The following is a 57,671-nucleotide window of genomic DNA, read 5'->3' as shown; positions in this document are numbered from 1 at the left end:
AGGACCAGGTCGGCGTCGAAGGGGAACTCGGTGCCTTCGACTGGTTCGCGGCGACCGCCGACCACCTTGATCTGGCATCCGGTCAGACCGGTGACCCGGCCCCGGTCATCGCCGTGCAGGGCGACGGTGTTCACCGCGAATCTCCGCTCACCCAGCGGTTCGCCGACGGCGCGGGTACCCAGGCCCAGGGCCTCGATCTCGGCGACGGATTCATCCCCGCGGAGGACATAGGAACCCTCCTCATGGGCGGTGGCGGTGCGGAACTGGTTGGGGTACATCGGCCACGGGGTCTCCTCGGCGCGCAGCACCGGTCCGCGCGGGCGGATGTCGAACTGTGTCACCGAGGCCGCCCCCTGGCGCAGGGCGGTGCCGAAGCAGTCGGTGCCGGTGTCGCCGCCACCGATGATCACGACCCTCCTGCCGCGGGCATCAAACTCCGCAGGCACCGGGCCGTCACCTTCATTCGCCCTGTTCTGCGCGGTGAGGTAGTCCATCGCCGGGTGGACACCGGCGAGTTCTGCGCCCGGGATGCCCAGCTCACGGGCGACGGGCGTGCCGGTGGCGAGCACGACGGCGTCGAAAAGCGCCAGTTCAGCGGCCTTCGGGGAGACCCCGACCCGGAACACGGTGCCCTCCGCCCGCATCTGGTCGAGACGGCGGTCGATCCAGCGGTTCTCCATCTTGTAGTCCGGCACGCCATAACGCATCAGGCCACCCAGGCGGTCGGAGCGTTCGAAGACGGTCACGCGGTGTCCGGCGCGGGTCAGCTGCTGCGCGGCGGCCAGACCGGCCGGGCCCGAACCCACCACGGCCACCGTCAGGCCGGTATCCAGGGAGGCACGCACCGGTTCCACCCAGCCCTCGGCGAAGGCCCGTTCGACGATCTCCAGCTCCACATTCTTGATGGTCACGGCGTCATCGTTGATGTCGAGCACGCACGCACCCTCACACGGCGCGGGGCACAGGCGGCCGGTGAATTCGGGGAAGTTGTTGGTGGCGTGCAGGCGGTCGTAGGCCTCCTTCCACCGTCCCTCGCGCACCAGGTTGTTCCACTCGGGAATGATGTTGCCCAGGGGGCAACCCTGGTGGCAGAAGGGCACGCCGCAGTCCATGCAGCGGGCGGCCTGCTCCTCGATCTGGCCGGCGGGTGCCGCCTCGTAGACCTCGTGGAAGTCCATGAGGCGCAGGGGCACCGGCCGGTGGGCGGGTTCGGCGCGGGTGTATTTCTGGAATCCATGTGGGTCGGACATCAGTGTGCCTCCTCCAGGGTCAGGGTGGACAGTAGAACTCGCTTGTAGTCACGCGGCATGACCTTGACCAGGTCTTTTGCGCGCACAGTGGTGGTGGACCCGGTCAGCGCGACGTGGCGTGCGATGAGCCGGTCGGCCCACAGGGCCTCATCCGGGGTGAGCTTTTCGACGTCCACCAGCCCCCGGTTGATCTTCTTCTCCAGGTCCGGTTCGTCGAGGAGGTAGGCGATGCCACCCGACATGCCGGCGCCGAAGTTCTCCCCGACGGGGCCCAGGACAAGCACCCGGCCACCGGTCATGTATTCACATCCGTGGTTGCCGATCCCCTCCACCACCGCGGTGGCACCGGAGTTGCGCACGCAGAACCGTTCGCCGACCTCCCCGCGGATGAACATCTCACCGCTGGTGGCGCCGTAACCGAGCACATTGCCGGCGATGATGTCGGGGCTGTTTTTCAACTGTTTCGGTGCACGTTCCGAGGGGCGGATGATGATGCGCCCGCCGGAGAGTCCCTTGCCCACGAAGTCATTGGCATCGCCGGTGAGGGTGAGGGTGATGCCGGCGGGGATGAAGGCGCCGAAGGAGTTGCCGGCACAGCCGGTGAGGTTGAGGGTGATGGTGTCGTCGTCAAGCCCGGAGGCCCCGGCGGCGCGGGTGAGGACCGAACCCAGCATGGTCCCCACCGAGCGGTTGACGTTGCTGACGCGCGCGGTCAGGGTGGTGCGCGCCTGCTCACCGGCGGCGGCGCGGGCGATAGTGTCGGCGGCCTGCTCGATGAACCGGTTGTCCAGTGCGGCCTCAAGGTCATGGTCCTGGGTGGTGGTGCAGCGGATGTCCTGCTCCGGGAAGTGCGGGGCGACCGGCCTATGGAAGATCGGGGTGAGATCCAGGTGCGCTGCACGGGAATCGGCCGGGATGTCGGCGCGTTTGCGCAGCACCTGGGACTGGCCGACGGCCTCGTCGAGGGTGCGGAAACCGAGCTGGGCGAGGTATTCGCGCACCTCCTGGGCGATGAAGGTGAAGAAATTGACCACGTGCTCCGCCTGGCCGGTGAACTTGGCGCGCAGGTCGGGGTTCTGGGTGGCGATGCCCACGGGGCAGGTGTCCAGGTGGCACACGCGCATCATGATGCAACCCTCCACCACCAGCGGTGCGGTAGCGAAACCGAATTCCTCGGCGCCGAGCAGTGCCGCGATCATGACATCGCGGCCGGTTTTCAGCTGGCCGTCGCACTGCACGCGGATGCGGTCGCGCAGGCCGTTGAGCAGCAGCGTCTGCTGGGTTTCGGCGAGGCCGAGCTCCCAGGGGCCACCGGCGTGCTTGAGGGAGGTCAGCGGTGAGGCACCGGTGCCGCCGTCGTGACCGGAGATGAGCACCACGTCGGCATGCGCCTTGGACACACCGGCGGCCACGGTGCCCACGCCCTGCTCAGCGACCAGTTTCACGTGGATGCGGGCATCCGGGTTGGCGTTTTTCAGATCATGGATGAGCTGGGCGAGGTCCTCGATGGAGTAGATGTCGTGGTGTGGTGGCGGGGAGATCAGACCCACGCCGGGGGTGGTGATGCGGACCTCGGCGATCCAGGGGTAGACCTTCTCCGGGGGCAGCTGACCACCCTCGCCGGGTTTGGCGCCCTGGGCCATCTTGATCTGGATGTCGGTGCAGTTGTTGAGGTAGTGGCTGGTCACACCGAACCGTCCCGAGGCCACCTGTTTGATGGCAGAGCGCTTCCAGTCGCCGTTGGGTTCCGGGGTGAACCGGCGGGCATCCTCCCCTCCCTCACCGGAGTTGGACATGCCACCCAGGCGGTTCATGGCGATGGCCAGGACCTCGTGGGCCTCGGCGGAGATGGAACCGTAGGACATGGCACCGGTGGAGAAGCGTCGGACAATGGAACTGACCGGCTCCACCTCCTCCACCGGGATGGGCTGGCGGTCGGTGCTGAACTCGAAGAGTCCGCGGATGGTGCCCAGGCGGGCGGACTGACCGTCGACCTTGGCGGTGTAGTCCTTGAAGATGGCGTACTGCCCCGTGCGGGTGGCGTGCTGCAGTTTGAAGATGGTCTCCGGGTTGAACAGGTGGTATTCACCCTCCCGGCGCCATTTGTACTCCCCACCCAGGTCCAGTTCGCGGTGGGCGTGTTCCTCGGGTCGGGGCAGGAAGGCGCTGCGGTGGCGGGCCTCCACATCGGCGGCCACCTCATCCAGGCCGATGCCGGAGATCGGCGAGGGGATGCCACCGAAGTAGTCATCGAGCAGGTCCTGGTGCAGGCCGGTGACATCCGCCAGCTGGGCGCCACGGTAGGAGGAGACCGTGGCGATACCCATCTTCGACATCACCTTGAGCACACCGGTGGTGGCGGCGGTGACGTAATTGCGGCACGCCTCATCCAGATCCAGATCACCGAGCTGGCCCTTCATGCGCAGCTCATCGATGGTTTCGAAGGCCATATAGGGGTTGATGGCATCGGCGCCGAAGCTGATGAGCATGGCCAGGTGGTGGATCTCGCGGGCGTCGCCGGATTCCACCACCAGGGAACACCGGGTGCGGGTGCGCTGCTGCACCAGGTACTGGTGGACCGCGGAGGTGAGCAGCAGTGCCGGGATGGGGGCGAGCTGTTCATTGGATTCGCGGTCGGAGAGCACGATGAGGGTGCTGCCCTGGCGGATCGCCTCGGAGACCTCGCGGCGCACCCGGGCGATGGCGGCCTTCATGCCGGCACCGTGGTGGGCCACCGGGTACAACCCCGAGATGACCGCCGCGCCGAAGGTGTCCCATTCGCCGTGGTCATTGGCGTGGATGAGGGTGGCCAGCTCATGGTTGTCGATCACCGGTGATTCCAGACGGATGCGCCGCGCCGCCTCTGGGCCCGGGTTGAGCACATCGGACTGCGCGCCGAGCAGGGTGTACATGCTGGTCACGGGCTTCTCGCGGATGGAGTCCAGCGGTGGGTTGGTCACCTGCGCGAACCGCTGGGCGAAGAAATCATAGAGCATCCGCGGGCGCTGCGAGATCGCCGCGATGGGGGTATCCGACCCCATGGACCCGATGGCTTCCGCACCGGTGCGGGCCATGGGCAGGATGAGCAGATCCACATCCTCCTCGGTGATGCCGAAGACACGCTGGCGCAGCACGGCACGCTGGTGCGGCATGTACTCATAACGGGTACGGGGCAGGCCGGACAGGTGCACGAAATTCTCGCGGATCCACTCCCCATAGGGGGCGCTGGCCTGCAGCCCGCGCTTGACCTCGTCGTCGGGGATGACCCGGCCCTGGGCCGTGTCGACCAGGAACATCTGGCCGGGTACCAGGCGGGTACGCTTTACGACGCTCGATTCATCCAGATCCAACACCCCCGACTCCGAGGCCATCACCACCAGTCCGTCGCTGGTGATGGCGATACGTCCCGGTCGCAGGCCGTTGCGGTCCAGGACAGCACCGACGTAGCGGCCGTCGGTGAAGGCAAGTGCTGCGGGACCGTCCCACGGCTCCATAAGGCAGGAGTGGTACTCGTAGAAGTCACGCAGCTCCTGGTTCATCGAGGTGCTGTGCTCCCACGGCTGGGGGATCATCATGGCCACGGCATGGGGCAGTTCGTACCCGCCGAGGTGGAGGAGTTCGAGGGCTTCGTCGAAAAGCGCGGTGTCCGACCCGCCCGGGGTGCACACGGGCAGCACCCGGTTCAAAGGCCCCAGGACGTGGGAATCGATGAGCGCCTCGCGGGCACGCATCCAGTTCTCATTGCCGCGCACGGTGTTGATCTCGCCGTTGTGGGCGACCAGGCGGTAGGGGTGCGCCAGGGGCCAGCTGGGGAAGGTGTTGGTGGAGAAACGCGAGTGCACCACGGCGATGGCCGATTCCATGCGCGGGTCCTGCAGATCGCGGTAGAACCTCTCCAGCTGTGCGGTGGTGAGCATGCCCTTGTAGATCACGGTGCGTGCCGACAGCGACGGGAAATACACCGTCGGTCGGTCCCCGGTGGTGCCGAGTTCGCGCTCGCAGCGCTTGCGGATGAAGAACATCACCCGGTCCAACTCGGTGCCCGAGGTGCCTGGAACGGTGAGGAAGAGCTGGGAGAAACTCGGCATGGCCTCTGCTGCCATCTCCCCGATCCCGCGTGGATCCACCCGGACCTCACGCCACCCGAGCACGGTGGCGCCCTCCTCGGTGGCGATGCGGGCGATCTCCTTCTGGGCATCCAGCATGGCCATGCGTGCGCGCGGGAGGAATGCGATGCCGGTGGCGTAGTGGCCGGGTTCCGGCAGGTCGAAGTCGGTGTCGGCGCGGTAGAGGGCATCGGGGATCTGCAGGAGGATGCCAGCACCGTCGCCGGTGGTCTTCTCCGCGCCGGCGGCGCCGCGGTGCTCCATGCGGCACAGCGCTTCGAGTGCGTTGGAGATGATCCTTCGGCTGGCGCGACCGTGGATGTCGGCGACGAAGGCGACACCACAGGAATCGTGTTCGAAGGCTGGGTTGTAAAGGCCCTGTTTCTTCATGCTGGCTCCCCCTAAGGGTTTCTATTAATCATTCGATAATAAGAAAAACAGGTGGGGCGGGCGTGCGCAAGTGCCTTTTGGCCATTTTCGATCAACCTATAGGAAAATGCGAGGTCGCATGACGCCCCTATGCTGCAGATCACACTCTATGATGGCTTTAGTACGATCCCACCCGTTGAAAAGGAGCACATGCACATGTTCAACTTCGAGGAAACCGCAGCACGCCTCTTTGCCGAAACGCACGAGGCGATCATCTACGCCGGCCGGGACGGCACCATCCAGCTATGGAACGGTGGCGCGGAGGAGATGTTCGGCTGGCCCACCGGCGAGGCCATCGGCCAGTCCCTGGACATCATCGTCCCCGAGAAGCACCGCAAGGCGCACTGGGTCGGCTGGGACCGCGTCATGGACACGGGGGAAACCAAATACGGATCCGAGCCACTCAAGGTGCCGGGTCTACGCAAGGACGGCTCGAAGATCTCACTGGAATTCTCGATCACGATCCTCAAGGATGACGCCGGCCAGATCGAGGGCGTGGCCGCCCTCCTCCGCGATGTCACCGCCGACTGGGAGGAGCGCAAGGCACTCAAGCAGCGGGTGCGGGAACTGGAGAAAGCAGCTGACGAGTGAGCGGAAACCAACATCGGGCCCGGGCGGGGCACGGGATTTAGCGGGCATGGATTAGCCACCCCCGCCGGGCGGGAAAACGGGCCATTTTTCACTGGATACTTGTCCAATGCTGTGTTTTGGATCATACCTTGCTGACCAAAGTGTCGACAATCTTATTCAACTCGGCGAGGAAACATGGTCCAGACAACTATCCAGGCTCCCCCACGCCGGACCCGCACCGCCACACCCGGCCAACAGATCCCCTGGCGCCAGGCAGGCCTGCGCATGGCCGTCACCTTCTCCATCCTGCAGATGCTCAACGAGATGGGCACCCTCATGGCGATCCCCCTCTACGGGCCGATGGCCGCCTCCCTGCAACTCACCCCGGGCCAGACCGCCTGGGCCCTGATGAGCACCACCCTCATGGGTGCTGCGACCATCACCATCCTGGACAAGGCCGGTGACGTCTTCGGCCACCGCCGCCTGATGTTCATCAGCCTGGTGGGCATCACCCTCGGCTATGTCATCTCCGCACTCGCCCCGAGCTTCCTAGTGCTGGTCATCGGCCGTGCGCTGGTGGGCATCATAGCCGGACAGGCACTGTGCGTGGGCATCATGAACGACCGCCTCACCCCGGAGAACCGCCGCAAGACCGTGGCCGTCATCGCCGGCGGCCAGGCCATCGGCGTGTTCCTCGGTTTCGCCTTCGTTGGTGCACTGCTGGCCATGGGTGGCGACTGGCGCGACGCCTTCTGGATCGGCGCCGTGCTCACCATCATCAGCGCCATCGGTTTCTACTTCTACGGACTCGACTCCGACGCCCTGCACCGCCGGTACGAATCCAAGATGAAGGGTGCGACCGAACGCCTCGACATCATCGGCGTGGCCATCATGGGCATCGGCCTGCTGCTGTGCATCGGCATCTCACAGTCGACAGTTTGGGGTGTGTTCTCCGGACTGACCATCGCCACCGTGGGCACCGGTGCCCTGCTGCTGGCCGTGTCCCTGGTCTGGGAATCCCGTACCCGCAATCCCCTGCTGCCGGTGCGTGACATCTTCTCCCGCCGCCTCGGCCCCGCCTACGCGATCTTCGTCTCCCTCGGCATCGGCGGATCCATGCTCTTCAACCTCACCATGACCATCCTGCAGATCCCTGCGGCCCCCCATCGCCTTCGGATTCGGCATGACCGCCCTGGCCGCTTCGTTCGTCTTCCTGCCCAATGACCTTCGCGGGTATCGTCGCCACCCGGATCGCACCGAAGACCCTGGGCCGCAGCCCACGGGGCACCATCATCGTCGCCAGACTGGGCATGTTCACCGCTTTCATGGTGCTGGCCTTCGCCCACACCAACGTCTGGGTCGTGACCCTGGCGATCTTCCTCTTCGGCACCGCCTACACCACCCTGCTCACCGCATCCGTCTCCGTCATCGCGATCGAGGCAGCCCACGGCAAGGGTGCCGGCACGGCCTCGGTGTACGTGGCCATCGCACTGTCGATGACCTCGATCGGCACCGCCATCTACTCCGCCATCATGTCCGGATACGCCACCCCGGAGGGCATGCCCCTCCCCGAGGCCTTCACCGTCGGTTACCTGGTGGCCGGCAGCGCCGCCCCGGCGTCCGTGGTCTGCGGCATCCTGATCAAGCACCGCAAGCCGATCACCAGGATCGTCGCGCACTAGATAGAGGACTTCACCTGGAACCGCCATCACCGATGGCGGTTTCCTCCGTTCCCGCTGCAACCGGTTCCGCCGGCGGGGCGGTGAGGGAAGGGGTGGTCGGGGCGTCGATAAGCGCAAGGTCGGCGGTGGTGGTCAGCGCGCCCGGCGCGTAGGCGTAGGACCCATCGGCGCGGGCCTCACGCCAACTGCGCCAGATCAGGTAACCGAACAGCGGGTACATGATCAGGGAGATCACCACGATGTTGATGATGCTGGCCAGAGTGGTCTCCCACAGCATGTTCCACGCGAAATGCAGAATGAACGCGATCCCGATCCAACCCGCCGCGACACCGCAACGCCACGCCAAGGTCTTGTGTGCGCGGAAGAGCGCCAGGGCGATACCGTAACCGGCGAAGGCGGTGAGGATGGTGTGGATCAGCGGACCTGCGAGCGTGCGGTAACCCCACATGATCAGAACGCCGTCGATATCCGAATTGGCATCCAGCAGCGCACCCGTGGACCCATAGAGAAGATTCTCATTGACCTCGAAGCCCAACCCCACCAGCGCACCGGTGATAAGGCCATGCCACGGCCGGTTCAGCTGCCGGAACGCCATCAGAATCAACGCGGCCCCGAGCGCCTTGGCGATCTCCTCCGGGTACCCACCCGCCATGCTGAGCATGAAGAAATCCAGATTCAGCTTGACCATCAGATCCAACAGGGCGGTACTGGTCAACAAGGCGATACCCACCGCAGCCAGACCACCCCACAACAGACACGCCGCCACCCACTGGGCCGTCGACCCATGACCACGACGCTTCTTCCCATCCGGCCCCCGGCGATGGGTCCGGAAATCAGGCCACAACGGTGTCCGGCTGAGTACCCACACCACCACCGTCAGATACACCACCGCGAAGACCACACCCAGCACCGTGGCCACCGGATCGATGAAGACCCCCGCTGCCAGGGTGAGAAACAGCATCGGGGTAGACAGGACGATCACCACCCACAGGGTCACGGAAAATAGCCGGTTCATGCTGCCTCCTCCACTGCTGGGGACTGATTCGGGTTGCTACCGCCGGGCAGGTCCTCCTCGGATGGTTCACTGTCCGGCAGGAGTCCCTCCGGCAGGCTGCCGAAACCGCCGAACCCACCGTGCGGGGTCGCACCCTCCGGTTCATTGAGCCACTCCTCCCACGGGAACTGATCCCACGGCAGATCCTCCGGCGACAAACCACCGAAGGGATCCGGCTCCATCGGGTACTCCGGCCCATCCTCGGATAACTGCAGCGGGAACTCCTGCTCATAGGGCAGACCACGGTCCACGGCCAGGCTCGACCAGATGTGGGATGCGTAATACTCATTGGACACCCCATTGACGATGGCCACCGCCGTCACATCCTCAAAATCCCCCTGCCCCTGCTGACTGATCGCCACGATGGGAAGGGAAACCAGGAATCCCTCATCCGTACCGGGCTGCAACAGGGTGTGGGCGCGGCCATCCTCACTTGCTGCGGTAGGAACAATATCCTCCGGCATCGGAGTGGCCAGGGTGGCGCGGATCATCCGGCGCAGGGTGTTCTCCGGATCCTCCACCCCCTCCACCAGCATGGTGACCACAGTGGTGTCCCCGTTGCACTCCCAGTACTTCATGAAGAGATCATCCGAGGTCATCTCGCACATCACCGGCTCCCCTGAGCTGGTGACCACCGGGACCTCCCACTCATAACCGAGCGCCCCGATACTCAACTGCCGGTAGCTGTTGCTGTTGTCCGGCACCACCGCATTCACTCCGAGGGGAAGCAGCAGAAGCACCGCGGCGATTCCCATGATCGACCACCACAACTTCGCTCTTCCCACCGGTTTCAGCTGATACATACCCTGTGTAGAACTCACGTATCAAGGCTACCCGCTCAGTTTCATCCCGGGGCGGGGGCGGTGCGGGTTCCTGGTGCGGGGCTGGCATGCAAAACCGTGCCGACTAGCTCGCGGGACGGGCGGTTTCAGGAGGCAGTGGGTACGGGTTCGTCGCGTCGGGACCGCAACGGGGCACAACCGTGCCAACTCCCCCGGGCCACGGACCGTTTCAGCCGGTAGTGTGCACGGTTTTGCACCACCAGAGCTACAACCCCGCACAACCATGCGGACTTGCTCGCGGGAGGGGCGGTTCCAGCGGATAATGTGCACGGGTTTGCACCACCGCACCACCGCACCACCGCACCGCCGCACCGCTGCACCGCCGCCATCCCGCCCAGCCACCGCCCGACACGGCCCGACACGGCCCCTCGCGACACAGGTCAGCACCGGAGGCGCTCCCGCCGCAGACCGGTAGCAGGTGAGTTGTCTAGAGTGGGCTGCATGAAGGATCTCTACCGTTATGTCAATGGCCCCTGGCTGGATAGCCACATCATTCCCGACGATCGCGCTGTGGACGGCACGTTCCATAAGCTGCGCGATGATGCGGAGGAGGATGTCCATGAGATTGTGAAGGAGGATGAGGGTCGCGCGGGTGCGATCTATGCCTCGTTCATGGATACCGACGCCATCAATGACCTCGGTGTCAAGGCGATCGACCCGGATCTGGACCGGTTGTCGGTGGCGAATATTGATGAGTTCACCACTGTTCTCGGCGAGTTGGACCGGGAGGGGGTGGGTGCGCCGATCGGTTACTGGGTGGAGAAGGACTCCTCCTCGGATGAGTCGATTGCCTATATCCTGCAGTCGGGTCTGGGTCTGCCGGATGAGGCGTATTACCGTGAGCCGGCGCATCAGGAGACTCTCTCCGCTTATGGGGAGCATGTGGCCCGGATGCTGGGGTTCCTCCACCCGACGCGCCTGTCCGGCCTGGATGCCCAGACCGCCGCGAAACGCGTGATCGCCCTGGAGAAGGACATCGCACGGGGGCACTGGAATGTGGTGAAGACCCGTGATGCGGTGGCCACCTACAATCCCACCGAGTTTGATCAGCTGCCCCGCAGGGTCCGGTCCCTGCTCCTCGGTTCCCGTCTCCCGGAGGTCAGGCTGGTCAACATGATGCCGTCCTACGCAGAGCACCTGGACAAGTTGTTCTCAGCTGATCGTCTGGCGGACTGGCAGTTGTGGGCCACGTGGCACATCCTGCGGTCCCGGGCCGGGTTGTTATCGGAGGAGATTGCGCAGGCGAACTTCGATTTCTACGGCACGACCCTGTCGGGGGCGACGGAGCAGAAGGACCGCTGGAAGCGGGCTGTGGCGCTCGCGGAGCGGTTCGTGGGTGAGGAGATCGGGCAGCGGTTCGTCGAAAAGCACTTCCCGGCCAGCAGCAAGGCCGAGATGCTCACCCTCGTGGACTACCTGGTGGCGGCGTACCGGGAGCGCATCAGCAACCTGGTGTGGATGACGCCGGCGACGCGGGAGCGCGCGTTGGAGAAGCTGGAGAAGTTCAACGCCAAGATCGGTTACCCGGAGAAGTGGCGTTCCTACGAGGGTCTGGAGTTCAGTGCCGGGGGTGCGGATCTGGTGGACAATGTCCGTCGCGGTTCGGCGTTCCTGCATGATTATGAGTTGGGCAAGATCGGCAAGCCAGCAGATCGGGATGAGTGGGTGACCACCCCGCAGACGGTCAATGCGTTCTACAACCCGGTGGTCAATGACATCACCTTCCCCGCTGCGATCCTGCGCCCGCCGTTCTTCGATCCCGAGGCCGATGCCGCGGAGAATTTCGGTGCAATCGGCGCGGTGATCGGTCATGAGATCGGTCATGGTTTCGATGATCAGGGCAGCCAGTATGACGGCGACGGCAACCTGAATTCCTGGTGGACGGATGAGGACCGCACGGAGTTCAACAAGCTCACCGAGCGCCTCATCGAGCAGTTCAACGGCCTGGTTCCGGCGGTGTTGAAGAAGCACAACATCGAGACCGATGGTGTCAACGGTGCCTTCACCGTCGGCGAGAACATCGGTGACCTGGGCGGGCTGGGGATCGCCGTGGTGGCGTACCGGAAGTACCTGGAGGATCAGGGCCTGACCTTCGAGACCTCCCCCCGCGCGCCTTTCGCCGCCGACGGTGCCGAACCGGATCTGGCCAACCGGGAGTTCAACGGTCTGCAGCGGTTGTTCCTGGCGTGGGCGCGGGTGTGGCGCACCGCGATCCGCCCGGAGATGGCGGTGCAGTACCTCGCCATCGATCCCCACTCCCCCGCCGAGTTCCGCTGCAACACCATCGCTGGCAATGTCGCGGAGTTCTACGAGGCCTTCGACGTGGTGGAGGGTTCCCCGGTCTACATCAGGCCCGAGGACCGCATCGCGATCTGGTAAACCACCCGCGCTTGTCGACGCCCCACCCGGCTACCCCCTTACCGCCCCAGCGGGAGGGGCGGCAGGGGGCCGCCGGGAGTTAACCGGGCCTACTCCAGCCAGTTGAACTCGGCGACGAGCAGCTCCCGGTCGCTCCCACCGGGGTTCGGTGCCACCAGACGCAGCGCCGTGGCACTGTGGCCCCGGCCGGTGTGGTTGTACCCGGTGAGCACATGCGGCAGTCGGAGCATGAAGTTGCGGTACTTGCCGTTGACCTTCACGGTGCCCAGCGCACGCTGACGGGTGACCTCGGCGAGCTCAACATCAGCCAGCTCCACCTCGCTCTCCTTGCCGGTGCCACGGATATCGAGGGTGGGGGCGACACCATCATCACGGGTCGCACCGTCATCACCGGTGAGGATGGTGCGGATGAATTCACGCACCGCCACCGGATCACCGAGCGCATTGGTCACCCAACGCTTGCCCAGCACGCCATGCTCAATGGTGGCGAGCGTCTGCTCGGGGTTAATCTCCGAGGGACGGTAGGTGAAGGGTATCTGCACGAGGCGGCCATCCAGGTCGGTGGCGATGAGCACCTCGATGCCGACCTCCTCACCCACGGTATCCACCAGACGGTAGCTGCCCTTGAGTTCCACCGAGCCTGCCCAGTTGCGGGCAACCTCCTCCTTGGGCGGGACGATGGTCGTGTCATACATCTTGGCTACGCCGCTCATGGCACATCTCTCCATAGAAAAGTCGTGAGGATAACTCTGTGTGTTCAGCGTACGCGTCAACACGGTTTCAGGGGTGGTACTTTTTCCCCTCCGGGTACTCGCCCTGATCCCTGCCGCAGCGGTGGTTTTTGTTGGACTTTTCACTCCACCCCATCGCGTCCGCGCTGCGAACTAAGGTGGTGGTCATGTCTGAGAAGAACAATCGTGAAGAAACCGCAGAGCAGCAGGAACAGCGTTTCCGTGAGGAGTTCGAGGTCGGTGGGGTTGACCGCGAGCTCAGCGATGAGGAGCAGTTGGAGCAGCTGGCCTCCTATTTCGACGCCCACTACCCACTCCCCGATTTCACCCCGCCGTGGGCCGGTGGTTCCGGTGATCCCGATCCCGCGGACCGGTATGTCGCCCACCTACCGGACCGCACCACCCACACCGCGATGCTGATGTTGGGTTCAGCCGTGGATCATGCGATGCCGGGGGTGGCCTATATCGGTGAGGTGTCGGTTGATTCCGCACCGGAGGTCGGTGGCGCGGTGTTCGTGCCGTCCAACCCGACCGGCCAGTGGGCGGTGTCCTTCCACAGCGGTGGCTGGTGGCGTGGGTCCGGTGACGCCCTGGAGTTCCAGTGGCGCCCGGAGGTGGCCGCGGCCGCGGAGCTGTCCGGCACCACGATCCTCGACCTGGATTACCCGCTGGCCCCGCACCACACCCTGAGCGAGATGAACGAGGCCGTGGCCAAGGCGGTCGGGTACGCCCGCCACCACAACGCCACCTCGATCGCGGGCTGGGGTTATTCCTCGGGTGCGGCGCTGGCGGCGCTCAACGCGAAGCTTTTCGACGCCCTCATCCTCACCTTCCCGGATCTCGCCAGCGTGGACAGGCTTCCGGAGGAGATCCGGGGTTCGGTGCAGCTTGGTCCGGCCTCCGAATGGCCCAGCACCTTTGTGCAGATCGCCACCCACGATGAGGTGGCCGACCGACCCGAGGGGCTGGACGGTCTGGACCATGTCACCACCAGGGACTATGTTGCCCGCCACCGCATCTCCACCCCGCAGATCGCCCGGGAGCGCATCAGGGATGTCGCGGAATTCCTCAAGACGGTCTCCAGGAAGTCCTAGAAGGTCGCGGCGTCGATGACGAAGCGGTAGCGCACATCTGAGTTGATGGTGCGCTCATAGGCCTCGTTGATGGAGGTGGCGTCGATGAGCTCGATCTCCGCGGTGATGTTGTGCTCCGCGCAGAAGTCCAGCATCTCCTGGGTCTCCGGGATGCCACCGACGAGCGAACCGGTGAGAGTGCGTCGCTTGGAGGTGAGCATCCGGGTGGGTACCTCCATGGGGTCATTCGGCAGGCCGAGGGCAACGAGGGCACCGTCGAAACACAGCAGCGACAGGTAGGTGGCGGTGTCGAGGTTGACGCTGACGGTGTTGAGGATGAGGTCGAACTGCCCACCCCAGGTCTCGGCGAAGGTTGGGTCCGCGGTGGAGACGTGCTCGGTGGCACCGAATTTCAGGGCGTCCTCCCGCTTGGAGGTGGAATGGGAGAACACCACCACCTCCGCGCCCATGGCCACGGCGATCTTCACCGCCACGTGGCCGATGCCACCCAGGCCGATGATGCCGACCTTCTTCCCCGGTCCCGCCCCGTGGTGCTTCAGCGGTGAGTAGGTGGTGATGCCCGCGCACAGCAGCGGGGTGGCGGCCGCCGGGTCCAGGGACTCCGGCACGCGGACCACGAAATCCTCCTTGACCACGATCGCCTGCGAGTACCCGCCCTGGGTGTACTCACCGTCGGCGTAGCGGTCCTCCGACCCGTAGGTCAGGACCGCCCCGGTGTCGCAGTAGGAATGCTCACCCGCACGGCAGGGCTCGCAGTGCCCACAGGAGTTGACGAAACACCCCACGCCCACGCGGTCACCGACCCGGTGTTTGGTCACCGCATCGCCGACCGCACTGACCCGCCCGACGATCTCATGTCCCGGCACCAGCGGGTACTCCCGCTCACCCCAGTCACCGGTGGCGGTGTGGATATCCGAGTGGCAGATGCCTGCGTACTCGATGTCGATGGAAACATCATCGGCGCGCAGTTCACGGCGGGTGATGGTGAGGGACTCCAGGGGCTGGGCGAAGGCGGTCACGCCCCAGGCACGGACCGGCGTGGGGTGGTGTGGGGTGGTCATGTTGAGATGCTCACTTTCAACGTCGCTGGGCAGAACGTGTCCCAGCTTAACCCCAGGGCCGGTGTTGTCACCGGGGTGGCAGCTGGACTGCGATCGCATGCAGTTCCCCGGTGGTGAGCCTGTGGTGGGTCATGCGGACCTTCACGCGGGTGCCACGGGTGGAGGTGATCCCCTCCTCATCCCAGTGCAGGCGCGCACGCTCAGACACCTGGGATCCGCCATCGGCGCGGACCACCCGCCACCAGGCGACAAGGTGACCGTGGAGGGCCATGATGCGCCCGACCTGCCGTGGCCCGGTGCCCACCAGGGCGGCGATGTCCCCATAGGTGGCCACCCGCCCAGGTGGAATCAGGTCCACGCAGTCAAGTACCCGGGAGGTCAGGTCATCGAGCTCCAGGCCCTCAGCTGATCCTCCCACGGTGTTATTTGTTCTGGTTGCGCAGCTGTTCCTCAAAGGCGCTGAGGTCAATACCCAGCAGGTCCTCGGCCTCGCTGACGTCCTCCTCCACGGGCTCGTCCACATTGCACAGGGTGACGGTGGCGCCGGTGGAATCGGAGATCAGTGCCATGCGGCCGAATTCGGAGTCCCAGGGTTCGCGGATGACATCGCCGCCGAATTCGGGGGCCTTGGCCACCGCGTCGTCGACGCTGAGGACACCGAGGTAGGTCTGCCAGAAGCTGGGCACCTGGGGTGGGAACTGGCCCTTGGCGTCGAAGACTCCGGCGAAGGCGGAGCCGTCGACAAGCGCGGTGGTGTAGCGGAAACCACCCTCGCCCTCCTCGCTGGAGAGCTCCGAGGTCATCCAGTTGAACAGCTCGCCGTAGAAGTCGACGGCCTCGGGGTAGTTGGTCACGGTGGTCAGTTCATGCCAGACCGGGGTGCCCGGTTCGCCGGCGGCCACGAAGGATTCCTCACTGCCGGGTTCGATGAGGCCGAAGAGGGCACCGGCGGGATCGACTGCCAGGACCATATGACCGAGGAACACCTCGGTGGGCTGGGCCAGGATGCGTCCGCCCAGTTCAACGATCTTGGCGGTCACCTCATCCAGGTTGTAGGACAGGAAGTAGGTGATCCAGGTGTCCGGCATGGTGGACTCTTCGGGCTGGTCGATGAACCCGGCGACGGGCAGACCCTGGACACGTGCCATGCGGTAACCGGGATTGACCTCGGTGATGTCCCAGCCGAGCACGTTCTCATAGAAGTGGGAGGACTTGGCGATGTCCGAGGTGGTCAGGTCGATCCAATAGGGCATTCCTGCCTGTGCCTCAAAAGCTGGCATTACATATTCCTCCACTTTTCGGGGTCGAAGTCATCGTTGGCGGTGGCTTCGTCAAAATAATCGTCTTGGTCCTCGCCGGCGCTCACCTGCGCGCAGGTGTCACCGATGCACACCACATCGCCGTTGCGGAGTGTCCGGCCACGGCGGGTATCCACCTCACCGTTGACTGTGACATCACCGTTGGCGATGGCGTCCTTGGCCTCCCCGCCGGTGGAGACGAGGTTGGCTAATTTGATGAACTGGCCGAGTTTGATGGCTTCGTCCCTGATGTGCACTTCTTCAGGCTGCATGGCACTTGAGTCTATCCATGTCCGGGGACGGGAGCTAACCCAGGATCCAGCTGCCGATACCCACAACGCCCTGCCAGACCATGAACATTCCAAGGGCTATGAAGATCACCCCCGTGAACAGATCGATCACCGCCGCGTTGCGGGTGATGCGGGCGGCGAAGCTGCGCACCAGCACCGCGAAACCTAAGAACCACACCAGGCCGGTGAGGATGAGGAAGACGGCGAGAAAGATGCTCCACCCCACTCCCATGTCCGGGGTGATGAACTGGGCGAACACCGAACCGAAGAAGAGCACGGCCTTGGGGTTGGACAGGTTGGTGGCGATACCGGTGCGCAGGGCCCGCCGGGCGCCGAGGACACCTGGGGAACCGAACCCACCGGGAACACCGTCCGAACCATCCCCCTCCAGCACCCGTTCCACGGCATCCCCCGCCTGCCGGGCGGTGATCCGCTGCCCCCACCAGGAGCGCACGGCACCGATGCCCATCCAGATCAGATAGGAACCGCCGGCGAGCTGGAGCAGCCACAACACCGCGGGCGTGGTGGAGATCAGCACCGACAGGCCGAGCAGGCTGGCGCAGATCCAGATGGCATTGCCCACCATGATCCCGATGGCCGCCCAGATACCATCACTGCGGCTGCGGGAACCGACCCGGATGATCTGCACGAGGTCAGGCCCTGGCGAGACGATCGCGGCGATCCAGACGACGAGCAGGGCAAGCAGGGTGGCGGTGGTCACCCGCTCAGATTGTAGTGCGCCCTGATGGGTATCACGCCGGTGGCCTGCATCAGTGAGAATGCCGCGGTGGGGCCGATGTGGGTGAAGCCGAGGTCTTTCAATTCGCCAGCCAGCTGCGTGGAGGCGGGTGTGAAGGTGGGAACCGTGCCGTCATCATCCAGGAATGGGTGCCCGGCATACCGGCTGAGCACCTCACCGAATGGTTCACGCAGTGCCGCCATGGCCCGGGCGTTGGTGATGGTCGCCTCGATCTTGCGGCGGTTACGGAAGATCCCCTGATCAACAAGGAGACGGTCCACCTCCTCCTCGCCATAGGCAGCCACCTGTTCCACGTGAAATCCCTCGAACGCCACCCGCAGGGACTCCCGCTTGCCCAGCACCGCCTGCCAGGTCACCCCGAGCTGGAATACGGTCAGGGCCACCGTCTCCAGCCATCGGTCCGGCCTGCCCGGGGGCCTGCCCCATTCCTCATCGAAGTACCGCCAGCAGGCCTCCCCGCGGGATGCCCAGCGGGGTCGGCTGCGCCCATCGGCGCACAGGATCAGATCATTGGGGTGGACGGTGAGATCATCAGTTGAAATAGTCATGGCTGCACCATAGAAAGCGCACCGGACACGGCGGGGGTAAATCACCCCTGATACCTACTGTGAGCTGCGGTTACAGTGCCACCTGACGGATGGTGATATTGATTCTTCCCCGGTCCAGCCCGCACCCTTCCGGCGCGGTATCCGCCTCGATCCGTGGCACCCCGTGGAAGGCGCGACGGTGTTCACCGCCGAAGATGATGAGGTCCCCACTGAGCAGGGGCACATCCACCCAGGGCCGGTTGCGGTTGTCGGTGTTGCCCAGCCGGAAGATACCGGTGTCCCCGATGGACAGGGAGATCACCGGGGCCTCGGAGAGTTCATTGGCATCCTGGTGCATGCCCATCGCCGAACCAGGAGCGTAGTAGTTGACCAGGGCCGCCTCGGCGCGGTACTTCCCCGACCAGGCCGCCAGCGGGGGGCTCAGGGCCGCCGCATCCGCCAACGCCCGGGCCGCCAGATCGTGGAAGGACGCGGGGATCGGCGGCACCGCCACCCCACCCACCGAGGTGACATAGCGGTACGGGTTGGTGGCCCAATGCTGACCGAGGGAGAGAATATGCACGCTCATCTGTCCGCTGCGCAGCTGCGGGCGGGTCATCGCCAGTGGGGTGCCCGCCACCGAGCGGGCGATCCCGCGGGCCTCCTCCACCACCGCGGCCTGCTCCCCCAGCGGCAACCAGTCGGGGAGGTGGACCACGCCGCTGGCCACCTCGCGGGAGGGGCGTGGAAAGCGCGCCCCCGGAGCGTCGAAAAGCGTGGGCACTGCCACCTCCGAAACGGGCACAATGGGAGGACATGAACACCTTCGACCCTACTCCATATGCCTCCTTCGACCGTATGAGCAGCGGAAAGTGGTACCTGGCCGTCTCCGATGAGCTCGGTGACCTGGCCGGACGCGCAGCCCTGCTCTACCACGAATACAACCAGCTGGGGCCCACCAATCCACAGCGTTCCGGCGAGATTCTGCGCGAGCTGCTCAACCCGGCCAGCGGGCAATGCACCATCAAGGCCCCGGCCATCATCGAATACGGCATCAACACCACCATCGGTGAGGGCGTCTTCATCAACTTCGGTCTGACCATCCTCGATATCGCCCCGGTGCACATCGGGGCGCGTTCCCTGCTGGGCCCCAACTGCCAGATCCTCACCGCCGGCCACCCGGTTGATGATGTGGAGATGCGCAGCGGCGGGTGGGAGAACGGTGCGCCTGTGCACATCGGTGAGGATGTGTGGCTGGGCGGCGGGGTGACAGTGGTCGGTGGTGTGAGCATCGGTGATTGGGCTGTCATCGGTGCCGGCGCCGTGGTCACCCGCGACATCCCGGCCGATGCCATCGCGGTGGGCAGCCCGGCGCGGGTGATCCGGATGCGCGATGAGACCCGGTTGGAGCGGGCGGACCTGCCGGACGGGGTGCCTGTCGACGCCCTGGCGGAGCTCCGGGAGCATATGGACGACCACTAGGATGGGTACATCGTGACCTCCCCCAGTGTTTTCCACCTGCCCACCATCGCCGCCGGACTGCCTGCGCAGACGCTGCTGGATGATCTCAGCGGCACCCTTGCCACCGGCGCCACCAACCTGGTCATCCAGTCCCCGCCGGGTACGGGTAAGACCACGGTGGTACCCCCGGCGGTGGCCAACGCGGTCCGGAACCACCCCGATCTGTACCCGGCCCACGACGGTCGCGGGCCGGGCCCGGTGCTGGTCACCGCTCCCCGGCGGGTGGCGGTGCGTGCCGCCGCACGTCGGTTGGCGCAGCTGGACGGCAGCAGGGTGGGCGAACGCGTCGGCTTCACGGTGCGCGGTGAACACCACCAGGGCTCCCACGTGCAGTTCCTCACCCCGGGTGTGCTCATGCGCCGGTTGCTTGCCGATCCGGAACTGGCCGGGGTTCATGCCGTCATCATCGATGAGGTCCATGAACGGCAGTTGGATACGGATCTGCTCGTCGGCATGCTCACCGAGCTCAGCCAGCTGCGGGATGATTTCGCGCTGATCGCCATGTCCGCCACCCTGGATGCCGAGCGTTTCGCCGAGCTCCTCGGCGCGCAGGTGCTCAGTGCGCAGGCCCCGGTGCACCCAGTTGAGGTGCACTATCAGCCCGGCACCGCGCCCCGCCTGACGGAGAAGGGGGTGGGCTGGGAGTACCTGGATCATCTGGCGCGCCTGACCAGTGACGCGGTTGCCCGCAGGCAGGAGTCCGCGCTGGTGTTCCTACCCGGTGTCCGGGAGATCGAGCGCGTCACCGCCACCCTGAACCGGTTGACCGACCTGGAGGTGCTCCCCCTGCACGGTCGTCTCACCCCGGCGGAGCAGGACCGCGCGCTGACCCCCACCAACCGTCCCCGCATCGTGGTGTCCACCCCCGTCGCGGAGAGTTCCCTGACGGTGCCGGGCGTGCGCATCGTGGTGGATTCCGGACTGTCGCGTTCCCCCCGGCGCGATGCCGCGCGCAATATGACCGGGCTGGTCACCGTCAGTTGTGCGCAGTCCTCGGCGGATCAGCGGGCCGGTCGCGCCGGGCGTGAGGGCCCGGGTGAGGTGATCCGTGGGTATGCGCAGGAGGATTACGCCCATTTCCAGCCGTTCACCACTCCTGAGATCCAGTCCGCCGATCTCACGCAGGCTGCCCTGTGGTTGGCGTGTTGGGGCACCCCGCGCGGTGAGGGTCTGCCGCTGATCACCGCGCCACCCGCCCCTGCCCTGGAGGCGGCCGAAGCCACGCTGCAGGCGATCGGCGCGGTCGACGGGGACGGTGCGGTCACCTCACTCGGCCGACGCTTGTCGACGCTCCCCCTCGCCCCACATCTCGGCGCAGCGCTCGTGGCCTACGGTCCCCAGGCGGCCGGGGTCCTGGCGGTGCTGGCCGATGATCCCCGCGGGGATGTGGAGAAACAGGCCCGCACCTCACGGGGCAACCGGGCATTCGACCGGGAGGTGGCACGGCTGCGTCGATTAGCACCGGACACGGGCACTACCCGCGGGGTGTCCGCCGGCCAGATTATCGGCACCGCCCTGCCCGGACTCATCGCGCGCCGGGAAACTGACACCGACTATCTGCTGGCCAGTGGCACCCGCGCCACCCTGATGGACCGTGAACTCTCCGGTGCGCCGTGGTTGGCGATCGCGGATATCACCCGTTCCGGCTCCCGTGCCCTCATCCGGGCGGCCGCCCGCATCGAGGAGGCCGCCGCCCTGGAGATCATCGGGGTTCGGGAGACCACCCGCGCTACGGTAACTGGCGGGAAGATCCAGGCCCGTCAGGTGCGCGCCGCCGGGGCCATCGAGCTGAGCTCCACCCCCACCCGGGCCACGCCCGAGGATGCCGCCCGGGCGGTGACAGCGGCGATCGAACGTGAGGGCCTGGGGTTGTTCACCTTCTCGGACAAGGCCGCGGCCCTGGCGCACCGCCTGCGTTTCCTGCATGAGCACCTCGGGGAACCATGGCCGGATATCGAGGCCGCCGATGTCCACCTGTGGCTGGGCCCGGAGCTGGAGCAGATCGCCACGGGCAGACCCATTGACAGGATTGATCTCCACCCGGCCCTGCAGCGTCTGCTGCCCTGGCCGGAGGCCAGCCACATGGAGGAACTGGCACCGACCCACCTCACCGTGCCCAGCGGCAACCGCCACCGCATCGACTACGCAGAGGGGCGCCCCGTGGTGCGGGTGAAACTACAGGAATGCTTCGGCCTGGACACCTCCCCGGAGTTGTGTGGCCTGCCGGTGCAGTTCCATCTGCTCTCCCCCGCCGGTCGTCCCCTGGCGGTCACCGATGACCTGGCCAGTTTCTGGTCCGGGCCCTATGCCCAGGTGCGGGCGGAGATGCGGGGACGTTATCCCCGTCATCCCTGGCCGGAGGATCCATGGACCGCGCCGGCCACCGCGAGGGTGAAGAAGAGGATGTAACTCGGCCATGAAAAAGGGAGCTGGTCGGACGCTGGAGGGCGTCGACAAGCTCCCTGGGGTGGGTGAGGATTAAGACTCGGCGAGCTTCCGGCCCAGGCTGAGCACGGATCCCGCGGTGAGCACGGTGGCATCCTCCGGATGCTCATGCGCGCAGGTCTCCGCCTCGCAGAACTGGAAGGTCTCCGGCAACTCATCGGCGATCTCCGCTGCCGCGACCGCCAGTTTGGGCAGATGGCGGGCCGGGGCGATCACATGCAACTCATCCATACCCAGGATCCTGGCCGAGGACGCCGCACCTGAGATCAGGGCCGGGAAATCCTCCGGATCGGAGTCCTCCTCCACCAGAACGGTCACCACGGTGAATGCCGTGGAGAGATCCTGGATGATGCCGGTGGCACCCCTCACCTCAGGGTGGAGTGGCAACCCGGTATCCTGCACCGTACTTGGAGGCTCCTCGGACACTTCAGCGAAGTGGCTGTCAAGTTGAGTCTTTGTCATAGGCACCAGTGTAGAAACGATTGTTACGTTTCACCCGGAAATCACCCAGTAATTTGCTGAAATCTGTACCGCTTGGTCTAGATGCCCTGATACTGCTGCCACCCCAGGTAGGCGCACATCACCACCACCAGAGTCAGCAGTGCATACCTGATCAACCTGGTCCCACCACCTAAAACAGTGCGCGCACCCAGCTGCGCACCGACCACATTCGCCACCGCCAACACCAGTGCCAACTGCCACCACACATGCCCTCCCGTGATGAATACAATCAACGCCCCCACATTGGTGGAGGTATTAACCACCTTCGCCATCGCCGCCGAGGTGAGGAAATTCTGCGATAGTAGCGCCGTGAACGCCATGATGAGGAACATGCCCGTGCCGGGCCCGAAGATGCCGTCATAACCCGCGATCAGGCCCACTGCACCGATGGCCATCCATAGGCGCCACCCCGTCGGCAGGTCACGGCTCTCGCCTGTGCCGAATGACGGCCGGAACGCCACGAACACCCCGACCACCAGCATGAGCACAATGATCAGGGGCCGCATCACCTGTTTATCCAGCGAACTGGCCGCCAGCGCCCCCAGGCCGGAACACACCAGCGCCACCGGAACGTAGATGGCGAGCAGTTTGAGCGGTGGGCGAACCCGCCGGACCATGGTGACCGCCGCCGATGCCGTGCCCGTCACCGCCGCCACCTTGTTCACCGCCAGCGCGGTCACCGGCGCCAACTGCGGCATCACCGCCAGGATCAGGGGGATGAGCACCAGGCCGCCACCACCGATGACCGCATCGATCCACCCGGCCACCGCCGCCCCGGCGATGAGCACCGCCCAACCACCTGCAGCGAGATCCACACCCATGCCCCACACCCTCCACATCCGGATAAATGGGAAAAGTATAAGCATGGACTTAACCGACCGGGGCGGGTTTCGCCGCGGAGGTGCCCGCCGGGGCGCGCTCGACGACGCCTGCTTCACGACGCTCCCCTCTCCCCTGATCTCCCACCCCGGATGCGCTGACCCCGCTGCTACAGTGAAGGCCACCTAAAAACACACATCCCCCATAAGGAGACCGGCCCAGGGTGAGCGATCCGGAACCAGAGGACACATCCCAACCCGCCCGCAAGGTGACCGCGGTGCGGTGGATGATCGTCGCACCCCTGTCCGTGGCGGTGGGGTGGCTGTTCACCCTGGTCAACATCCCGGCCTCGTGGATCCTGGCGGGCATCATCGTCGCCGGGGCGTGTGCCCTCGTCACGGGTGAGGATCTGCCCCTGACCAGGGGTGTGCACATCTTCGGCCGGTCCATCATCGCGGTGCTGGCGGCCCTGCCCCTCATCAGCGCACCGGGGCAGGAACTGCTGCGTTATCTGGCACCCGGGCTGGTCATCTCCTTCTTCACCGTCACCGTGGGCATCATCGGTGGACTGCTGTTATCCCGCTCCCGGCCGGAGATCCTGCCCGAGACCGGCGTGTTGTCCATGCTCGCCGGTGGTGCCTCCGTGATGCCGGTGCTGGCGAAGGACCTGGGTGCGGATTTCCGTTATGTCGCACTCAGTCAGTATCTGCGGCTGCTGGTGGTATCGGTCTCCCTGCCGCTGGTCACCACCTTCTTCGCGCCCTATGGAGCGGGTTCCGATCAGGGGACGGAGAGCCCCCTGGCCGTGTTCGGGTTGGGTGAGTTCGGGACGTCGACAAGCGTCGTCTCCCTCGCGGTGCTGGGGCTGATCATCCTCGTCGGGGAACCGCTCGGCCGGCTGCTTCGACTGCCGTCACCGGCGATCCTCGGGCCCCTGGTACTCACCGTGACCCTCAGCCTGGTGTTCCCTCTGGAGGTGAACCTCGAACCACCCTCGCTGTTCAAGATCCTCGCCTTCCTGGCGATTGGATGGATGTGCGGCGGTGGTCTGAACATGACGGCACTGAAGGCCTTCTCCCGGCAGCTGCCCGCGACGATTCTGTTCATCGTCGCCCTGCTGGCAGTCTGCGCCGCGGCCGCCGTGCTGCTGGTGTTCTGGCTGGATATCAGCTACTTCGAGGCCTACCTGGCCACCAGCCCCGGCGCCCTGGAGACGGTCCTGGCGCTGTCCTCCGAGGGGGATGCCGGGCCGGTGGTGGTGACCATCCAGATCATCCGTCTGCTGGCCATCCTGCTCATCGCCGGTTGGCTGCCCGGCATCCTGCGCCTGATTCTGCGCAGAGGTTGAGCGCCGGCCTGCCCGCCGGGAACTGACCCCTTGTGTCACACCCGTTACGCCTATGGGGGGGCGGGAGTTTGAGCAGGCCTAGTCCAGGATCTGATTGCGGAGAATCGACATCGGAATGCTGCCATAGGACAGGGCGGTGCTGTGGAAATCGGCGAGGGTCATGCCCTGGGTGAGGGCGTCGTCGCGAAGCTGCTGCCACAGGCGCTGGCCGATGGCGTAGGAGGCGGCCTGGCCGGGCCACCCGAGGTAGCGGTTGAGCTCGAAGGAGAGGCTGGCCTCGGTCATCGAGGTGTTTTCGCGGAGGAAGCTGCGGGCGTAGGAGGCATCCCAGGCGCCGGTGGCCTCGGGGTTCTTCTTGCCGAGGTGGACGCCGATGTCAATGGCCACGCGGGCGGCACGCAGACGCTGTGCGTCGAGGTAGCCCATGCGGGTGCCGGGATCCTCGTGGTAACCGAGTTCCTTCATCAGGGTCTCGGCGTAGAGGGCCCAGCCCTCACCGTGGCCTGCGTTCCAGGCCACGAGGCGACGCCACAGGTTGAGGTTGGTGGATTCCGCGAGCGCCTGGGAGATCTGCAGGTGATGGCCGGGCACGCCCTCATGGAAGACGGTGGTCAGTTCCTGCCAGGTGTGGAAGGTCTCCTGCCCCTTGGGCACGGACCACCACATGCGGCCCGGGCGGGTGAAGTCATCACTGGGTGGGGTGTAGAAGATGCCACCGGTGCCGGCCGGGTCGATGAGGCATTCGATGGTCTTGGCCTGCTCGGGGATGGCGAAGTACCGGCCGTTGAGGTCGCGGATGGCCTGGTCGGCGATGTTCTGCATCCATTCCTGGAGGGCATCGGTGCCGGTGATCAGGTAACGCTCATCGGCGTTGAGCTTCTTCAGGGCCTCGCGGACGGTGGTGCCTGCCCCATAGAGCTGGGTGGCCAGCTGCTGTTGCTCCGCCTCGATCTCCCGGAGTCGTTCCAGGGACCAGCGGTAGGCATCATCGAGGTCAACGACCTCACCGACATGCAGGTGGGAGAACTGCTCATAGCGGTCGCGGCCCACGGCGTCCTCGTGTGGGGCGTGGGGCGCGAGCTGCTCCCCGAGCCACGCGGCGACACGGGCGAAGGCCTCCTGGGCGCTTTCCACGATGGGATCCGCCTCAGGCAGACCGAGGCTGTCCAGCAGGGAATCGGGTTCTGCGAGGTCCTCACACTGGGAGATGACCTCCTCCACCTGACGCAGCGCCGCAACACGACCCTGGCCGGCGGCCTCCGCGAGTGACTCGCAGTAACCGTGGAGGGCATCGGGGACCCGGGAGAGACGCTCACGGATATTCTCCAGATCCTCGGCCGTGTCATTGGGCATGATCAGGAAGGTGTCACGGATGGTCTGGACCGGGGAGTCGATGTTGTTGAGCAGACGCAGGGTCTCACCCTGGTGGTGGAGGGCGAGATCAAGGCAGACGCGGTCACGCAGGACATCGGCGGTGACGCGGTCGACGTCGTCGAAGTCTTCCTCATCATCATTGTCATCGGTGCCGTCATCGAAGGCATCGACATCGGCGACCATGTCGCGGTTGCGTTCGGCGATGGCGTTCCAATAGTCAGGCGAAAAATCCTGAAGCTCACCCTCGAAACCGGGGATACCCCAGGCCGTCGCATCGGTCGGCGACAGTGCCGCCAGATCATGGACGTACACCTCACATGAGGCGTCCAGCAGGGAAGGAGAACGTTGTACAGAACTCTCGAGAGTCATAGATTGCTATCGTAGCTACTCCGCGCCCTTAATCCCACCTGGAAGGACCCGTTGTTGCGGATTCGCAATATTTTCTGCGTCTCCTCTTCCGCCACAGTGGTGCGATCAGCCATAATGTCCCCTGACGCCTGCACCGTGGCCATCGGTGCCGCGGACACCCCCTGCCCGCCCGATCCACCCCACCAGGGTTCAGTGTCTTTGACCTGCGGGCATTCAGGCTCTACCCTTAACGGCATTATTTTCACCACTCCCCCATCCGGGATCCGCGGAGACCGTGTGCGGGAGGAGTGATGCCCGGAACGCACCCCCCCACTGAAGGACCCCTACATGCTGCGCACCATCCTCGGTAGCAAGATTCACCGCGCCACCGTCACCCAGGCCGACCTTGACTATGTCGGCTCCATCACCATCGACGCCGACCTGGTCAATGCCGCCGGCCTCATCGAGGGCGAGAAGGTCGCCGTCGTGGACATCACCAACGGCGCCCGCATTGAGACCTATGTGATCACCGGCGATGCCGGAACCGGCAGCATCTGCATCAATGGTGCCGCCGCCCATCTGATCAACCCGGGTGATCTGGTCATCATCATGAGCTATCTGCAGGCCACCGATGCCGAGGCCCGCGCCTACCAGCCCAATATCGTCCACGTGGATGCCGACAACCGGATCGTCGCCCTGGGCAACGACGCCGGCGAGCCCATCCCGGGTTCCAGCTTGCTGTCCTCGCGCTCCCTCTAGGGAGCTTGTCGACGCCCAACCCCCCACATGCATTCCTTTGCATGGGTAGCATCGGGGACAACGCACACTGACACAGCTCAGGAGGTTGTCCATGTTCCGCACCGATGTCGCCGAGGGCGTCCATCTCATCCAGCATGCGAACGTCAACTGCTGGCTCATCGAGGACGATGAGGGGCTCACGCTTGTCGACGCCGGCCTCCCCGGCACCTGGCGCCACCTGCAGGATGCGGTGCACACCCTCGGTTATCAGCTGGACGACATCACCGCCCTGGTGCTCACCCACGCCCACTTCGATCATGTGGGCATGGCACGCCGCCTGATCCGGCAGACGGGATTACCGGTTTACGCCCACAGCAGGGACCATGAGCTGGCGGCCCACCCCTTCCGCTATGCCCATGAAAGCCCCATTGTGCGCTACCCCCTGCGTTACCCGAAGGCCCTGACCGTACTGGGACCGATGCTGCTCGCGGGGGTGCCCTTCATCCGGGGCATCAATGAAGTGAAATCACTGGCTGTAGGTGAGGAACTGGCGGTCCCGGGTCGCCCCACGGTGATCGCCACCCCGGGCCATACCTATGGGCATGTGGCCCTGCACCTGCCGGACCGGGACGCGGTGATCAGTGGCGACGCCCTGGTCACCCTCGATCCCTACACCGCCCTGACCGGACCCCGGGTGGTGGCGGGAGCCGCCACCGCTGATGCCTCCCGGGCACTGAACTCACTGGAGGCCATCGGCGCCACAAAGGCCAGGCACGTCCTGCCCGGACATGGTGATCCATGGAACAGGGGTGCGGCGCGGGCGGCGACGGTCGCTCGTCGAAACGGCATGGCCTGAGACGTTATCATTGAGCCCGCAACCGGTTGGGATATTAAACGTGCGGGGAGACGGCCGTGGGACGACCTGCAGCACCGGACAGGGGAACCAGGAAACTCTCGTGGTGGCGGGTAGCACTACTGGGTTTCCTCCTCATCTCTGTGGTCGCCACGATGATCGGTGTGTGGCGATTGTGGCCCGTCGCCGAGGAGCCGGCTGTCTCCCCGGAATTCGCCACCGCCTTCAACCTCAACCACACACAGGTGGAGGGGACGGTGACGCTGGTTGATGATCTTGCCTGTAACTCCCCGTCGGTAGGCACTGCCTTCGCCGATTCCCCCGCGGTGCCGCTGCAACCATCTGATGAACGGTGCCGACGCGCACTGGTCGACCTGACCTCCGGGGAGAACGAGGGGCTGCGGACCATGCTCGTCACCTACGGGATGTCCGGTGAGCCCGTCCTGGAAACCGGTGATGAGATCCTGCTGACCGAAACCGTGACGGAGGACGGATCCCGGGTGTACACCTTCTCCGACTATCAGCGTGGTTCCACCCTGCTGGTGTGGGCAGTGGTCATCGCCCTGACCATCATCCTCTTCGCCGCATGGCGGGGTGTCCGTGCACTGGGAGGACTGGTGGTCACCTTTGCCGGCATCGCATTGTTCCTCCTCCCCTCCCTGGCCCGGGGGGAAGATGCCCTCGCCCTCGCCATTGTCACCGGTGCCGCCATCCTCATCGTGGTGGTACCCCTGGTTCACGGGGTGAATTGGAAATCAGCCTCCGCATTGGGCGGCACCCTCATCGCGCTGGGCATCGCCGCGCTGTTGGCGCACGTGGCGATCGACAGCACTGATCTCCGGGGCCTGGGTTCCCAGGACAACCTCAACATCCTGGTCTACCTGCCGGAGGTCTCGATTCTGGGGTTGATGCTGTGCGGGTTCATCATCGGCACCCTCGGTGTACTCAACGATGTCACCATCTCCCAGTCCTCCACCGTCAATGAACTCGCCCAGCTGGATCCGCAGGCCAGCCCCTGGCGACTGTTCATCGGGGCGATGAAGGTGGGCCGGGACCATATCTCCTCCATGGTCTACACCCTGGTGTTGTCCTATACCGGTGCGGCCCTCCCACTGTTGCTATTACTGAGTGTGGCCAATCGTCCCCTGTCACAGATCCTGACCAGTGACATCATGGCCACAGAACTATTACGCTCCGGGGTTGGCGCCCTGGCACTGACTCTGGCAGTGCCGCTGACCACTCTAATCGCGGCCTGGACGGTTCCAGAACATCACCAGAAGCAAAGCGCCTGAACATAAAATTGCGCCGACGGCCAGGAGGTTTCATTATCTCCTCCCATCTGAGGGAGGCTGAATACTGATCGGGCAACAATTGTCTAGAAACACTACTTTTCCGCCTCGTGGAGATTGCGTGTATCGCGGGGATCGCAAGGTGTTGTAAATAGGGGGCAGACACGAGACCTAGTGCATGCGGACTTGCAGCGAAAACTGCTGGGTTGTTTTTAAGAAACAACCTCAAGCCTTCGGATGGACCGTAAATTAGAGCGTTTCCAGCAGTGGCACTGGCCCATACGTGAGTAAGGACACCTGCGGCTCCACCCCAGTCGCGATCGCGGAAATCTTTCTCCTGTTAGATCAACCCCATCAGACCCCGGACCAGCACCACTGCGGCGCCAGCTGCGGCGAGGATGGTGGCCAGGCGTTTGGCCATCGGGGTGGAGATCCTGTCATTGAGGCGGTCACCGAACCAGGCACCGACGAAGATCATGGCCACCGCCGCGATCCACAACCAGGCCGGGGTTTCACCGAAGTTGAGTCCACCGATGAGCACGACCTTGAGCAGGAAGGACACGGTGTTGGCCACCAGCAGAATCGGGTGGAGGGTGGCCACGAAATCGCGGTAATCCCACCGGCTGAGGCGGGCGTACACCGTGAGGGCGGGACCGGCGATACCAGCGACGGTGGACATGAAACCACCGATGATGCCGAAGAGAATCATCGGCCCCTTGGCATGCTCATTGATGCGGAACCGCTCCGTGGGGAACAGGGAGATGCTCAGCGCCAGCAGCACGAGCGCACCGATGATGATGAACAGCCAGGGCCCATTGAGCAGGTGAACCACCAGCACGGCGGGCAGGGATCCCACCACGAGGGCACCGGCGAGGATGCGGAACCTCTTCCAGTCGGTGCGTTTGCGCACGGACCAGGCATTGTTGACGGCATTGATGATGGATAGTCCGTTCACCATCGTGATGCCGGCGACCGGGCCGAGCACTGCAGATAGCACCGGTCCCGCGACCAGGCCGACACCCAGGCCGGTGATGCGCTGGAGGACGGCACCGATGAGGACGGAGATGAGCAGAACGGAGGCGATGGTGAGCACGAGGAATCAGGATAGGGCCTGGAGCGGAAAAACATGCAACCGGATTGTGGTCTCCTCACCCCTTTTCGTGTCGGTCGTGGTGGGTGGGGCGTCGATTAGCGCTCGTAGGTGGTCTCGCCCAACGGGCGGGGGCGCGGGTTGGCCGCCACCCAGGCGGTGGCCAGACGGGGAAGCTTGTCGACGTCCGATTCTGAGGGCTTCCCCTTTCGCACCCTCTTCACCGCCGCCGCGAGCTCCGCGGCGTCATCCTCACCCAGTGGGGTGCCCTGCGCGGTGATGTCCAGGAGTGCCCGGGCCATGCGCCGGTGGTCATCATCCCAGTTCACCCCGTCATTCCCGTGGAATTCATCGGCGATGACACCGGCGATGCGGATCGCCTCGCCCTGGAGCGAACGGGGCCTGCCGGTCACCGGAACGAGAAAATCCCACGCCGCGATGAACTGTTCCTGCCAGGTCCGTCCCGGCAACGTGATCGGGCTGGTGCCGTCGTGACGCACCGGGCGGGTGGGTTGTTCCTCCTCCGCGACATCAAACACCCCATAGAGGAATGCGAGCTCCCGGGCGACCTGATCCACGGTGGCCGGGTCATAGGCGTCACGGATGCTCTCGAAGCGGTGGCCCAGGTCGATGACGCCGTCACGCGTGATCTCCAGGTCCCGCTGGATGGAGAGATGGGGATCCAATAACCTGACCACCTGCGCAAGCGCCGGGATCCGGCTCGGCTCCGCAGTCCTGATCGCGGCGATCAACGGGGTGTCCCCCACCTCGTTATGGGTGTGGGGATCCGCCCCGGCGCGGATGAGCAGGTCCATCATCTCCGGCGAGGAGGCGGCGGCGAAGGTCGGGTTCTCACCCCGGTTGTTCTCCAGGTCCACGTCCGCGCCCCGCTCCAGGAGGAACCGGGGATCCGCCTCCGGGGCCGCGACATGGGTGTGCAGGGGTGTGTCACCATCGGCATTGCGGGCATTGATGTCCGCCCCCTGGTCCAGCAGCCAGATCTTGATCTCCTCCGGCACCTGCGCCAGATGCAGCGCGGTGTTTCCCTCGCGGTCACGGGCGTCCGGGGAGCGGTCATCGAAGACATCCTTCAGGGCCTCCACATCGCGGTTCTCCACGAGTCGGTGGAACCTCTTGGGCAGAGTGTCCTTTAACCTGCGTGCCAATGGGGGCTCCTGAAAATACGGGGATGAGGGTGGATACGGGTTCAGTCTGATCCTACTGCCCCACCGGGACACTGAGGACGCGGTATAACCTCCAGTTGGGTTGCCCCACGCCCTGGTTCTTGAATTCCAGTTCCAGGGTGGCGATACCCGCACCGGTGTCATAGAGGTCCGGGTAGCGCAGGTTGATCGGACAGATCACCCCACCGGGATCCGGTTCGGAGACCAGGAGATACCGCACCCCGGACCCGGAGGGGTTGTTGAGGATGGTGATGAAATCCTCATCGGAGGGGATCACGAACTGTTTCTGATTCCCCGAGGCGTTCAGCACCGCGAAGCTCTTGACCACCGAGGTCACCACGGTGCTCTCCCCGAGGTTGAGGGAGTCCAGGTGATCGGCGATATAGCGTTCGGTGCTGAAGGTCTTGAGCACCCGGATCCGGCGTTCTTGTTCCGCGAGGGTGCCCTTGTCCGCCAGGGGGATCACCTGGGCCAGGGCGAATTCCTGGGGTGCCCACCGCGGGGACCCCAACCCCGTGGTGGTGACGGCCATGCCGGCCGCAACAAGCAGGAGGACGAACACCTGCACACTGACCCAGGGTGTGCGGGCCCGTGGTCGCTCCCGGTAGAGGGCACCCGGACGGAGCGTGGGGAATCTCCCGCCCGGTGGCAACAACTGGATGAGCAGGACCGCAGTCAGGGCAACAGCGATGATGAAAAACCTCATCAGACCGAAGGTGGAACCCAGGGCGTGGGTGAGGATCTGGAAGGCCAACACCGTCACCATCATCACCGTCGGCAACAGCGGTTCACGGTCCCCGCGCCTTATGGACGCAATGATCACTACGGCCAGGAGTAATGGTAACGCCGGTGAGATGAGGAGGGTGCGGGTGAGGGCGTCGACAAGCGCCTGGAGGCCGGTCTCACCACCCCCCTCCTGCCTGATGACAGCCGCGTTGCCGTACTGCGAGGTGAACTGTGCCAGCAGTTCACCGGTGGACAACCAGCTGGCGCCGGTCCAGGTCACAAACGCCAGGGCGATGGGCCACACCAGGACCAGCATGTCCAGGAAGGCGAAACCCGCCGGGTCATTCCATCCGCGCCGGCGGCGGTCCCGCCAGGTCATGGCACCGACCAGCAGCATGACCACGAACGCCATCACCAGGGCGTCATACCTGGCCAGGAAGGCCACCGCGAGGGCGAAACCGGCGGTGATGAGATCATGGACGTCATCGGTGGAGGTCCACCGGATCAGACGCCGGGAGGCCCACAACACCCCGAAGATGAACGGGGCCTCACTCATGCCCACCGCCCCATAGAGCACAATCATCGGGTGGAGGGCGAACATGACCACCACCGCCACCGCGTACCACCGGGGGATGTCACGCTCAGCCGCGATCAACCACAGCTGGCGGCAGGCACCCGCCATGAACACCACCGACACCACCGCCCCGGCGAGCCCGGTGCGGGTGAGATCCGGGAGATGTGGCGCGACCGCCGCCAGTGGCAGCTGCACCAGGGTGGTCAGCGGGGTGAAGATGAACCCCATCACCGACAGGTTGGGATTGCGCGAATACAGGATGGATTCCGCCGCCTGGGTACGGGAGAGGGCATCACCCAGGTAGTACCGGACATCCAGCGCCAGCCAGCACGCCACCGCCAGGTAGATCGCCAGGGTGCCCATAAAGACCACCACGCCCTGCCTGCGCCAGTCCCTCCGGTCCGGGAAATCCGGCACCATCGTGCTGGGCGACGCCGGGGAGGACCGCGCCAGACGTGGCATGCGGGCAGCCTGAGGCACGCCGATGAGAGCAGGATTCCCACCCACCATCATGCCTCCAGTCCGTGGGCGGTCTTCTCCCAGTAGGAGGGACGGGTGATCAGCTGCCACGTGCCCTTCAACGCGGCGATGCTCATGAGCAGCCAGTACACGGGGAAGGTCAGCACCGCCACCACCAGCAACGGATCACGCCCCTCCCGGCACCCGATGAGGTTCATGTACATGGTGGCGGCGTTGCCCAGGATCAGACAGATCAGCGCCGGGTAGTAGACCAGAGGCGGGAACATCGCGGCGATGGTGGCGGGCTGCCCGAGAATCCAGGTCAGGGACAGATACCAGAAGAGCAGGTTCAACACCGCGACGATCGGGGTGCCGGCCATGAGGAAGGTGAACCGGAGAGCAGGAAGCACACCCAGTTCACGCACCAACCACCGCGGGCGGCGCATGTACACCAACCAGGTCTGGAGGTAGCCCTTGTACCAGCGGGACCGCTGCCGTAACCAGTTGATGGTGTCGGAGTTCGCCTCCTCCCAGGTCACCGAATCCAGAACCGCGGTGCGGTAACCACGGGCGGCGATACGCACACCCAGATCCGCATCCTCGGTGACGTTGTACGGATCCCACGCCCCCAGTTCCCGCAACACCTCCGTCACCAGGTGATTCGAGGTGCCACCGAGGGGCACCGGCGCCTGCATACGCATGATGCCGGGCAGCAGGAAATTGAACCAGACGTCATATTCAATGGTGAACCACCCGGTCAGGAGATTCTGTCGGGCATTCCTATAGGACAGCCGGGACTGCACGCACACGGTATTCGCGGGGGAGTTCTCGAAGGCCACCACCACCCGGCGCAGCTGCAGTGGATCGGGGATGTCCTCCGCATCGAAGATGGTGACGATCTCCCCGGTGGCGAAATGCAGTCCATAGTTGCAGGCCTTCGGTTTGGTGCGTGGCTGGGCCGGCGGCACCTTGATGATGGTGGAGATCTCCCCCAGATTGGCCCGCTCCGCAGCCTCGATGGTGGGCAGGTCATCCTCCTCCAGCAGGAGAAGCACCTGGAGCAGATGGGGTGGGTAGTCGAAGGAATTCATGGCGGTGACCAGCTGCGTGATCACCTCCGGCTCCCCATAGGCGGGCACGAGAATGGTATAGGCCTTCAACCGTTCCACCGGTACGGCAAGGGCCTCCTCATCGGTGACCCTCATGATGGCGTCGGCACGCAGGCCCTTGCGGAACATGATGAAGCGGTCCGTGAGGGTGACCACGTACATCAGGGTGCACAGACCCGCGATGACGATCAGTGCCACCAGGGGTGCCAGCACGGCGAGCAGGAGGAACACCAACCCGCCGGTGATGAAAAAGATCTTCTGTCCCCGGGTGAAGGCCACCGCGGCGGAGACCAGCGGATCCTGGCGCCGGAGTCCGTCGATGGCGTGGATGAGCGCCCGGCGCTTGTCCTCCTCGGGGGAATCCAGTGTGAGAATCATTGGTCCCTCTCCCCTCTGTCCCTTTCCATCTGCCAGCCGACGATATCGCGGGCGACAGTGGTCACCAGATCCATGTCCTTGTACTCGGTCTGGGTGTCCACGGTCACCGCATTACCACGCAACAAAATGGTGAACACCTGTGTGAACATCAGCCCCAGGGACGGTGCCAACTGGGGGAAACGGGCCTCCGGACGGTGGTCATCCACCGCGATCACGCTGATGTTCTCCACCACACTGTCCTCCCGGGTCCAGGAGAACACCAGCTTGGTGTAGGTGAGGAAGTCCGATTCATCCAACACCGTGTACACGCGCCCTGAAATCCCGTACCCGAGGTCCACCGTCCGCGATTCTGATTTCCTACCGGTCAGGGTCGAATAGAGGGTTTCATCGCCAAAAGCACGGGCCTGGTAGTAATCAGTGGCCAACAGGGTATCCACCACCACGGTGCGCGCCAACCCGGACTGATCCCAGTCGGGGTTGTACTCGCGGCTGGTGAGCTCCTGCCTCACCAGGGAGGAACCCGGACCGAAATACCGGCTGGCCCATTCGTACTCCCGGTAACCGGTGACCTCCCAGTCAGGGGACACGGAAACCCCCGGGGTCGAGGGTGCCACCGGGCCCTCCGGCAGCAGGTCCGGGGACCAGGGACTGCGGGGCACGGGGTTGACGGCCAGAACCACCACGGCGATGAGGATCAGGATGGTGGCCCAGCGGGTGTCCTTCACCGTGGGGATACGCCACCGGAGGAAGGACCACTGCCCGGGGTTGCCACGGGAGGTGTTGTACACAACAACAACGGCGGCGACAATCCCCGGCACGTGGGTGAGATAGAAGGGCGGGGGATTCAGCAGCCACATGACCGTGGCCAGTATCATTCCCACCACCAGTGCGAAGACACCGAAGTAGATCTTCTGAACCAGATCCCGGTTGAGCGCGACCGACACAGCCAGTGCCAGACCGAGCGTATTGGCCATCGCGGTCCCCCACCATCCACCACCGAGCAGGGTGCTGACGATCAGGTGAACCGGCGGGTTGTAGAGGAACAACAATGCCCACCCGGGTCCGAAGTGCAGGGTGGACCGCATGCCATAGAGCAGTCCGGAGGCACCGAAGACGAACACCAGGATGGCAAGGATATCCAACCGCAGGAGGGCATCCCACTCGACGAAGCGTGGCAGCAGTTGTGTCTTGACGGTGATGGCGATGATCAACGCCATGCAGCCGACGATGTAATCCACCTCGCGGTCGTGGATGTCCAGGGCACGCGCCCGGGTGCGGTCGAGCCCCATGAACAATACGGCCGCCATCAACAAAACGAGCAGGATGTCATGTTCAAAGCCGATGAAACCCATCTCCAACACCCGTGAGAAGGTATCGTGGAACGCCACGACCAGGCTGAACACCAGGATCCATCCCCGCAGCGTGTATGACCGGATGCCTGGCCTTCCCCGCAGCCAGCGGGTCGTCGATACGCTCTGTGCGGGTGGTGTACCCGGGTTGGTGGTCCCCGGGTTGGTGATCTCAGCAGCCATCACCGCCCCACCTATCCGCGTCCAGGTCGGCCTGCGCGGCGGCTACCGAGTGATCCCTGACCCCGCTGGGACTGCCGGGATCGCCGGGACCGTTGGGACACGAGCAGCGTCACGGAAACCACCACCGCAATCACCACAGCGGCCACCGCCACCGCCACCCATGTGGTCGCAGTGTTCGATGTAGCAGGGCGGCCTGCCACCTCGAGCTCCACAGGCGTGCGGTCCACCACCTGGATCAGGACATCACCGTTCAACCCCGCCCAGCGGGTGTTGTCCTCATCCAGCCACCGGATCACACCGTCCAACTGCCGGGAGTTCCGATTGGAGGAGGCCACCATGATCATGCGGCCTGCCTCAGCGTCCCAGACAACCTCGAGTCCACCAGCCGGCAGATTCGCGGTTGTGGTGAGCTGACGTGCCCGATCCTTCTCCTCCTGTGTCAGTTCGTCGGCTGCCACGCCGGATCCATCACGGGTGGCCACTGTGAGGGTGGTCCCGGCCTCCGAGAGGTAACGCGGCAGTTCCCGGGCGCGCTCGCCCTCGGCATCAATGAACACCGTGGGACGGGTGCTGGTTGCTGCCTCCTCCCAGGTCACCACCTGTGGGCGGACCCGGGTGGTGCTCAGGGATTGCACCCCGGTCAGGAGACTGACCGCCCGCGACACATCGGACACATCACCCTGGGTCATCGCGACGTCCACCGTGGGTTGGAAGATCTGCGGCAGCGACCGGAAACCGGAGAGAATCGGAACATCGGTGTGCTGGGTGGTGATCAGGCTGTCACCGTTGATGGTCAGCCCCACCGGTTGGGTGTCACCACAGGTGAGAACACCGGTGGTCCGGTATTCCACCACCAGCTCGGTGTACCGGTCGGCGAGTTCCCCGGGGAGGGTGAATTTCCGGTCGATCTCACCGGAATCATCCACGGTGAAATAGTCCAGGACCGTGTCCCCCACCCGGACGCTGATCTGCCCGTTGTTGGCATCCGGCAGCGGGGTGTAACTACCGGTGAGGTGGATGTCGGCGGATTCGATGACAGGCCGGAACCGGGAGCGTTCAATACCCACCCGCACAGCGGTACCCCCCACCGACTCGGAGGAGAGATTGTAATTACCCAGCTCAGTCAGGGTGGCCATGTCGGTGGAGACACCCGGCACCGCCCCGAACCCGGCGCCCGTCACCTGTTGGTCAGCTGCGAGTGGAAGAAGCGAGTCGGTGAGCAGGCGTGCCTGATCAGCCACCTGCTCATCCCGGCCGTTGATCCGGAGATACACATTCTGCTGACCGGGGTTGATCAGCTCTATCCCGGCGATGCCGGTGTCGGTGAGCACGATCTGTCTCTCCCCGCTACGCGCCGGTGCACTGGGTTGGGCACTTCCCTCCGGCAGGCCCACCACCCGGACCTCCACGCCGGAGGCACGGTAGACGGAGGCGAGTGAGGTGGCCACCTCCAGTGTGGCCTGCTGCACGGCCTCCGAGGGCTGAACCGGGATGTAGAGACTCAACGTCCGGAGAACAGGCGGGAGGAAATCCGCGACGACCGTGGGCTTGATGCTCTGCCCGGAATACCGGACCGCCCCGTCCAGGAAGGTCAGCTCCGGGATCTCCCGACACCACTGGTCCCCGACCACATCCATGACCGCCCGGAGGGTGAAGTCCGCGCGGCCCTCCTCCACCGGAACCCCGTCGAGAGGGATCTCCACGGCAGCCAGGTTGTCCTGTACCTCCAGCGGCAGGGAGGTGAGCAACCGCTCACCGCTGTACAGCTCGATGACTCCCCCACTGAAATCAACCGGGAGCTGGAAGGTGCCGGTCAGCGCCTCCGGGGTGGTTCCGGGAGGCACCATGATGCTGAAGGGCACCTTGGTGGTGCGACCGAGAAAGGTTGTGCTCTCCCCCAGCCCGAGATCACCGGTGGTGATGATGGTGCCCTGTGCCGGGTCAGTGTCCTGCTGGCCGGGGTTGTCCTGCGCCAGGGCAGGTACACCGGATGAGGCGGACAGCATCAGACCGGTGGCCAGCGCAGCAGCGAGGGTGCGGGGCATGACCCGGGAGATGGCGCGGTGGAACACAGTTCGCGGAAGGAACATCGGCACTCCTCAAAGCCCCGGTGCAAACGATATTGTATTCCAGAAACTATACAGGTGATTTGCCGTTACGGGAAGACTTCCCGCATGAGTTCCAGCACGGTAGTTCCCGCACCGGTTCCCACCCATCGCCGACCCCTTCCCTCCTGACAGGCCCCTCCGGGATATACCCCGTATTACCTGCGGAAACGTCGGATGGCGACCAGGAGAACCACGATCGCAACGATGACGATCAGGGCACCCACGGCGATGGCGATCATGAGGTTGGTGCGGTCGATGAGCTGGCGGGGTTCCTGGGTCTCCACCTGGAATTCCATGGGGGCACGGTCACCCGCCTGCACCAGGACATCACCCTGCAATCCAGCCCAACGAGCCGTATCCTCACCGAGCCAGTCAAGGAGGCGGTCGAGCTGAACGGGGTTCTGGTTGGAGGAGGCCGCGAGGATCATGCGGGCGTTGCCTGCATCCCACACCGCCTGGAGGCTTCCGGCGGAGAGATCCTCCGACATGGTCAGCTGGCGCGCGGAATCGACATCCTCCGAGCCAGGTTCGCCGGTGGCCCCGCCACCGCCACCGCTCCGGGTCATCGGTGTCAGGGTGGTGTCCGTCATGGCCAGGTGGCGGGGGATCTCCCCCATCCGGTTGCCATCGGCATCGATGAACACGGTGGGATTGCTGCTTCCCACCGCTTCGTCCCACGACACGATCCGTGGCTGCAGTGGTGCGTTGCTCAGTGACTGCACCCCGGTGAGGATGCTGGCAGCACGGGAGAGATCAGCGGCAGTGCCCCCGGACATGGCCACATCCACAGTGGGGAGGAGACCCTCCGGGAAGGCCTGGAAACCGGCCTGGCTGGGGGCATTGGTGTCGGTGATGGTGATCGAGGATTCCCCGTCAATGGTCAATGCGACCGGCTGGGTGGTGCCACAACTGACGTCACCGGTGGTGCGGTACGCCACCGCGATGTCGGTGTAGCGGCCGAGCTGGTTGCCCGGGATGGTGATGTCCCGGTCGATCTCCCCGGAGTCATCCGCGGGGAACCGGTCAACAACATTGCCACCCACTGTTACGGTGATCTCCCCACCGCGCTCCTCCCCCAGTGGTGTGTAGGCGCCGGTGAGTGTCAGATCGGCAGATTCCACGAAGGGTTGGAACCGGGCGCGCTCAAGGGTCAGGTAGACGGTCGGCTGGCCGACGCCCTCTGCTGTGAGCGCAGAATATCCCAGCTCAGTGAGGGTGGCTATCTCCCGGAAGGTATGCATCTGGGTAGGGAAACCACTGGCTGTCACCTGGTTGTCGGAGGTGAGGTTGAGAATGGGGTCGGCCAGCAGACGTGCCTGGTCACCCACCTGGCCGTCCTCACCGTTGATCCGGAGGAAGGCTGATTCCTCACCCCCGTTGACCAGTTCAATCCCCGGTTCACCCGTGCCACTGAACACGATCTGGCGTTCAAGCGACCCTCCCGGCAGGCCGGGTTCCATGCGGTTACCGGGTAGATCGAGGATCTGGATATCGATATTGGAGGCCCGGTAGACGGATTCGAGGGAGGTGGCCAGTTCCAGGGCGGCCTGCTGCACCGGCAGTGAAGGATCGCTCGGGACGTAGATGCTCAGGGTGCTGAGGATCGGGGGGAGGAAATCCGCCACGGTCTCCGGGGCGTCGGCCTCCCCGGAATAGAGCACCGAACCGTTGAGCAGACTCAGTTCCGGGATCTCACGGCACCACTGATCCCCCTCTACATCCATGACGGCCCGGAGGGTGAAGCTGGCACGGTCACCTGTCACCTCCACCTGATCAAGGGGGATCTCCACCCCCGCGGTGGCGTTCTCCGCCGCCAGGGGGAACGAGGCCAGGAGGTTGCCGCCGCTGTAGAGCTCCACGAACCCACCGGTGAAATCAACGGGGAGCTGGAAGGTGCCGGTCAACACCTCAGGTGTGGTGCCCGGTGGGACTGGAATGGTGAAGGGTACCTCCGCGGTGCGACCGAAGAAGGTGGTGGATTCCCCCACACCGAGACTGTCCAGCGGAATGACCATTTCCTGGGCCTGGGCCAGCGCACCGGAGGCGCTGCCCAGAACCATGCCGCCTGCCAGGAGGAGAGCGGTGGTGGAACGGGTGAGTCGGCGCATGGTCGACATGGATTCTCCTCGGGGGTGGTGACAGGGAAACTGCGCCTGATTATATCTGTGTTATTTGCCACTCGTCGTGTTTATGTCTGTCCGGAAATATCCGGTTCGGGGACTGCTTTACGACGCCCCCACGCCCCCGCTCCTCACCCGTGACGCGTCACGTGACGGTCTGGTGGGTGGTGGGAAGAAACCCTGGACGAACATTGGAGCTTAGGCTAACCTTGCCCAAAATGGATCAACGGTGAGGAGATGCCATGACCACTGCCCACTACGCCCACATCCACACCATGGTGCAGGCAGAGACCGACCCGGTGCGCAGGAACCGGTTGGAACAGTTCATCTACGCGCTGGTGTGCGCGTGGCCGAATTACTCCATCCACCACGCCGCCCAGGCGGCGGTTCAACTGGCACGCCCGGTCCAGATCCACCGGGCGCACAGTCTGGAGGCGGTGGAACGCGTCGTCAAGCATCTCGACCTGCGCGCGGGAGAGGAATGGGAGATGCTGGGCTACCCACCGCGCCCGGATGCCCTCCCGATTCTGCTCAGCGATCCGCAGGATGAGACTGCGCCACCGATAGCCCACTACCTGCGTGAGGATGTCGCCGATCCGGACACCGGAACCCACCCCTCCTATGGGGACGTGCCCGGGCAGACCGCACATATCGCCGGGTGGAGACAGCGTCGGGGCAATCCCGACAGCTCCCGACCCACCACCTACCGGGGCTTCCACCCGGCCCTGACCGAGGACCACACCCGCATGCTGGGCAACCTGTGGAAGATCGGTGCGGTCGCGGTGTGGGAGCAGGAGAGTTCTGATGCCGCCAGCTGGGCCGAGCTCATCCACCCACCGGCCGAGGGCGAGTCAGCGACCCCCGACATGACCGAGCATGATTCCTGGTACCGGTTCCGCATCAGTTCCCATATGGGGCGGGATTCCTTCGCGGAGATTGCCCTCTGCCTGGGCAATGTCTACTGCCGCCACCTGCCCCAGGTGTGGCAGGAGAACTCAGCAGACGGATCCGGTGTGGACCGGCAGGTGGTGCTGTTGGAATCCGAGGCCGCCGGAACCATCGCGGTGAGCCGGGTGGGCGGACCGGTACGCCGGGGATCCTCCTTCTTCCGGAATACCCTGACCGATGACGAGCCCCTCCCCCACGACTTCCACCTGCCCACCGTGCTGCATGCGGCAGAGCAGATCCAGGCCCTGCTGCAGGGGGATTCCAGCCCGGTGACAGCCGCAGCCTGGTTCGCCGACGACCCACGTTCCTGATGCCGCGCTCCTGAACCCGGGCCCCTGAAGCTAACCGACGGAGCACGTCGCCCGCTCCGATAAGGTGTGGCGCGTGAGCTTCAGAGATATCTTCGCGGACACCCGCCCGTTCCGGGTGCCCGCCTTCAAACGGTTGTGGCTGGGCAATGTCGCCACGGTGTTGGGTGCACAGTTGACGGTGGTGGCCGTGCCGGTGCAGATCTACCAGCTGACGGGCTCCTCCGCCTATGTGGGCCTCACCGGCATCTTCGGCCTGGTACCCCTGGTGATCTTCGGCCTCTATGGGGGATCGATCGCGGATGCCTTTGATAAACGCATCGTGCTGATCGCCACCACCATCGGCCTGATTGCGACCACCGCCGGGTTCTGGGCGCTGACCATGATGGGCAACACCAACATCTGGTTGCTCCTGGGGAATTTCGCACTGCAACAGGCGTTCTTCGCGGTCAACCAACCAACGCGGACGGCGATCCTGCGCAGGCTCCTGCCTGTTGATCAGCTGGCGGCGGGCACCTCCCTGAACATGCTGCTCATGCAGACCGGTGCGATCGTCGGCCCCCTGCTCGCCGGTGTGCTGATCCCGCTGATCGGGTTCGGGTGGCTGTACTTCCTGGATGTGGTCTCCATCGTGCCGACCCTGTGGGCGGTGTGGGCCCTGCCCGCGATGAAGCCGGTGGGCGAGGTGATGAAGGCCGGTTTCGCCAGCGTGGTGGATGGCCTGAAGTATCTGACGGGTCAGCCGGTGCTGATGATGGTGATGCTGCTGGATCTCATCGCCATGGTCTTCGGCATGCCCCGCGCCCTCTACCCGGAGATCGCCGAGGTGGATTTCGGCGGTGGGGCCGAGGGCACGATGATGCTGTCGCTGCTGTATTCCTCCATCGCCATCGGTGCGGTGTTGGGTGGGGTGTTCTCCGGGTGGGTCTCGCGGATCAGTCGGCAGGGCGTGGCGGTCTACTGGTGCATCATCGCGTGGGGTGCCGCCGTGGCCCTGGCGGGCGTAGCCGTCCTCATGAGCCCCGGCCGGGTCACCTACTGGGCATGGCTGGTGGTGATCATGATGATCTTCGGCGGCATGGCGGACATGTTCAGCTCGGCGGTGCGCAATGCCATCCTGCAGCAGTCGGCGGCGGAACATGTCCAGGGACGCATCCAGGGGGTGTGGATCGTCGTGGTGGTGGGCGGGCCCCGCCTGGCCGATGTGCTGCATGGTTGGCTGGCCGGGCCCTGGGGTGCCGGGTGGACCACCCTCTGGGGTGGGGTGGCTGTGGTGACGCTTACTTTCCTATGTATGATCTGCGTACCGTCCTTCTGGCGGTACCGCAGACCCCACCCGACCGTGGAGGAAACCGACCCGACACGGTGACCCCATGTTCGCGGCGACACCCCGGATGGGGTGAGCCGAGGGGGTGGTCGGGGCGTCGAGAAGCTCGCCCCCGAGGCGCGTGACATGACAAAAGGCCCAGCCCAATACCCCCACAATAGACTATGCAGTCTAGGAAACTGGCGTGTCATTAGACAGTGTTGTCTACGATTGGCTATTGTTTTATTCATGCCAAATCAGGCCCCACCCTCAGCGCCCTTCGCCCGCCCCGCAACCCCGGCCGCGAAGTGCATGCATCATATCCGTCTCGGCCAGCAGCTGATCCGCAATGAGCTCGTCGAGGCCACAGGTCTGTCCCAGCCCACCGTCACCCGCGCGGTCACCGCACTGATGCAGGCCGGTCTGGTCCGGGAACGCCCCGACCTCACGCAGTCCACCGGCCCCGGTCGCCCCAACATCCCCCTGGAGTTGGCGCCGAGCCCCTGGATCCATGCGGGCGTGGCCATCGGCACCCGATCATCCTATATCGCGCTGTTCGACACCAAGGGCCGCACCCTCCGTGACAACATGCTGGAGAAATCCGCGATCGATCTGGATCCCGACACCTTCATCGAACACCTCATCGCCGGCGTCAACCGCCTCACCACCGGCATCGACCTGCCCCTGGTCGGCATCGGTGTGGCCACCTCCGGCAAGGTCACCAACGCCGGCGTGGTCACCGCCCACAACCTCGGGTGGGACGCCGTGGACATCGCCGGACGCATGAACTACCAGTTCAGCGTGCCCGCCACCGTCGCCTCCGCCATCCCCGCGATCGCCGCCTCCGAACTGCAGGCCGCACCCCTGCCCCGCCCCGACGAGGTCACCCCGGTCACCCTCACCTTCTACGCCGATGACTCCGTGGGCGCCGCCTACAGCAACGACACCGGCGTCCACGTCGTCGGCCCGCTGCAGGCCACCAGCGATTCCGCCCTGGACACCGGCGGCATGACCCCCGAGGACGCACTGAGCACCCAGGGTTTCCTCAACCGGGTCTCCGACCAGGGCACCTACGCGGACACCCTCTCCGAACTGGTCACCCTCGCCGACCGCGACCCGAAGGTCCGCACGCTTCTCGACGAGCGCGCCACCCTGCTCGCCCACGCCGCAGCCGCGGCGGCCCGTGACCTCCAGCCCTCCACCCTCGTCCTGTCCGGATCGGCCTTCTCCGAGGACCAGAAGGGACGTTCCATCTTCGCCGCCGAACTGAAGAAGGAATACGACCGCGACATCGAACTCCGCCTGATCCCCACCCACCGCGAGAACGTCCGCGCCGCCGCCCGGGCCGTCGCGCTGGACCGTCTGCTCAACACCCCGCTGGCACTGACCCCCGTTCAGCAGGGGACAGGCAACTAGAGCTACAGAGGGGTACTGCCTCCATAAGCGGTGGAACAGCTCCGGGGTGCCACGACCTGATCGTGTCACCCCGGAGTTGTTGGTGTTTTCGGGCTTGCTGCAGCGCGGAACCTACTGAAGCGGCACTCCACTGGCATCGACGCGGAAACGTCCGCTGCGCATCAGGATGAGAATGAAATCAATGAGCGCCCACACACCCACCACAAACAGGAACACGAAACCAATGAGCACGATGGCAAGGACCCACCCCGCGATGGACAATCCAAGCTGGGCGAGCCCGGCGCGGGTATACCCCAGGTAGAAATTGTGGATACCCAGATGCCCCAGGAACAGGGCAAGAATAGCTGCGAGAACCATGCTCTTCTGCACGGGCTGTGGCTGGTAGCCGTACTGGGGCATGGGGTAACTCTGCGAGGCGTGGCTGTAGTGGGCCGGAGGCTGATTCCACTGGGGCTGGGGGTATTCCCCCTGCCACGGATTGGGATTGGCACCCTGGTTATCTGAGTTGCTGCCCGAGTTATTGTCCGGATGATAAAAAGGTGTGCCCATCGGAATCTCCCATGTTGTGAGGGGTGGTGGCAGTGGGACCACTACCTTCCCCAAAGTATCACGCCTGCCAGTCCCCCACTACGGCCTGGGAATCAACTGAAACGCACCTCATCCAGCGGCAATGTCTCGCTTATGGAGGCCTGTGCCTTGGAGGTCTGCACATAGCGTCCGGCGTGGGGAATGAAGGCGGAGGACTGTTCGTCGGAAAGCTCCCGTCGCACCTTCGCTGGCACGCCGGCGGCGAGGGATTTCGCGGGGATCTCCTGCCCCTCGAGCACGATCGCACCGGCGGCGATGAGGGACCCCGGCCCGATCACGCTGCGGGAGAGCAGCCCGGCCTTCATGCCCACCAGGGTGCCGTTGCCCACGGTGGAACCGTGCACGAGGGCCATGTGGCCGACGGTGACATCATCGCCGAGGGTGCAGGGGGCGTCGGCGTCGACGTGGAGGACGCAGTTGTCCTGGATGTTGGTGCGTGCGCCGATGCGGATGGCGTTGACATCCCCGCGCAGGACCACCCCGTAGAACACGGAGGCATCCGCGCCGATCTCGACGTCACCGATGATGGTGGCGTTCGGGGCGATCCAGGCGGATTCGTGGATGCGGGGGGTTTTGCCGTTGAAGGGCAGGATCAGGGGTCCGGTGGTCGCTTCAGTCATGACAGTTGTTCCTTCAGTTCTTGTTTCAGCGCATCGAGGGTGGTGAAGTGGATGGCGTTCATGCCGGCCTCGCGGGCGGCCTCGACGTTGACGCTACGGTCATCGATGAAGGTGATCTCCCCCGCTGGCACGCCGAGTGCCTCGATGGCCACCTCATAGGCCTTCGGATCGGGTTTGGCGGTGTCGATCTCGCAGGAGAACAACACGGCATCCAGGGAGTTCAGCCACTCGCCGTGCACATCACGCAGGCGCGCGGCCACCCCGCGGGGGATATTGGCCAGCACGCCCACCCGGTGGCCCCGGTCCTTGAGCCCGTCGATGAACCCGCGGACGTCCTCATCCATCTCGGTGATGCCGGCATAATCAGCGGCCATCGCCTCACCGAAATCGAAATCCAGCAACCCGACGCGGGCCTGCACCTGGTTCCAATAACTGATCTCGGAGATGCGCCCGGCGTTGAGATCCTGCCGCAGTTCCGTGTACACCTCCCGGAAGTGCTCGGTTTTCCCCGGTTCGCCGATCACACGGTTTACACGTTCGAACTGCGCCGGTCCCTCGACCTTCAACGTCACACCGTACAAATCGAAAAGGTATGTCCTGGGTGAAGCAGCCATGTGGGCCTCCTTGCTGCATGCTGTCTCATTCGCCACGGGAACCATCCACCCATAGGCGGTGTGGTTTCAGTCTAGGTAGTTATGCCAGCGCCGTGGCCGGAATTGTATGTCCGCCTACAATCGCTGCCATGCCCATCGACTTCCTCCAACCCGCAGATATTGTCGCCCCGCAGCTCCTCGGTTGCATCTTCACCCATGACGGGGTGTCGATCCGTCTGACGGAGGTGGAGGCCTATCTCGGCGCGGAGGATGCCGCCGCCCACACACACCGTGGCAAGACCGCGCGCAATGCCGCGATGTTCGGCCCCGGCGGCCACATGTACATCTACATCTCCTATGGCATCCACCGCGCGGGCAATATCGCCTGCGCGCCGGAGGGCGTGGGCCAGGGTGTCCTGTTGCGTGCGGGTGAGGTGGTGGCCGGGGAGGACATTGCTTATCGACGCCGCGGTGACGTCCCCTTCACCCGTCTGGCCCAGGGTCCCGGCAACCTGGGGCAGGCCCTCAACTTCCAACTGAGCGATAACCACGCCCCCATCAACGGCACGGATTTCCAGCTGATGGAACCTTCAGAACGCCCCGAGTGGGTCAGTGGGCCCCGGGTAGGCATCACGAAGAACGCCGATGCCCCGCTGCGGTTCTGGATCCCGGGTGATCCCACGGTGAGTGTGCGACGGGGCAGGCCGAAGACCCGAAAATGACGGCTTCAATCATTTAGATACCGATAGCACCTGTCCTATATGGAAGAAAATGTGTTTTCTTCCGTTTAGCACCTTAATTTTCACCCGTTATCGTCGTTTTCACCTCATTTCGTCCATTCCCCGGGAACCAGGCCCGCGAGCTGCGCGATCCGCAGCCCGGTGTGGAGTTCACGGCGGAGGAGGCCGTCGCTGAGGTCGCCGTCGATAAGCACACGTAGCTTGTCCAGCCGGTAGTACAAAGTTGAGCGGTGGATGCTGAGGGTGCGTGCGGTCTGCTGCGCATCGCCGCCGGCGGTGAGATAGGCCTCCAGGGTGTCCAGCAGCATCGGGGACTCCACCGCCGCCAGCAGTTCCCTTATGGAGGGTGGCAGATCCTCGGGGAGGAAATCCTCCAGGGGCAGCCGCGCCAGGGTCCCATCCAACCCCACGGTCTCCCAGGTGGTGACGGTGTCGTGGGCATCCGGTGCCAGCCAGGATGCCCGCCAGGACAGGCGGGCACGGTCGAGGGAACGGTGGACCTCCCCCAGCGGTACCAGTGGTCCAATGCCCGCCCGGACCGGTATCAGTTGGGGATCCTCCAGGATCCGGCGCAGCCTGGGAACCACCACCGGCCGTGGGAACACGAGCACGCCAACCCTGTCATCCAGGACACCACCGATGACGGTCGCGGTGGAGGTCTCCCGCACAAAATCCAGGGTCCGTGTCACGGCCTGTGCGGTCTTCTCATGATCCAGGGGTGTCGCGCCGCGCGGATCCACGCCGAGGGCAACAGCGCAGCAGCTCTCCGCTGAGCTGAGGAAACGTTCCGTGATGAGTGCGTCGGCAGCCTTCGCCCGCGCCCCGGCATCACCGCTGACCAACTGGACAGCCAGATGATGGGAACGGGCCTCCCGGTCCATGTCATCGTGCTGGCGGGCGGCAAGCAGTGTCGACAGGTGCGGGGTGGCAGCCGCCGCACCGGCGAGCACAGACTCCTCCGGCGCAGAGTCATCCACGGGCAGGACCAGGTGACCGATGATCTGCCTGCGGGGGTCAAGCAACCGGAGGAAGAGCATGGGGCCGACATCCGGGATCTCCACCACCTGATGTGGCGTGGTCGTGGTGACGGGTCGGGGCCAGGAATCACTGTGGGCAAGCATGTGGAAGAGACGCTGGCGGTCCGCTGGGGATTCATGGATGGAATAGGACACCACCCGCATGGTCCTGTCGATCACCACCAGGCGACGGTCGAGGTCCTCCGAGAGGTTCTGGAGGGCGTCGTCAAGCTCAGGCAAACGCTTCATCCGTCCGACAGTACCCAGAGCATCCGACAGAGTGTCGGAAAACCCGTCGGTAAATTGCCACAGAACGCCGATGAAACCGCCCCGGCCCGGCTCCTACGATCTTCCATAAGCGACACCCAAGTGAAGGAGAAGCACATGACATCATCACGTACCAGGATCGCCATCGTGGGAGCCGGTATCGGTGGACTCACCCTGGCAGCGGAACTGCGCCGCCGCGGACTGGAACCACAGATCTACGAACAGGCCTCCGAGCTGCGTGAGGTCGGTGCCGCCGTGGCCCTGTCCGCCAACGCCACCCATTTCCTGCGCGACCGACTCGGCGTCGGGGAGGAACTGGCGGAGAAGAGCGCCGATGTGGATGGGCTGATCCTGCGCGACGGGCGTGATGGCCGGGTGATCAGCCGGATCTCCTCTCGCGAGGACTACCACGAGCGTGCCGGCGCACCCTATTACGGGGTGCACCGCGCTGACCTGCAGCACATCCTGAAGCATGCGGTGGGCGAGGACGCGATCCATCTGAACAAGCGGTGCATCCGGGTGGAGGAGCGCACCGATGCCGCGGTCCTGTACTTCGCAGACGGTGACACGGTGGAGGCTGATCTGGTCATCGGTGCCGACGGGGTACGTTCCCGGTTGCGTCGGGAGATCCTGGGCTATGATGACGCCCAGTTCTCCGGCTGCCACGCCTGGCGCGGACTGGTCGCCCCCGAGAAGATGCCGTCGCTCCCCGATCCGGAGGCCATCCAGTTCTGGATGGGCCCCGGTGGGCACCTGCTGCACTACCCCATCGGCGGCGGGGTGCAGAACTTCTTCCTGGTGCAGCGTCACAACGGCCCGTGGGAGGAAAGCTCCTGGGTGGTACCGGTGGCGGAGGAGGATGAACACCTCAGGGCCTTCGAGGGGTGGGCCCCGGCCATCACCGAGATGATCAGCGCCAACCCCGTGACCGAACGGTGGGCGCTCTTCCACCGCCCACCGCTGCAGCGGTGGAGCAAGGGGCGCATCACGCTCATCGGCGACGCCGCCCACGCCATGGTCCCCCACCACGGCCAGGGCGCCAACCAGTCCATAGAGGACGCCATCGTGCTCGCCGATTGCCTTATGGAGGGGCTGGAACAGGGCACCGGCTGGGACACCGCCCGCCAGCGGTACCAGGAGCTGCGGGCGGACCGCGCCCGCCGGGTGCAGATCACCTCGCTGGCCGCCGCTGATGTTTATCATCTTCCCGATGGCCCGGCGGCCGAGGCACGGAATGCCCGTTTGGGTGCGCCGGATGCGTGGGATCGCTACCTGGGGTGGATCCATGAGCATGTGGCGGACCGGTACCCGTCCCCTGTCGCTTCCTGAGAAGATCTCCCCACCGGAACCGATCAAGTAGCACTCACGTCACCTGGGTATCCCGGGTGGCCTCTATACTCATCGTCATGTCTGGCATTGATGCAAAGAAGATCCGCACCCGTCACATCCATGAGGCGAAGGCGAATGGGACGAAGATTTCCGTCCTCACCAGTTATGACGCGATGACCGCCGCCATCTTTGATGAGGCGGGGATCGATATGCTGCTGGTCGGTGATTCCGCCGCCAATGTGGTGCTGGGGCGGGAGACCACCCTGTCGATCACCCTGGATGAGATGATCGTGCTGGCCAAGGCGGTCACCATCGCGGCTAAACGTGCGCTGGTCATTGTGGATCTGCCCTTCGGCACCTATGAGGTCAGTGAGCAGCAGGCGGTGGAATCCGCCGTGCGCGTCATGCGGGAGACCGGCGCCGCGGCCGTCAAGATCGAGGGTGGTGTGGAGATGGCCTCCACCATCCGGCGCATTGTCGACGCCGGCATTCCCGTCTGCGGGCACATCGGTTTCACCCCGCAGTCCGAGCATGCCCTCGGCGGACCCGTGGTCCAGGGCCGCGGCAGCGGTGCGGACAAGCTGCTTGCCGACGCCCACGCCGTCCAGGCCGCCGGTGCCTTCGCCGTGGTCCTGGAGATGGTCCCCGCCGAGATCGCCACCGAGGTGACCAACCAGCTCGACATCGCCACCATCGGCATCGGCGCAGGTAACGGCACCGATGGCCAGGTGCTCGTGTGGCAGGATGCCTTCGGGTTCAACCGGGGCCGCAAGCCGCGTTTCGTCCGTGAGTACGCCACCTTAGGCGATCAGCTGCTCGAGGCCGCCCGCGCCTACGCCGATGAGGTGGGCTCCGGCGCGTTCCCCGGCGAGGTGGAGAGCTACTGACATGCTGGTTGCACGCACCAAGAAAGAGCTTCTCGACGCCCTGACGCCCCTCCACACCCAGCAGCGCTCCATAGGCCTGGTGCCCACCATGGGCGCCCTCCACTCCGGTCACGCATCCCTGGTGGCGAAGGCCAGGGAGGAGAATGATGTGGTGGTGACCAGCATCTTCGTCAACCCCCTCCAGTTCGAGGCGCTGGGTGACTGCGATGACTACCGCAACTACCCCCGCCAGCTCGATGCCGATGTGGCACTGCTGGAGGCCGAGGGCGTGGATGTTGTATTCGCCCCCGATGTGGAGGAGATGTACGGCCCCACCGGCCTGCCGATGCTGTGGGTGCGCACCGGTGAGATGGGTGAGCGGCTCGAGGGCGCCAGCAGGCCGGGGCATTTCGATGGGGTGGCGACGGTCGTCGCAAAGCTCTTCAACCTGGTGCGCCCGGACCGCGCCTACTTCGGGCAGAAGGATGCCCAGCAGGTCGCCGTGATCCGACGTCTGGTTCGGGACCTGGATTTCCCCCTGGAGATCCGCGCCGTGCCGATCATCCGTGCCGCCGACGGACTGGCGGAATCCAGCCGCAACCAGCGGCTTTCCGGGGCTGATCGTGCAGCTGCGCTGGTGTTGCCGCGTGTACTCTTCGACCTGGAGGAACGCGCCGCCACCGGCCAGCCACTCGACATCGAGGGCGCGCGTGCGCAGCTGCGCGCGGCCCAAGGGGTGCGTCTGGACCACCTGGAGCTTGTCGACGCCGCCACCCTCGAACCCCTCACCGTCACCGGGGCCCTCGACCGCCCCGCGCTGGTCGTCGCCGCAATCCACGTCGGCCAGGTCCGGCTGATCGACAACATCGAACTCACCCCGCGGTGAGAGCGCAAGAACTAGGAGCAGCACATGGTGGCATGGGTGATCCGCGCAGGCAAGCACGGCGAACGGGCGGAATGGGCCTGGAGCAAGGGATTCTCCGGCGGTGGATGGTATGAAGCGGGACCAGAACTGCTCTCCTGCACAACGCGGGAGGAAGTGCAGGCCCACGTAGAAAGAGCCTATGCCCATGAGTCCACGGCGATTCCCAACATCATCGCGCAGCTGTGGATGCTGGTGGGGCGGATCAAGGTGGGCGATCTGATCGCTATGCCGATCAAACAGACGCGGGAGATCGCCCTGGGGTGGATCACCACCCCCCTGCAGTACCTGGATGACCAGGAGGATCCGGAGAAGCGCCTGGTATTCGGCATCAACTGGATAAACCGGGTACCACGCACCGCCGTCAAACAGGATCTGCTGTACAGCCTCGGTGCCACGTTGACCGTGTTCTCCCCCAGCAGGAACCAGGCCGAGTACCGCCTGAAGACTCTGCTCGAAACCGGCACCGATCCCGGTATACAACAGGAATCCCTGGGGAAGGCGGCAATGGCCGCCACGGTTGCCACCGCGGAGAACGAGGATCCCAATGTTCCGACGGTTCAACAGGACATCGAGGAGATGGCCCTGGATCAGATCTCGGAACTGATCAGCCAGGAGTTCACCGGACATGGGTTGACCCGCCTGATCAGCGACATTCTGCGCGCCGAGGGATTCCACGTCGAGGAATCCCCGGAGGGGCCAGACGGCGGCATCGACATCATTGCAGGCCGGGGCCTGCTGGGGCTTGAATCTCCCAAGATCCTGGTGCAGGTGAAAACCCCGAAGGTGGACAGGCCTGTTGTGCAACAACTCACCGGCCTCGTGAGTTCCCATGAAGCCGATTACGGCCTGATCGTGGCCTGGGGTGGCCTCACCTCAGCCGCCCGCCAGGAAGTGATGGGCAAACGATTCCGGTTGAAAGTATGGGACGCCCAGGACATCATCCAAGCGGTCCTGAACAACTACGACAAACTCTCCAGCACCACCGTCCAAGCCCTGCCATTGAAACAGATCTGGGTGCCGGTGGACACTGCATTGCCATAGCTGACCAGGCACCGGGTTTATGAGCTAGCCTGAGAACCACCATGTCCCTTCACCCCCTGCTCCCGGAGATCCTCGGCCACCGTGATTTCACCCGGCTGGCCCGGGTGACCAATGAGGATCTGGGCAGCGGGTCACGGGCGATGGTTCTTCCTGACAGGGCTGCCCTGAAAGCACTGTTGCCCCATAAGCCAGATCGGGCGGTACGCAGTGCCAGATACGCCCGGGTCACGTTGATGAGCATGGTGGCGCTGAGCGTGACCCTGGCCCTGTTCGGGAGTGCGGATGGATCCTCGGATGCCCTGCTGGTGATGGCGGGGATCCTCATGATGCTGGTGGTGGTGGGCCTCCCGGTGTCACTGGGGCGCGTCTGGTATCTCTCCCGGAAAGACCGTGAGCTCCCCCAGCCAGACCTGGACCTGCCCGTGGTGATCAATGACACCCGCGACCCTTCTGAACTGGCACTACTGCACCAGTTGTGCGCTTTCCACGATTACACCCACCAATCCGGTTACCCGATCCCAACGGCCACCTGGCATGCCCTGGTCCGCGATGCCCAGCATGCCCTGCACTCCGGTAACCTCGCAGCGGCACAGCGGGTCTCCACCCAGATTGATGAGTGGGTGGCCGGGGCCGAGGCCGCCGAGACGGCGCGGAGATATTTCCGTTGATGAGCAGGTGCGGGGGCGGGGGTTTTCGTCGATAAGCGCGCTGGTCTTTGGCTAAGGTGATGACCATGTCCCATCGTCTGGTAATCATGCGCCATTCCAAGTCATCCTGGGCGGAACCGGAGCCCGACCATGCGCGCCCACTGAACAAGCGTGGTCACCGTGACGGTAAGGCCGCCGGTCAGTGGCTGGCGGAGAACATCGGCCCGGTTGACCACGTGTTGTGTTCCACAGCCACCCGTACCCGCCTGACCTGGGAACGCGCCCAGGCTGGCGGGGCGGTGGCGAAGGATGTGCACTACCACGACGAGATCTACGAAACCGAGGTCTCCTACTTCGAGCACCTGATCCTGCGACTACCGGAATCGGTGGGCACCGCGCTCTTTGTGGGGCACTGGCCCGGCGTGGTGGAACTCGCGCACCATTTCGGCGCCGAGGATGAACACCCGGGGTGGGCGCAGATGGACAAGAAATTCCCCACCAGCGCCATCGCCGTCCTGGAATTCGACACCCCGTGGAAGACCCTGGCTGATGACCTGGCCCGGCTCACGGATTTTGTCATTCCCCGGGGTTAGTCACCCCGGCTGCCCAGTCACGCCACAGCTGGTGGTTTCATCCACCGGACAACCCGGGAGAGGCACGCCGCTCCCCCGCCGGAGGACCTCATAGACCTCGCGGGTCTCAGTGCGGTCCCACTCCTGGTGGTGCTGGTCCATGACGGTATTCTTCATATCCAGATAGTCCACAATGTTATAGACCTGGCCCGGCTGGAAGTCGGCGGTGCTGGATTCTGATCGCAGTCCGAGCACAGCCTGGCGTGGGTTGGCCATCCGCACCACCGCCTGGGCCACCGCCTGCCGTACCGGATCGGAATCATGGGGGGAATGGGTGATGATGACATCGGGATTGTACCGCTGGATCTGATCCTCGATCAGCTCCCGGATCATGGCATAATCCTGCTCCGCCTGCTCCACGGGGATATTACCCAGGGTCATCGAATTGCATCCCAGGAAGCGGGCCCACTCGCGGGTGCGGCGCGGAAGCAGATCAACATCCTCCCCGCTGCGCCCATTGGTGACGGTAAGACCGTGAATATTATGACCACAATCCCACAGCGATGCGATGGTGCCACCGGCCCCATAGACCAGGTCACCCGGGTGCGCCGCAATCATCATGTAGACGCGCCGGTTCACGGCGGTCTGCGTGAGCAACCGCAGGCGGTCGAGGGCACCCAGACCAACGGTTAGGAACAACACCGTCAGCCCGACTGCCACTGCTTCCATAAGCGAATCACCGGGGAACCAAATGGCAGTCACCAGCGCGAACACCGCCACTAGGAGGGATAGCCCCTGCATCCACCACAGGAGTGGCGTGCTGAAACGGAACCGTCTCATCACCTTCCGCCGTACAGGAACCAACCACAGCAGGAAGAACAGGGAAATCCCGAGGACACCACACGCCACCACCACACCAGTCATGAGCACCCCTTCCTAGTACCGTCATTTACCACTTAGCCTGGATACACCGATGTGATTTAGGGGTAGCGGCGTGGGAAAAAGAGAAACGCCCTTCTGAACTGGGATAATACGACTTGTCGAAGGTCTGTATTCCCCATCCAGGAGGGCATCTCTCAGGTGCAACTATCTCACACCCCCGCAGCCATATCCATTTCCTTTGATGACCCCACCCTCGTGTCGTCTGCAGGCCTGGTCCCGACCATGCGCCTGGCTGATGCCGCAGGGCTGTCAGCCCTGGCGCAGCACCGGATGACTGTGCCAGGCGACAAGGGCGCCAATGCCGGGGCGAAGATCACCTCCCTGATCGCCGGGATGGTCGCCGGTGCCGACTCGATTGACGACATGGATCTGCTGCGCCACGGCGGCATGAACCGACTGTTTAGCCGGATCTACGCACCCTCGACCCTGGGTTCCTTCCTCCGGGCCTTCACCTTCGGGCATGTCCGCCAACTCGACGCCGTCGCCTCCCGGTTCCTGATCAACCTGGCGGACCAGGCACCTACCCTGGTACCCGACCCGGCTACCACCAGCGGGTACGTCTTCGTCGATGTCGACGACACCATCATCGAAGTCCACGGACACCAGAAACAAGGCGCCGGCTTCGGCTACTCCGGTATCCGCGGACTCAACGCCCTGCTGGCGACTGTCACCACAAGGGAGTCCGCCCCGGTGATCGTGGCCCAACGCCTGCGCCGCGGGGCCTGTGGCTCCCCGCGTGGTGCCGGCCGGTTGATCGCCGATGCCATCACCACCACCCGACGCCTACCGGCCATGGCAGGGCAGAAGATCCTGATGCGCGCTGACTCCGCGTTCTACAGCCGTTCCAGCATCCACGCAGCACGCACCGCAGGTGCGGATGTGTCGGTCACCGCGCGGATGACGCGCAACATCCGCCAGGCGATCACCACGATCCCGGACACCTCCTGGGAAACAATTGAGTACACCGACGCACTCTTCGACGAGGACACCCAGGCCTGGATCTCCTCAGCAGAAGTCGCAGAAATCCCCTTCGTTGCTTTTGCATCGAAGCCGGAGGCAGATCAGGTCCCCGGACGTCTGGTGGTCCGCCGGATACCGGAGTTGAACAAGAAGGACGTGGATCAGCCCGGCCTGTTTGATCTGCACCGTTTCCACGCGGTGTTCACCACCGCCGACCCAGACATCCTCGATACCGTGGCCGCGGATAAAACCCACCGGCAGCACGCGATCATTGAGCAGGTCAACGCCGATCTGAAGAATAGCGCCCTGGCGCATATGCCATCAGGGAAATTCACCGCGAATGCGGCGTGGTTGGTATGCGCGGTCATGGCCTTCAACCTCACCCGCGCGGCCGGGGTCATTGCTGGTACCAGCCTGGCCAGGGCCACGACTGCGACGATCCGGCGTCGGATCGTCATCGTGGCGGCCCGGGTGGCGCGTCGGTCCCGGCGATTGGTGCTGCACCTGCCGGAGGGCTGGAAATGGGAAGCCCAGTGGCGGAAGCTGTTCACCCACGGTCACTCGCCTCCGGTGGCTGTCCCCGCCTGACCACCTGCGCCGAAGTCCTTCGGCCCGAGCTGACCTACCAATTCGTGGAACAACCAGACGACGACGTGATCTGGGGATCACTCCTGCCCGAAAATCTTGGTGGTTCCCTCAGCTGAGATCAACCGATCACCGAAGGACCATCGGCGGATCCAGGCTTAGATGATTTTTCTAGCGCCTCACATAATCCCTGTGAGTGTAAGTCAGACCTATCCTTCATGTCCGCGGGTGGGGAGGTCATCCCTTCCCCACATCAGACCATGGTAACTCCCCCCAAAAACAGCTGGTCACATAAAAACTTCCGCGGTGGATACCCCTTGGGGATCCACCGCGGAAGATTTCTCTGGCCGGGGGCTCCGGATAATGGGCCCTCGATGAACATCGATCCGCTAGCAAGATTACGACACCGGTCAGAGAATTCCTTCACCCCCGGAACCGATTCCCACGTCGGTACGGGGTGATACGGGTTATGTTCGCAGCTCTATCGCTGGGAAGAAACCCCCCGCAACAAATGTTATTAATTTGTGATAATTTCGTGGGTTTAATGTGATCATTGGGGGGTGGCTTATGGAGGCATGATCGCACCTCCGGATGCCCCGTGAACGTGCCCCCGTGCCCCCAATGTGTCATCAGTGCGCGGTGACAAAGAAGATCCCAGTGGCACCGAAGGCCAACATCGTCAGTGTCAGTGCGCCCACCCCGATGACATTGGGTGGCACCCGTTCGCTCGCAATGCCCAGGGACTGCCTGGTGTACCGGATCCGCTGGGTGACCAGGATGAACATGGACAGGGCCACCAGGATCACCACCGGAATGAGAATGGCCACCCCATAGAAATTCGTCCACCGCAACAGCACCGCGGTGCACACCGCCAGGGAGATGGTGGTCCGGGTCCAGGACAGTGTCGTGCGCTCGGGCTGTAGTCCGGGATCGTTGTGGAGGGGTTCCAGGTACATCAGGTCCCCTCCCCGGTGAAGAAGAGGACGAGGACAGCTGCGGCGGCGATAAGTGCGGATAGGGACAGCAGGGGCACGATGGCCGGCACCGGCAGGGGGCGGCCGTTGCGCATCGCCCGCTCCACATGCATCCACCGCCCTGCGGCGCCGGCAGCGATGAGCATGCCCACCGCGATGATGAATACCGCGATACCCGTGCGCAAGGTGGGGTCGAAGCCCTCTATGGGGAATGCCTCGAAGGCGATGCCACCGGCGAGAAATGCCAGGGATGTGCGGGTCCAGGCGAGGAAGGTGCGTTCATTGGCCAAGGTGAACCGGGGGTCCGGTTCCTCCCCGTCGGGGAAGACCGCCCGGGCGAAACGGCTGCGGTCGTCGTTCTCGCTGTCACTGGTCATGAGCGTTGTCCTCCCGGTCAGCCGATATCAGTCATGGGGTCCAGATCATCGGCAACCAGCAT

Annotated in this window: 51 protein-coding genes (1 of these 51 running past the window's edge); 22 read left to right on the top strand and 29 right to left on the bottom strand. The window is 64.7% G+C overall.

From position 1 onward, the window contains the following. Together CE_RS01040 and gltB are read right to left on the bottom strand one after the other, a co-directional pair. A protein-coding gene (locus CE_RS01040; protein WP_006768532.1) for a glutamate synthase subunit beta crosses the window boundary here: on the bottom strand, positions 1–1,250 show its 5' portion. The gene continues 277 nt to the left of window position 1, outside the view; only the first 1,250 of its 1,527 coding nucleotides appear in the window; it begins with the start codon at positions 1,248–1,250; its stop codon lies off the left edge, out of view. Then, positions 1,250–5,746: a glutamate synthase large subunit gene (gene gltB, locus CE_RS01035; protein ID WP_006768533.1), complete on the bottom strand. Its 4,497-nt coding sequence runs from the start codon at positions 5,744–5,746 to the stop codon at positions 1,250–1,252. The genes CE_RS01040 and gltB overlap by 1 nt, the downstream gene beginning before the upstream one ends. 189 nt (positions 5,747–5,935) lie before the next feature. Between gltB and CE_RS01030 the strand changes: the two genes are divergently transcribed. From CE_RS01030 to CE_RS01020, 3 genes are all read left to right on the top strand, one after another. After that, positions 5,936–6,376 carry a PAS domain-containing protein gene (locus CE_RS01030; protein ID WP_407921234.1) on the top strand — a complete coding sequence of 147 codons (441 nt, stop codon included), beginning with the start codon at positions 5,936–5,938 and terminating at the stop codon, positions 6,374–6,376. Between the two features lie 174 nt (positions 6,377–6,550). Continuing rightward, positions 6,551–7,579 (top strand): MFS transporter, encoded by a 1,029-nt coding sequence (locus CE_RS01025; RefSeq protein WP_006768535.1) that lies wholly within the window; start codon positions 6,551–6,553, stop codon positions 7,577–7,579. Next, positions 7,576–8,037: a hypothetical protein gene (locus CE_RS01020; RefSeq protein WP_006768536.1), complete on the top strand. Its 462-nt coding sequence runs from the start codon at positions 7,576–7,578 to the stop codon at positions 8,035–8,037. Before CE_RS01025 ends, CE_RS01020 begins: the two co-directional genes overlap by 4 nt. A gap of 10 nt (positions 8,038–8,047) precedes the next feature. Here the strand turns inward: CE_RS01020 and CE_RS01015 are convergent, their stop codons facing one another. Together CE_RS01015 and CE_RS01010 are read right to left on the bottom strand one after the other, a co-directional pair. Beyond that, a complete protein-coding gene (locus tag CE_RS01015) occupies positions 8,048–9,052 on the bottom strand; it encodes a PrsW family intramembrane metalloprotease (RefSeq protein WP_006768537.1) in 1,005 nt (334 codons plus the stop codon). Beyond that, positions 9,049–9,912 carry a hypothetical protein gene (locus CE_RS01010; protein WP_011074847.1) on the bottom strand — a complete coding sequence of 288 codons (864 nt, stop codon included), beginning with the start codon at positions 9,910–9,912 and terminating at the stop codon, positions 9,049–9,051. The genes CE_RS01015 and CE_RS01010 overlap by 4 nt, the downstream gene beginning before the upstream one ends. Positions 9,913–10,374: 462 nt before the next feature. Between CE_RS01010 and CE_RS01005 the strand changes: the two genes are divergently transcribed. Further along, a complete protein-coding gene (locus CE_RS01005; RefSeq protein ID WP_006768539.1) occupies positions 10,375–12,312 on the top strand; it encodes a M13 family metallopeptidase in 1,938 nt (645 codons plus the stop codon). Between the two features lie 89 nt (positions 12,313–12,401). Here the strand turns inward: CE_RS01005 and CE_RS01000 are convergent, their stop codons facing one another. Next, positions 12,402–13,025, bottom strand: coding sequence for a CG0192 family protein (locus tag CE_RS01000; RefSeq protein WP_035109096.1), 624 nt, complete (start codon positions 13,023–13,025; stop codon positions 12,402–12,404). A gap of 185 nt (positions 13,026–13,210) precedes the next feature. Here CE_RS01000 and CE_RS00995 point away from each other — a divergent pair, with 185 nt between their 5' ends. Beyond that, entirely contained in the window at positions 13,211–14,137 is a 927-nt protein-coding gene (locus CE_RS00995; protein WP_006768542.1) for an alpha/beta hydrolase, read from the top strand. On the opposite strand, the gene CE_RS00990 is transcribed toward CE_RS00995, so the two are convergent. The 7 genes from CE_RS00990 to CE_RS00960 all read right to left on the bottom strand — a co-directional run bounded on the left by CE_RS00990 (position 14,134) and on the right by CE_RS00960 (position 18,857). Next, positions 14,134–15,198 (bottom strand): NAD(P)-dependent alcohol dehydrogenase, encoded by a 1,065-nt coding sequence (locus CE_RS00990; protein WP_173362556.1) that lies wholly within the window; start codon positions 15,196–15,198, stop codon positions 14,134–14,136. The genes CE_RS00995 and CE_RS00990 overlap by 4 nt on opposite strands. A 67-nt stretch (positions 15,199–15,265) precedes the next feature. Further along, on the bottom strand, positions 15,266–15,616 hold the full coding sequence (locus CE_RS00985) for an MGMT family protein (RefSeq protein WP_006768544.1): 351 nt from the start codon (positions 15,614–15,616) through the stop codon (positions 15,266–15,268). 4 nt (positions 15,617–15,620) lie between these two features. After that, positions 15,621–16,478: a VOC family protein gene (locus CE_RS00980; protein ID WP_006768545.1), complete on the bottom strand. Its 858-nt coding sequence runs from the start codon at positions 16,476–16,478 to the stop codon at positions 15,621–15,623. Continuing rightward, entirely contained in the window at positions 16,478–16,768 is a 291-nt protein-coding gene (locus CE_RS00975; protein ID WP_006768546.1) for an RNA-binding S4 domain-containing protein, read from the bottom strand. Before CE_RS00975 ends, CE_RS00980 begins: the two co-directional genes overlap by 1 nt. 34 nt (positions 16,769–16,802) lie before the next feature. Next, positions 16,803–17,507, bottom strand: a complete 705-nt coding sequence (locus CE_RS00970; protein ID WP_006768547.1) for a LysE family translocator — start codon at positions 17,505–17,507, stop codon at positions 16,803–16,805. After that, on the bottom strand, positions 17,504–18,094 hold the full coding sequence (locus tag CE_RS00965) for a DNA-3-methyladenine glycosylase I (RefSeq protein ID WP_006768548.1): 591 nt from the start codon (positions 18,092–18,094) through the stop codon (positions 17,504–17,506). Before CE_RS00965 ends, CE_RS00970 begins: the two co-directional genes overlap by 4 nt. Positions 18,095–18,164: 70 nt before the next feature. Continuing rightward, entirely contained in the window at positions 18,165–18,857 is a 693-nt protein-coding gene (locus tag CE_RS00960) for an alpha-ketoglutarate-dependent dioxygenase AlkB (protein ID WP_173362555.1), read from the bottom strand. A gap of 32 nt (positions 18,858–18,889) precedes the next feature. Here CE_RS00960 and CE_RS00955 point away from each other — a divergent pair, with 32 nt between their 5' ends. Together CE_RS00955 and hrpB are read left to right on the top strand one after the other, a co-directional pair. Then, positions 18,890–19,555, top strand: coding sequence for a sugar O-acetyltransferase (locus tag CE_RS00955; protein WP_006768550.1), 666 nt, complete (start codon positions 18,890–18,892; stop codon positions 19,553–19,555). Positions 19,556–19,567: 12 nt separating this feature from the next. After that, the gene (gene hrpB / locus CE_RS00950; protein WP_006768551.1) at positions 19,568–22,003 is read left to right on the top strand and encodes an ATP-dependent helicase HrpB; all 2,436 of its coding nucleotides are present in this window, start codon (positions 19,568–19,570) and stop codon (positions 22,001–22,003) included. Positions 22,004–22,072: 69 nt separating this feature from the next. Here the strand turns inward: hrpB and CE_RS00945 are convergent, their stop codons facing one another. Beyond that, positions 22,073–22,501, bottom strand: coding sequence for a hypothetical protein (locus CE_RS00945; protein ID WP_006768552.1), 429 nt, complete (start codon positions 22,499–22,501; stop codon positions 22,073–22,075). A 77-nt stretch (positions 22,502–22,578) separates the two neighbouring features. Further along, positions 22,579–23,361, bottom strand: coding sequence for a TSUP family transporter (locus CE_RS00940; RefSeq protein ID WP_035109102.1), 783 nt, complete (start codon positions 23,359–23,361; stop codon positions 22,579–22,581). A gap of 284 nt (positions 23,362–23,645) precedes the next feature. Here CE_RS00940 and CE_RS00935 point away from each other — a divergent pair, with 284 nt between their 5' ends. Further along, on the top strand, positions 23,646–24,707 hold the full coding sequence (locus CE_RS00935) for an AbrB family transcriptional regulator (RefSeq protein WP_006768554.1): 1,062 nt from the start codon (positions 23,646–23,648) through the stop codon (positions 24,705–24,707). 78 nt (positions 24,708–24,785) lie between these two features. Here the strand turns inward: CE_RS00935 and CE_RS00930 are convergent, their stop codons facing one another. Then, complete coding sequence (locus CE_RS00930) at positions 24,786–26,450, bottom strand: DUF885 domain-containing protein (protein ID WP_006768555.1); 1,665 nt, start codon at positions 26,448–26,450, stop codon at positions 24,786–24,788. Positions 26,451–26,777: 327 nt separating this feature from the next. Between CE_RS00930 and panD the strand changes: the two genes are divergently transcribed. From panD to CE_RS00910, 3 genes are all read left to right on the top strand, one after another. Then, the gene (gene panD, locus CE_RS00920) at positions 26,778–27,188 is read left to right on the top strand and encodes an aspartate 1-decarboxylase (protein ID WP_006768557.1); all 411 of its coding nucleotides are present in this window, start codon (positions 26,778–26,780) and stop codon (positions 27,186–27,188) included. A 91-nt stretch (positions 27,189–27,279) separates the two neighbouring features. Then, positions 27,280–28,023: an MBL fold metallo-hydrolase gene (locus tag CE_RS00915; RefSeq protein WP_006768558.1), complete on the top strand. Its 744-nt coding sequence runs from the start codon at positions 27,280–27,282 to the stop codon at positions 28,021–28,023. 56 nt (positions 28,024–28,079) lie between these two features. Continuing rightward, positions 28,080–29,312: a YibE/F family protein gene (locus CE_RS00910; protein WP_011074834.1), complete on the top strand. Its 1,233-nt coding sequence runs from the start codon at positions 28,080–28,082 to the stop codon at positions 29,310–29,312. Positions 29,313–29,649: 337 nt separating this feature from the next. Here the strand turns inward: CE_RS00910 and CE_RS00905 are convergent, their stop codons facing one another. The 7 genes from CE_RS00905 to CE_RS00875 form a co-directional block, all read right to left on the bottom strand. Beyond that, positions 29,650–30,402: a sulfite exporter TauE/SafE family protein gene (locus tag CE_RS00905; protein ID WP_006768560.1), complete on the bottom strand. Its 753-nt coding sequence runs from the start codon at positions 30,400–30,402 to the stop codon at positions 29,650–29,652. Positions 30,403–30,497: 95 nt separating this feature from the next. Next, positions 30,498–31,565, bottom strand: a complete 1,068-nt coding sequence (locus CE_RS00900) for an ankyrin repeat domain-containing protein (RefSeq protein WP_006768561.1) — start codon at positions 31,563–31,565, stop codon at positions 30,498–30,500. A 52-nt stretch (positions 31,566–31,617) separates the two neighbouring features. Further along, a complete protein-coding gene (locus CE_RS00895) occupies positions 31,618–33,363 on the bottom strand; it encodes an ArnT family glycosyltransferase (RefSeq protein ID WP_231295063.1) in 1,746 nt (581 codons plus the stop codon). A 29-nt stretch (positions 33,364–33,392) separates the two neighbouring features. Next, positions 33,393–34,829 carry a glycosyltransferase family 2 protein gene (locus CE_RS00890; RefSeq protein ID WP_006768563.1) on the bottom strand — a complete coding sequence of 479 codons (1,437 nt, stop codon included), beginning with the start codon at positions 34,827–34,829 and terminating at the stop codon, positions 33,393–33,395. Further along, complete coding sequence (locus tag CE_RS00885) at positions 34,826–36,361, bottom strand: hypothetical protein (protein WP_006768564.1); 1,536 nt, start codon at positions 36,359–36,361, stop codon at positions 34,826–34,828. Before CE_RS00885 ends, CE_RS00890 begins: the two co-directional genes overlap by 4 nt. An 11-nt stretch (positions 36,362–36,372) precedes the next feature. Further along, a complete protein-coding gene (locus CE_RS00880; RefSeq protein WP_006768565.1) occupies positions 36,373–38,451 on the bottom strand; it encodes a hypothetical protein in 2,079 nt (692 codons plus the stop codon). 173 nt (positions 38,452–38,624) lie between these two features. Then, positions 38,625–40,586: a hypothetical protein gene (locus CE_RS00875; protein WP_006768566.1), complete on the bottom strand. Its 1,962-nt coding sequence runs from the start codon at positions 40,584–40,586 to the stop codon at positions 38,625–38,627. A 245-nt stretch (positions 40,587–40,831) separates the two neighbouring features. On the opposite strand from CE_RS00875, the gene CE_RS00870 reads away from it, so the two are divergent. The 3 genes from CE_RS00870 (at position 40,832) to CE_RS00860 (ending at position 44,567) form a co-directional block, all read left to right on the top strand. Then, complete coding sequence (locus CE_RS00870; RefSeq protein WP_006768568.1) at positions 40,832–41,848, top strand: hypothetical protein; 1,017 nt, start codon at positions 40,832–40,834, stop codon at positions 41,846–41,848. Positions 41,849–41,921: 73 nt separating this feature from the next. Continuing rightward, complete coding sequence (locus CE_RS00865) at positions 41,922–43,214, top strand: MFS transporter (RefSeq protein ID WP_006768569.1); 1,293 nt, start codon at positions 41,922–41,924, stop codon at positions 43,212–43,214. Positions 43,215–43,400: 186 nt separating this feature from the next. Next, positions 43,401–44,567, top strand: a complete 1,167-nt coding sequence (locus CE_RS00860) for a winged helix-turn-helix domain-containing protein (RefSeq protein ID WP_035109111.1) — start codon at positions 43,401–43,403, stop codon at positions 44,565–44,567. 111 nt (positions 44,568–44,678) lie between these two features. On the opposite strand, the gene CE_RS00855 is transcribed toward CE_RS00860, so the two are convergent. From CE_RS00855 to CE_RS00845, 3 genes are all read right to left on the bottom strand, one after another. Then, a complete protein-coding gene (locus CE_RS00855; RefSeq protein ID WP_006768571.1) occupies positions 44,679–44,966 on the bottom strand; it encodes a TM2 domain-containing protein in 288 nt (95 codons plus the stop codon). A 242-nt stretch (positions 44,967–45,208) separates the two neighbouring features. Then, entirely contained in the window at positions 45,209–45,775 is a 567-nt protein-coding gene (locus CE_RS00850; RefSeq protein ID WP_006768572.1) for a gamma carbonic anhydrase family protein, read from the bottom strand. Further along, on the bottom strand, positions 45,772–46,389 hold the full coding sequence (locus CE_RS00845) for an HAD family hydrolase (protein WP_035109114.1): 618 nt from the start codon (positions 46,387–46,389) through the stop codon (positions 45,772–45,774). The genes CE_RS00850 and CE_RS00845 overlap by 4 nt, the downstream gene beginning before the upstream one ends. 128 nt (positions 46,390–46,517) lie before the next feature. Here CE_RS00845 and CE_RS00840 point away from each other — a divergent pair, with 128 nt between their 5' ends. Continuing rightward, positions 46,518–47,090 (top strand): DNA-3-methyladenine glycosylase, encoded by a 573-nt coding sequence (locus CE_RS00840; RefSeq protein ID WP_006768574.1) that lies wholly within the window; start codon positions 46,518–46,520, stop codon positions 47,088–47,090. Positions 47,091–47,194: 104 nt separating this feature from the next. Here CE_RS00840 and CE_RS00835 read toward each other — a convergent pair whose 3' ends face one another. Continuing rightward, a complete protein-coding gene (locus tag CE_RS00835) occupies positions 47,195–48,373 on the bottom strand; it encodes a PucR family transcriptional regulator (RefSeq protein ID WP_006768575.1) in 1,179 nt (392 codons plus the stop codon). 135 nt (positions 48,374–48,508) lie between these two features. Here CE_RS00835 and CE_RS00830 point away from each other — a divergent pair, with 135 nt between their 5' ends. The 6 genes from CE_RS00830 (at position 48,509) to CE_RS00805 (ending at position 53,792) form a co-directional block, all read left to right on the top strand. Next, entirely contained in the window at positions 48,509–49,720 is a 1,212-nt protein-coding gene (locus CE_RS00830) for an FAD-dependent monooxygenase (RefSeq protein WP_035109116.1), read from the top strand. Positions 49,721–49,797: 77 nt separating this feature from the next. Then, the gene (gene panB / locus CE_RS00825; protein WP_006768577.1) at positions 49,798–50,607 is read left to right on the top strand and encodes a 3-methyl-2-oxobutanoate hydroxymethyltransferase; all 810 of its coding nucleotides are present in this window, start codon (positions 49,798–49,800) and stop codon (positions 50,605–50,607) included. 1 nt (position 50,608) lies between these two features. Further along, positions 50,609–51,472: a pantoate--beta-alanine ligase gene (gene panC, locus CE_RS00820; protein WP_006768578.1), complete on the top strand. Its 864-nt coding sequence runs from the start codon at positions 50,609–50,611 to the stop codon at positions 51,470–51,472. Between the two features lie 24 nt (positions 51,473–51,496). Continuing rightward, complete coding sequence (locus tag CE_RS00815) at positions 51,497–52,552, top strand: restriction endonuclease (protein WP_006768579.1); 1,056 nt, start codon at positions 51,497–51,499, stop codon at positions 52,550–52,552. A 41-nt stretch (positions 52,553–52,593) separates the two neighbouring features. Beyond that, positions 52,594–53,220, top strand: a complete 627-nt coding sequence (locus CE_RS00810; protein WP_006768580.1) for a hypothetical protein — start codon at positions 52,594–52,596, stop codon at positions 53,218–53,220. Positions 53,221–53,285: 65 nt separating this feature from the next. Continuing rightward, positions 53,286–53,792 (top strand): SixA phosphatase family protein, encoded by a 507-nt coding sequence (locus tag CE_RS00805; protein ID WP_231295065.1) that lies wholly within the window; start codon positions 53,286–53,288, stop codon positions 53,790–53,792. Here the strand turns inward: CE_RS00805 and CE_RS00800 are convergent, their stop codons facing one another. After that, entirely contained in the window at positions 53,793–54,500 is a 708-nt protein-coding gene (locus CE_RS00800; protein WP_162096708.1) for a PIG-L deacetylase family protein, read from the bottom strand. A gap of 351 nt (positions 54,501–54,851) precedes the next feature. On the opposite strand from CE_RS00800, the gene CE_RS00795 reads away from it, so the two are divergent. Next, positions 54,852–56,261: an IS1380-like element ISCef6 family transposase gene (locus tag CE_RS00795; protein WP_011074819.1), complete on the top strand. Its 1,410-nt coding sequence runs from the start codon at positions 54,852–54,854 to the stop codon at positions 56,259–56,261. Between the two features lie 626 nt (positions 56,262–56,887). Here the strand turns inward: CE_RS00795 and CE_RS00790 are convergent. Both CE_RS00790 and CE_RS00785 read right to left on the bottom strand, forming a co-directional pair. Then, positions 56,888–57,214 (bottom strand): DUF202 domain-containing protein, encoded by a 327-nt coding sequence (locus CE_RS00790; RefSeq protein WP_006768584.1) that lies wholly within the window; start codon positions 57,212–57,214, stop codon positions 56,888–56,890. Further along, the gene (locus tag CE_RS00785) at positions 57,214–57,609 is read right to left on the bottom strand and encodes a YidH family protein (protein ID WP_006768585.1); all 396 of its coding nucleotides are present in this window, start codon (positions 57,607–57,609) and stop codon (positions 57,214–57,216) included. The genes CE_RS00790 and CE_RS00785 overlap by 1 nt, the downstream gene beginning before the upstream one ends. Between the last annotated feature and the right edge of the window lie 62 nt (positions 57,610–57,671).

The organism is Corynebacterium efficiens YS-314 (genome assembly GCF_000011305.1).
In the GTDB taxonomy this organism is placed as follows: domain Bacteria; phylum Actinomycetota; class Actinomycetes; order Mycobacteriales; family Mycobacteriaceae; genus Corynebacterium; species Corynebacterium efficiens.
This window is presented reverse-complemented; position numbering and strand designations above follow the sequence as displayed.

Coding starts and splice junctions, on each gene's coding strand:
- gltB (WP_006768533.1), bottom strand. CDS start 5,746: ATGAAGAAACAGGGCCTTTACAACCCAGCCTTCGAACACGATTCCTGT.
- CE_RS01030 (WP_407921234.1), top strand. CDS start 5,936: ATGCACATGTTCAACTTCGAGGAAACCGCAGCACGCCTCTTTGCCGAA.
- CE_RS01025 (WP_006768535.1), top strand. CDS start 6,551: ATGGTCCAGACAACTATCCAGGCTCCCCCACGCCGGACCCGCACCGCC.
- CE_RS01020 (WP_006768536.1), top strand. CDS start 7,576: ATGACCTTCGCGGGTATCGTCGCCACCCGGATCGCACCGAAGACCCTG.
- CE_RS01015 (WP_006768537.1), bottom strand. CDS start 9,052: ATGAACCGGCTATTTTCCGTGACCCTGTGGGTGGTGATCGTCCTGTCT.
- CE_RS01005 (WP_006768539.1), top strand. CDS start 10,375: ATGAAGGATCTCTACCGTTATGTCAATGGCCCCTGGCTGGATAGCCAC.
- CE_RS01000 (WP_035109096.1), bottom strand. CDS start 13,025: ATGAGCGGCGTAGCCAAGATGTATGACACGACCATCGTCCCGCCCAAG.
- CE_RS00995 (WP_006768542.1), top strand. CDS start 13,211: ATGTCTGAGAAGAACAATCGTGAAGAAACCGCAGAGCAGCAGGAACAG.
- CE_RS00990 (WP_173362556.1), bottom strand. CDS start 15,198: ATGACCACCCCACACCACCCCACGCCGGTCCGTGCCTGGGGCGTGACC.
- CE_RS00980 (WP_006768545.1), bottom strand. CDS start 16,478: ATGCCAGCTTTTGAGGCACAGGCAGGAATGCCCTATTGGATCGACCTG.
- CE_RS00975 (WP_006768546.1), bottom strand. CDS start 16,768: ATGCAGCCTGAAGAAGTGCACATCAGGGACGAAGCCATCAAACTCGGC.
- CE_RS00965 (WP_006768548.1), bottom strand. CDS start 18,094: ATGACTATTTCAACTGATGATCTCACCGTCCACCCCAATGATCTGATC.
- CE_RS00955 (WP_006768550.1), top strand. CDS start 18,890: ATGAACACCTTCGACCCTACTCCATATGCCTCCTTCGACCGTATGAGC.
- CE_RS00945 (WP_006768552.1), bottom strand. CDS start 22,501: ATGACAAAGACTCAACTTGACAGCCACTTCGCTGAAGTGTCCGAGGAG.
- CE_RS00940 (WP_035109102.1), bottom strand. CDS start 23,361: ATGGGTGTGGATCTCGCTGCAGGTGGTTGGGCGGTGCTCATCGCCGGG.
- CE_RS00935 (WP_006768554.1), top strand. CDS start 23,646: ATGATCGTCGCACCCCTGTCCGTGGCGGTGGGGTGGCTGTTCACCCTG.
- CE_RS00930 (WP_006768555.1), bottom strand. CDS start 26,450: ATGACTCTCGAGAGTTCTGTACAACGTTCTCCTTCCCTGCTGGACGCC.
- panD (WP_006768557.1), top strand. CDS start 26,778: ATGCTGCGCACCATCCTCGGTAGCAAGATTCACCGCGCCACCGTCACC.
- CE_RS00915 (WP_006768558.1), top strand. CDS start 27,280: ATGTTCCGCACCGATGTCGCCGAGGGCGTCCATCTCATCCAGCATGCG.
- CE_RS00890 (WP_006768563.1), bottom strand. CDS start 34,829: ATGATTCTCACACTGGATTCCCCCGAGGAGGACAAGCGCCGGGCGCTC.
- CE_RS00885 (WP_006768564.1), bottom strand. CDS start 36,361: ATGGCTGCTGAGATCACCAACCCGGGGACCACCAACCCGGGTACACCA.
- CE_RS00880 (WP_006768565.1), bottom strand. CDS start 38,451: ATGTTCCTTCCGCGAACTGTGTTCCACCGCGCCATCTCCCGGGTCATG.
- CE_RS00875 (WP_006768566.1), bottom strand. CDS start 40,586: ATGTCGACCATGCGCCGACTCACCCGTTCCACCACCGCTCTCCTCCTG.
- CE_RS00870 (WP_006768568.1), top strand. CDS start 40,832: ATGACCACTGCCCACTACGCCCACATCCACACCATGGTGCAGGCAGAG.
- CE_RS00860 (WP_035109111.1), top strand. CDS start 43,401: ATGCCAAATCAGGCCCCACCCTCAGCGCCCTTCGCCCGCCCCGCAACC.
- CE_RS00855 (WP_006768571.1), bottom strand. CDS start 44,966: ATGCCCCAGTACGGCTACCAGCCACAGCCCGTGCAGAAGAGCATGGTT.
- CE_RS00850 (WP_006768572.1), bottom strand. CDS start 45,775: ATGACTGAAGCGACCACCGGACCCCTGATCCTGCCCTTCAACGGCAAA.
- CE_RS00845 (WP_035109114.1), bottom strand. CDS start 46,389: ATGGCTGCTTCACCCAGGACATACCTTTTCGATTTGTACGGTGTGACG.
- CE_RS00840 (WP_006768574.1), top strand. CDS start 46,518: ATGCCCATCGACTTCCTCCAACCCGCAGATATTGTCGCCCCGCAGCTC.
- CE_RS00835 (WP_006768575.1), bottom strand. CDS start 48,373: ATGAAGCGTTTGCCTGAGCTTGACGACGCCCTCCAGAACCTCTCGGAG.
- CE_RS00830 (WP_035109116.1), top strand. CDS start 48,509: ATGACATCATCACGTACCAGGATCGCCATCGTGGGAGCCGGTATCGGT.
- panB (WP_006768577.1), top strand. CDS start 49,798: ATGTCTGGCATTGATGCAAAGAAGATCCGCACCCGTCACATCCATGAG.
- panC (WP_006768578.1), top strand. CDS start 50,609: ATGCTGGTTGCACGCACCAAGAAAGAGCTTCTCGACGCCCTGACGCCC.
- CE_RS00815 (WP_006768579.1), top strand. CDS start 51,497: ATGGTGGCATGGGTGATCCGCGCAGGCAAGCACGGCGAACGGGCGGAA.
- CE_RS00810 (WP_006768580.1), top strand. CDS start 52,594: ATGTCCCTTCACCCCCTGCTCCCGGAGATCCTCGGCCACCGTGATTTC.
- CE_RS00805 (WP_231295065.1), top strand. CDS start 53,286: ATGTCCCATCGTCTGGTAATCATGCGCCATTCCAAGTCATCCTGGGCG.
- CE_RS00800 (WP_162096708.1), bottom strand. CDS start 54,500: ATGGAAGCAGTGGCAGTCGGGCTGACGGTGTTGTTCCTAACCGTTGGT.
- CE_RS00790 (WP_006768584.1), bottom strand. CDS start 57,214: ATGTACCTGGAACCCCTCCACAACGATCCCGGACTACAGCCCGAGCGC.
- CE_RS00785 (WP_006768585.1), bottom strand. CDS start 57,609: ATGACCAGTGACAGCGAGAACGACGACCGCAGCCGTTTCGCCCGGGCG.